Genomic DNA, 57,193 nt, shown 5'->3' with positions numbered 1-57,193 from the left:
AGCGGGAAGCCAGGCGGAACGTTCGCCGTGGTCGCCGCCGTGAAGGACGGCCTGGTGCAGGTCGCGGTGATCGACCAGGGCGGCCCGACCTGCCCGGCCATCACCGCCGAGCCCGAGCTGTTCGCCCAGTCCGGACGCGGCCTGGCCATGCTCGCCGAGCTCGGCGAATGGGGCTGGACCGGCAACACCCGCGCCCGGCTCACCTGGTGGCGCCGCCCCCTCACCGCACCCGCGCCCCGGGCCGTTGCCGATGCGGAGGCCCGGTGATGGCCGGACGACGCCGCGCAGCGGGAAAGCCGCTGCTCAGCACCGTGAAAGCCGCCCGGGTCCGCGAACGCTACGCGGCGCGGTTCGCTCGAGCGGGCACGGTGAACGACCGGGTCTCGGCGGCGGCGGACTTCGTCCGCGCCGCGTTCGGCCCGGCCGCCGAGCCCGCCCAGGTCTCCCCTGTGGTGGCCGAGCTGCTGCAGGCCGCGGACCGGGTGTGGGCCGAGCGGCGCAGCGCCCAGGTGCAGGCCGATCTGGCCGCCGCCGACACCGGCAGTCGCCAGATCGCGATCGCGGCCCGCTACCTGCGGGCCGCGCTCGGCACGAGCCCATCCGGAAAGGCGACCGAGATCGCCGAGGCGACGGTGCAGCGCATGCGGCACGCCGCCGAGAACCAGATCGGAGGCCGGTGATGTTCGGCCGCGAACACAACCCAGTGCGGTGGAACGACCCGGTCGACGCACCGCCGCCGACCACCGACAGTCACTACCGAGCCGAGTCCACCCACGGACGGGTCGAGCGCGTATCCGCCCCGGCCGACCCGGACGGACCGCAGAGTGCACCGCAGAGTGCGGCCCGCACCGCGCACCCGCCCGGCGAGACGCTCAACGCGCCCAGGCGCACGTGCATGTGCGCGCACGCGCGCGAGGGTAGCGGATCAACCGCACAGTTGCCAGCGTGCCCTGTGCACCCGCTCGGCCCCCATCGGACCGCAGCACCAACACCGACGGACGACTCCGCTTCCACCACGAAACGTGACGACACGCCCGCGTCCGCCGCGGCTGCCGACACCCCCTCGGACGGGGCCCCCGCACCGCGCGAGGACCTCGACCACACCCCCGACCGGCCCGACATCGCAGACCAATGGCGGAGGGCACAGAAGCACGGCGCGGCAGCGCTGGCGTTCTGGACTCCGCCCGACATCTGGAGCCACGACCGGCCCTCCCTCGAACACGTCTGGGCCTATGCCGCCCGCGGCCCGTGGACGACCCCCTCGGGACCGCTGCGGTGGCTCGGCCGTGCCTATGCGATCCCTGCGGCCGTGCTGATCGGGCTGCTGTACGGGCTGGTGTGGGTCGTCGAACGGCCCTCCCGCCTGATCGCCGCGCTCGTGCTGCTGGCCGCGGCCGGCGCATGGCCACTGTGACCACTGCTCACCACAACGAAAGGAGGCCGACATGTCCAACGTCGGTCTGGTGGTGGCGCTGCCCGCTCTGCTGGTGCTGGTGGCGCTGAACAAGAAGCACAAGGGCAAGCCGAAGAACAAGCTCGCCAAGGCCGTCATCGCCGCCTTGGTGCTCCTGATGGCCTTCACCGTCGGCTGCGGGTTCGCCTACTCCTTCGTCGGCCGTTGGATCGCGTCAGGGGTGTCTGGACTCGCCCACCTGATCGGCGCGGGCGGCGGGCTGGCCATCGGCCTGACCGTGGTCGGGATCCTGTGGGCCACCGCGGACGTGATGTATGACCGCAAGGCCGACAAGGGCGCCCAGGGCTGGCTGATCTTCCTGCCGACGCTGCTGGCGCTGGTGGTCGGCGGGCAGCTCGGAGCCACCGGCGGCCAGGCCGTCGCGGTCTTCTTCGACCACGCGCACACCTTCCTCGCCCAGATGGGCGGCGCGTGATGGATCCGCTGACCGCGCTGGTGGTGGCGATGTGGATCGCGGGCCACTTCACCAAGAACGTCACACAGGACCTGACATGGAAAGCGCGCGGGGAAGACCCGCCGTCGTTCCGCCGCGAACAGGAGCGAAGGGCCAACGGCACCAACCGGCGGCCCTTCACCGAGCGCCGCGAGGCCCGCCGATTCTTCGTCAACGCCTGGGAGGACGCCTGGGAGAACGCCGACGCGCACCGAGCCCGCCGCCACGAGCAGCACGCCGACCGGCGCCGCGAGAGATGGGATCTGCAGGACCAGGTCGAAGGCGCCGAAAAGGACGGCCACGAACGCAACCGCGCGCTCGACGCCGCCGAGGACGCCGCATACGAACGCAACCAGCAGCTGCGCAACTGCCTGCGTTGCGGCGAGCTCCGCGACGTGGCCGAGCTCGCCGACATCGAAGTGAACGGCGTCCTACAGCCGCTATGCCCGCCGTGCGTGTACGCGGTGACCAAACCGGAATCGACCACCCAGCAGTTTCCCAAGTGCTGGCGCTGCGGCCGACTGACCTCCGCTCCGCGGGTCTATCACTGGCAGGGGGCGGACCGCATCGTGTGCCGCCCCTGCCTGCGCCACCTGCTGCAGCACAACAGCGTCGACGTCCCCCTGCCCGGCAACAACAGCACCCCCGGGGCTCGCTTCGCCAAGGAACCCGAGGCCGATGCCGAGCCCGGCCAGGCATCGAATCCGCCGCGTCCGGGGACCAGCGAGTTCTGCCCGCACTGCGTGGCCCGGGAGGGCTACAACGAGCAGGCGCAGCAAGCGATCATCCACGAGCCGCACTGCCCGCGAAACATTCGCGCCTCCCGGCCCGAGACACCCGCTCCTCAGGGGGTCCCCGCCGACCGGGCATCGAACCGGCCATGGCCAGGCACCAGCGAGCTCTGCCCGCACTGCGTGGCCCGGCAGCACGTAGGCCCGCAGGGGCGTTCGGCGATCGCCCACGAACCGCACTGCCCGCGAAACATCCCCGCCGTCCGACCGAAGACACCTGCCCCTCAGGGGGACTCCGCCCGGAACAACACCCACCAACCCGTTACCAGCGCCGATGCCGAGCCTGAACCGTCCAGGGAAGCCAAGCCGACGGAGCCGACCTCGGGTGCCGACACCAGCGAGAAGGAGGCCGACGATCCGCCTGTGCCGGGCACCTCCCGCACTTCTGACCAGAACGCGTCCGAGCCCGAGTCGGGAGAGGCGCAGGTCATCGAATTCAGCACGTGGCGGCGGGACCATCCCGCCGCCGACCACGGCACCACATCGACCACCAGCTCGGCCCCACTGGAGGGGACGACGACCGCCGCCGACGCGGCGGGAACCACGACGGAGGATTCCTTGAGCGCAGAGAGCCAGACCCTCAACGCGGCCATCACCTTCACCAACGGCATGGCCAACAGCGCCGGAGCAGCCCTGAACAACACCGAACTCTCGCTGACCGGACTGCGCGCCGGTGGCGTGACCGGTGACGCGCTCGCCGCGCTGGAGCTGGCCATGGAGGCGATGCAGCAGGCCCAGGCCGCCTACCAGCGCGCCAACACGGTCCTGGTCGGCCACCTGTCCGTCCGTGAGGCCTACGAGGCCAACCAGGGCGCCGGTAACCGCGAGTACGTCACCCAGGACTGACCCCCGGCTTCCGAGCCTGGGCGCGTGGAGCGCCCGGGGCGCCCACACCACCGCCGCGCGCCCCGTGCACGGCGGCCGGTGTGGGCGTCCCAGGTCTTCCACCCGCAACACCGCCCACGCCGACCCCGGCGAGCGACGACAACCAACACGAGGAGAACCGGTGAAGACCGCACGCCGAGCCAGCGCGGCACCCCGCAAACCCAACCCGCCAGACCGCGACACCGCACAGCCGGAAGCCGGTGCAGAACGGCCCGGCCGACTCTCGGCCGAGGGCCTGTTCGGCTCGGCACGTACCGACCTCACCGCCACCATCACGCTGACCTGGCGGCAGTGGATGCCGCACGCCCTCGCCGCCACAGTGGCCGGCACCGGGTTGGCTCTCCAGGCCATCACCGCGTCCGGGGCGGCGTCTCCGACCGAGACCGCGACGGTCGCCGCCGCGGTCACAATCCCAGCCGCCGTCCGCGCCTCGCAGCTGATGCGGCGGCGCCACCCTCGCTGGGCCCGCCGCACCCTGATCGCCGGACTCGGCATCGCCGCCTGGCTCACCACCGCGCCTTGGGGCGTCGGCCACGACCAACTCGCCGTCCTCGCCGGGCTTGAGATGGCGCTGGCCGCCCGCTGGTGGCAGATCCACCGCATCCCCCACCCGCCCAACTCCGACGACAGCGACATCGCACCGGACGCGGACGAGCCCGTGACGGAGCTGACCGACGACGACCTGTCGCCCTTCGCGCGGCAGATCAGCCTGCTCTGGGAGGAGCAAGTGGCGGTCAAGACCGGGCCCGCACCAAACTCCGAACTCCTCCTGCCCACCCCGACCCGCCACGGCTACGAGTGGAAGCTGAAGCTGGCCCCTGGCCAGCAGACCTACCCCGAGATCCTCAACCAGGTGGCGCGGATCGCCTCCGGGGTCGACGTCGGCGTCACCGACGTGATGATCGAGAAGCACCGCGAGCACCGATCCCCCTCCTGGTGCCGGTTGCAGATCCTGGAGAACTCGCCCATCGAGGGCAACGTCGACTTCACCGGACCGCGCCGCCTGGACACCCTCGACGGCGAACCCGGCTACGGCATCCTGCAGCTGGGGCCCTATGCCGACGGTGAAGGCGAGGCACCCTGGCGGCTGTACACGCCCGGCTCGATGTGGAGCGGCGTGGTCATCGGCGACAGCGGCATCGGCAAATCGCGAGTGACGGAGAACATCGTCATCTCAGCCGTGTCCCGCGGCGACACCGAGTACTGGTACATCGACCCCAACCGCGGCGGCTCCAGTCCGGCCCTGGCCGATCACGCCGACTGGTTCGCCACCGCCGACGACGCCGACGACGTCCTCGAGGCAGTGCTGTGCATCATCGACGCCCGCGCCGAGGAGAACGCCGTGATGCGGCTGACCGGATTCACCCCTTCACCCGACCGGCCCGGCCTCCTGGTCGTGATCGACGAATGCCACCGAATCTTCACCCAGGACAAGGCCCCCGAATGGGCCCGCGTCGCCCGTGAAGGCCGCAAGGTCGGCGTATCCCTGCTCCCCGCCTCCCAGTACGCGGGGATCATCACCTTCGGCAACAACGAGCCCCTGCGGCAGAGCGTGATGGCCGGAAACTCCATCGCCATGCGCGTCACCAGCAAGTCCGGCAAGGGCCTGATGGCCGGCCTGGAAGTCGACCCGCTCACCCTGCCCGAACTGCCCGGCTACGGCTACACCATGCGCTCGGAGAAGCTCGGCGGGCGCACCGCGCCGTTCCGCAACCGCAACACCACCCCCGGCGGCGACGCCGAGGCCCCCGCCCGGTGGCTGGCGATGCAGCCCCGTCCAGGCCTGGACACCCTGACCGTCACCGCGACCCTGGCAGCCGGAACCGCCTACAGGGACCGGCACGCCGTCGACGAGAGCGGCCGGTCCGCATCAGCCCGCCGGGTGGAGCAGCTGCGCGCCGGGCACCTGCCCGACGACTTCCTCAACGGCGCCAGCCCCAACGACACCAGCGGCCACCAGGCCATGCCGTCCGTCATGGCCCAGGTCATCACCTTCCCCACCTTCACGCCCGTCGCCGCAGCGCCCAAAGCAGCTGAGCCCGCCGTGGGGCAGCCGACCCCAGCCCGACAGCCCGTCGGCCTCAGCGACTCCCAGCAGGCCGTGTGGGCGGCCGTCGCCGCCGGATTCGACCAGCCCAAGGAGATCGGCGAGCGCGTCGGCCTGTCACCTCGCCAAACCCAGGCCCTGCTCCGCCAACTCCTCGAGGACGGCCACCTCACCCAACCCAAGTACGGCAGATACCGGACCGCGTCATAGCCCTCACGGAAGGAGCACCACCCGATGCAGTTCACCCGAACCCGCCGCGCCACCTCGGCGCCCGTCAGCGAGCGGCCGCCGTTCGTCCTCCCGACCACGTCCGCCATGCCCGTCCAGCCCGCGACCATCACCCCACGGCTGCGCGACAGGGTGCTGGACTGGGCCTCCCGCATCACCGCCGACACCGCCGACGAGGCCGAGGTCCTCGCGCACGCCGAGGCCATCCTGGAGTACCTGGAACTGGCCGACACCAGCGACGACCTGGACATCCGCGTGGACGCACTCGCCCGGGCCAGCATCAACCGCGGCTATCCCCACGACGGCGACACCATCGCCTTCCTGAGCTACGCCGGCTACCTGTACGGCTTCCTCGCCGACGCCCAGGACCCCACCTTCAGCCCGTGCGACATCGGCTCCGATCCCTGGCGGCGGATCGAGAGCACCGGGCCCAAGCGCGACTAGCCCCCGGCTACCCCAACGCCCCCACGGACGGGGCCTGGCCAACGCGATCCACCGCGCCCGCCAGGCCCCGTCCCCCTTTTGCCCAGCAAGGATCCGCATGCCTTCACCGGTGACCATCACGCTCCAGCCCACTTCACCGCCCGCCACCCGCAGCCCCGGCGCCCCAGCGCCGGACCACCCCTCGAGCACCGCCCTCGTCGGGGTGCTCGTGCTCGCGCTGATCGCCCTGTTCGTCGCCTGGCGGGCCAGCCTGGGCACCCATCCCTGGACCCGCTGCCCCAAATGCAAGGGCGACCCCCGCTCCTACCACCCGGTGTTCGGCCGCCACTTCGCGCTCTGCCCGCACTGCAACGGATCCGGCCGCGTCCTGCGCAAAGGCGCGCCACCGCAGTAGCCCCGCCTGCCCGCTCGCCCCGGAGGAGACCACGATCATGTCCACTCGTTCCCTGACCGCCTCCCGGCCTGGCCCGGTCCTGCTGACGGTGCACCTGCCGCACGGCGCCATCCAGACTCGAACCGACCCCACGATCACCACCGCCGAGGTCACCATCACCGGCACGGGCGACGCCCCCTTCGCCGAGGCCGTCCGCGACTCCGTCATGACCTTCGATCCCGAAACCAACTCGCTGATCGTGCGGGTCCCCGAACTCCCCGGCGGCACGCAGACCGTCGTCACCACCGGCGGCGGGTTCATCCATGTGTCCCAGAACATCGGCACCGTCCCCCGCGGAGCCACCGTGACCGGCCTGTCGTTCGACGGCGTCATCAGCTCCGGAAGCGGCAACATCATCGTCAACGGCGTGAACGTGGGAGCTGGCAACGGAACCACCGGGACCATCACCGTCACCGCACGGCTACCGGAGTCCTCCGGCGTGGTGGCCTTCACCGACAGCGCCGACCTCACCTGCGAGGGCACCAACGAAGGCGTGAAGTTCGAGTCCCGCTCCGGCAGCCTCGACGCCGACCGCACCCGCTCCCTGATCGCCCAGACCCGCTCCGGCCAGATCCGCGCCGAGGTCGCCGAGCACGTCACAGCGCACAGCGCCTCCGGGGCGGTTCGCATCGGCCAGACGATCGACGTTCTGGCCGAAACCGCCTCCGGCGCCATCGACATCCGCAGCTACCACAACGCCGGCACCAACGGCGCTGCGGCCCTGGAGTCCCGCTCCGGCAGCATCGCCCTCACCGCCACCGGCCCTGGCACCGTCCGGGCCCACACCTCCACCGGCGGGATCGACATCGCCGCCGCTCCCGGCTTCCCCGCAGACCGGCTGACCGTCCGGGCCGACAGCCGCACTGGACGAGTCCGCACCCCGCACCACCGGACCAGCCGCCGCTGACAAAGCGTTCACTCACCACGAAAGGGAACCCGTGACCAAGTCGTCCTCGGTGGACCGCATCGCGGCCGCCGTCCGGGCAGGCCAGCTCGACCTCGCCCGGACGCTCTTCGAGCGCGCCTATGCCGCCGCGACCACCGACAACGCCCGAACGGCCCTCCTGGCCGACCTGGCCCGGACCGTGACGATCCCAAGAGACGCCATCCTCGTCGCCCACATGACCCGCACCACCCACAACCCGGTGTGGACCACCTATGGATGGCGATGCGGCCCCTGCCACCGGCGCTGGGTCGCTGGCACGGGCGCTCCCGCCGTCGGCAACGGCTACAAGACCTCGAAGGGCGCGCTGAAGGGTGCCCGCACCCACGCCGATCGCCACCCCGGCATCCAGATCATCACCGAAGGGTGACCACACCCCGCGCCACCCGCCCCTACCGCCGAAGCCGCCACTGACGTCCACGCGGTGGGCGCTCTCCAGCGACACCGTCGAGCAGCAAGGGAGCAACATGCTTCACGCCACCTCGTCCCGTCCCGATCCCGACCAGATGGCCCGGCTCGCCGAGGACATCACCGACCGGCTGCGCGAGCACTTCCCCCTCGAGGGGGAAGGCGTCCGCCAGGCGCTCGCCCTGGCTGAGGAGGCCGGCGAGTTCCTGGCCGCCTACCGGCGCTGGAGCGGCCGCGCCCGCCGCGCCGGAACGCTCGACGACGTCGCCGCCGAACTCGCCGACGTCCTCATCACCACCTACGTCACCGCGCGCGTCCTCGGCATCCCCCTCGGCCATATCCCCGAGCTCCTGCCGGACGACGACCCCGACCTGCCCGTCATACGCCTGTTCCGGCTCGCCGCATGGTTCCTCGACAGCTACGTCAACAACGACGGCAAGGGCGCCGAGGTCTACCTGACATCCATCGCAACCGCCGCGCAGGACGCCGCGACCACCATCGGCATCGACCTGTGCGCGGCCGTCGACGCCAAAGTCCAGATCCTGTACGCCCGCGGCTGGCGCGACCCGCGCTGACCGCATCTGATCCGCACCCGCACGCGCACGCCCGGACGGCCCCGCGCCGTCCGGGCTTTTCTTCGCCCGGCCAGACCACATCCGTCACACGTGCCGCGAGTTCGCCGCCTCTGTGACTAGTCACAGACCCAAAACGCGCCCGCGCGTATGACTGCGTCACCACGGTCGACGAGCCCGACTTGGCACCCTCGTTGATCTTGTGCAACATTGGGCGCAGCGGCACAGGTGTGCCCAAGTAGCCCCGCCCGGCGCATCGCCGACAGCGGGGCTTTGCTGTTCCTCGGCACACTCGGCAGCGCGCTCCCGCTCCCACAGGGAGCGCTCCTCTCCTCGAGGAGCGCGCTCCAGTCCGCGCACTCTCCGCGCCAAGCACCGCGAGAGCGTCTAGGGGCCGATTTCGGCCTCCGAGCGGCATCTCAGGTTTCCGCAGGTCAGGCAGCTGCGGCAAGGGGTTGGCAAGGGTGCGTCAAGGGTCCCGCTCCTCACCGGGAGCGAGATCTGTCGACGTATCTGAGGGCGCTCCTGACCGGTGAGGAGCGCTCCTGCGACCGGCGAAGTATCGCTCCTCGGGCGAGAGGACATCGGCCCAGCACGCACCACCCGTTGATGTGATCCACTTCACTCCTTACTCCCCGGTGTTCCTGTCACCTTCCGGGGCGCCGGTGGACCTGCACGGGATATGGGCAACAGAACTCCCGGAGCCGGTCGGCTCCGCCTCGTCCACCCGTCCTCTCCTCCCGAACCGCCGGATGGTGACGCCGCCGCCGGTACCGGGGGCGATACCGCCCGCGCTACCGCTGCCGGTACCGGTCGCGGTGCCGCCCGCGTTTCCCGCGAACACTCTGTTTCCGCTGGTCAACCCGCGCGTGGCAAGGGTGGCGACAGCGCTGACTACCTTCTCGATCCTGTGATCAGGTCGATCAGTCTCGCGGGGGCGGGGATGTTGGAGGCGCTGTATGTGTGCCGTCTGGCTACCGCCGAGCATCTGCGGCTGCTGGTCACCCCCACCACCGCGTCCAGCCGCTACGTCCGCGCCGAGCTCGGCAAGCTAGCGCGCGCCGGGCTTGTGAACGCGGTCCAGCTACGCGGCCGCACCCGAACCAAGGTGTGGTTCCTGACCCGCGCCGGAGCAGCAGCGGCCGAGGCGAGCCCGGCCATCACCGCGAGGCCTCACCGGATGTCGGCCGCATTGGCGGCCGGTCCGCTGCAGTTTCACGCCCTGGCGGTCGCCGACGTTCTGATGACCCTGCACGCCTATCGGCATGCCTCGGTGCTGGACTGCCAGGTGGAGGTCTCCCACGGCCAGGGCAACGCCCAGGACCCGACCGGATCGTCCAGCCGATCGATGGTCATCACCGACGCGGTCATCCGTCCCCAGCCCAGCGCGGTCGAGGGCGGGGTGCCACCGGTGCTGTTCGTCGAGCTGGACCGGGCGACCACCAGCTCGCACCGGCTGGCCGACAAGCTGCACGCCTACGACCGATACCGGCAGCACCGCCACGCGGCATCCCGCGCCAGCAGCCCGTCCAGCTGGCAGACCCGGTACCCCTCCAGCGAATACACCTTCCCCCCGGTGCTGGTGGTCATCACCGGCCCGCCCGAGCGCGCTGGCCGCCGGATGGACCTGGTGTGGAACCAGCTGAAGCAGGCCCGGCGCGGCCTGCTCTCCGGCCTGGACAGCGGAGAGGTCGCGGTGGCCGGGGTGTCGCACGCGGTCCTGCTGAGTCACCTCGCCCGCCCCGGTGGCCTGACCGCGCCGATCTGGACCCCGCTGAACCCGCACGCCCCGGCCACCCCGGTCACCCTGCCCAACCTGCACGCAGCGGCCCGGCCGCCCAAGCGCACCTGACCGAGCGCACCTGACCGTCATCACTCACCCCGCACGCGCGAGAAGCCCCCAGGTGCGGGGGGCTTCTCGCGGCACACCCGGCACGAAGGGTCGCTTATGAGCACACGTGATCACGACGGTGACGACCGTCCCCGAGACCAGAACGACGACCCCAGCGACCCCGGCTCCACCGACCACCAGGACCCGTCGGCCGAGGCCAAGGTGCGGCGGCCGACCAAGCACGACCGGGCCCTGACCCTGCTGACCGAGCACCTGCAGCTGCGGCGCAGCGAGTACGGCTGGCCGTATGCCCGGGGTGGGGACCGGTTGTTCCGGTTCGACCGCGCGGGCCGCAACGAGCTGTACGCCGAGGCCCGGCACCTGTGGCGCAAGGCCAACGAGGACACGCCGCCCGACGAGCGCACGCTCCGGCAGGTCGTGGCCGACCTGCAGCGCACTGCGCAGGACGCCGCCGTCGACGACGCTGCCGCGACCGAGTGGCTGGGCGAACACGGTGTGGAGGCTCCCCCGGACGAGTCCGACCACGAGGGCGGCCTGGCTGCCCTGCTGGAACTGCCCGGCGCCCCAGTCGACGGCGACTACGTCATCCCCGATCCCTACACCGTCGCTCCGGATGCGATCTGGCGGTGGCGGATCGACGGTCCGCCCGAACGCGTCGCTTGGGGCCCGGTCCTGGCCACCAAGGTCTTCACCGACCCCGACGGCGAGGAACTGGTCGAGCTGGCCTGGTGGCACCGCCACCGCTGGCGGATCGCCACCGTCCCCCGCGCCATCGCCAAGAGCGGCCGGATGCTCGTCCGCGAGCTCGGCAACCGCGGGCTCCCGATCACCGAGGCCGACGCCAAGTCGGCCGAACGGTTCCTGGCGGCCGTCGAGACCGCCAACACCGACACCATCCAGGAGGTCACCATCGCACGCGCGCTCGGCTGGCAGGCCGACGGCACCTTCGTCGCCGCAAGCGGCCATCCCTACGAGGTCCACGGCATCGAACACCAGCTGCAGCGGGCCCTGGAGGCCCACCGCGAGCATGGCTCGCTGACCGGCTGGCAGACCGCCGTCAAGGCGGCACAGCGCTACCCGTCGGTCGCCGCGGCCATCTACGCCGGGCTCGCCGCCCCGCTGCTGGAGGTCCTCGGGATCAGCTCCTTCACCCTCAACCTCGCCGGGACCTCCACCGGCGGCAAGACCACCGCCGCCCAAGGCGGCCTGTCCTGCTGGGCCGACCCGGACGAGGCCGGTGGCGCCATCACCAGCTGGTCGGCGACCAAGACCGCCCACCAGGCCCGCCTGGCCCTCGCGGGCAACGGCACCCCGCTGCTGTTCGACGACACCCAGACCGCTGGGAAGCCCGAGATCGTCAGCGACATGCTGTACCAGGTCACCCAGAACCAGGGGAAAGGCCGCATGGGTGAGTGGCGCTCCTACCGGTGGCGCACCATCCTGCTGTCCACCGGCGAACGCTCCGCCCTGTCGTTCGCCACCCACCAGGGCATCTCCGCCCGCGTCCTGGACCTGGCCGGATCCCCGTTCGGACACAGCGAGCGTTCCGGGCCCGACGCCCAGGCCTTCCGCGAGGGCGTCACCGCCAACTACGGCCTGGCCGGCCCCGCGTTCGTCGAGCGGCTCCGCAGCTACCTGGGCACCCACGGCCCCGACAAGCTCCTGGCTCGGCACGCCGAACTCACCGAACTGCACCGCCAGGACGCCACCAGCATCGCTCGCCGCCGCGCCCCGCTCGTCGCCGTGATCCGGCTGGCCGCCGAACTCGCCCACTACTTCGAGATCGTGCCGTTCCCGTCCCTCCCCGACACCACCTGGCGGACCTTGTTCGTCGCCGACGACCCCCGCGACAACCGTGCCCAGCTCGCCCTGGAGGTCATCAAGGAGTACATCGCCAGCTTCAGCGACCGGCTCTACGAGTCCGGGCGAACCGCGCCCCCTGGGGGATGGATCGGCACCCGGACCGAGATCGGAGACGACAAGAACGCCATCGCGCTCCTCCCCCAGCGGGTCCGCGAAGCGCTCAGCAATGCCGGATACGAACTCGACGCCGTCCTGCAGGGCTGGCGCGAGGCCAAGGCCCTGCACGAGCACCCGCCCGGGTCCAAGCAGCGGCCCGTCTACCAGATCGCCCGCCGCATCGGCGGGTCCAAGCCCCGTTGCTTCGCCTTCCGCGGCGAGCTGTTCAGCGACGACGAGTAGACATCCCTCCCCGTTCGCCCTGTGAGGCCCGGCCGAGGCGCGTACCCCGCGTACCCACACCTACAAGAACTCATATTTACCCAGGTCATACCTGGAATGAGGTGGGTACGCGGGCCGGGTACGCACCGGGTACGCACCGCGCCCCACCCCGGATCTGGGTACGCACCCCGGCCGAGCCCGGGTACGCACCGCGCGTACCCACCATCTCCGCAGCTCAGGACATGTTTTTGGGGTGGGTACGCGCCGCCCGGATACACACCCCCCTCTAGCACGGAAAAGAGTGGGGGATGTCTCGGGTCCTTCACCCGGGCGGCCCGCGCTTCCCAGATTTCTCCGGCGGGGCTGTCACCTTCACCGGCCCGCGCCCACCTGCTGTCTGTGACCCCACCCAACCGTCCAGAAGGAACGGAGTCTTGATGGCCGTCACCAACCCGACCAGCTTCCGGCCCGTCCGGCTCGCCCTGGACCTGGCCGCGATCGGCTGGCACGTGTTCCCCCTGTCTCCCGGCAACAAGCGCCCCCTGGCCAACTGCCTGGACTGCCAGGACAACCCGCACTGCGCGGATGACGACTACGCCGCCTGCCTCTGCCTGCCCGACGGGCAGTGGTGCCACGGCGTCCGAGCCGCCACCACCGACCCCGACCGCATCACCACCTGGTGGCGACGCGCACCCAATGCCGTCCCCGCCGTCGCCGCCGGACCGTCCGGCCTCGTCCTGATCGACCTCGACACCCACTCCGACCAACCACCCGGCAACCCCGCCCACGACCTGCTGCCCGGCATCCCCCTCGTCGACAACCAGGTGCCCGGCGGCTTCGACAGCGTCCGGAACGGCATCGACGCCATGCACCTGCTGGCCCGCATCCGCGGCGGCCCCCGCCCCTGGCCAAGCGGCCCCGACCACCAACCCGTCAGCGTCCACACCCCGTCCGGCGGACGCCACCTCTGGTACCGCGCCCCGGACGGCCACCTCCACCAGGCCCTGTCCGCCCTCGGCTGGCAGATCGACATCAAAGCCGGATGGTCCTACGGCATCGCCCCCGGCGCCACCACCAACTCCGGCACCTACACCATCCACGGCGGAACCCCAGGCGCCCCCGGCCATATGCCCGACTGGCTCCTCGATGAAGTCCACCGCGTCGCAGGCCCCAAGCCCGCACCAGCACCACCCGCCGTCATCCCCGCGGCCCCCGGCCAGGGCAACGCCGCCGGCTACGTCCGAACCGTCCTCGACCGCGGGACCGCCGAACTCGCGTCCCTCACCGACGGACGCAAAGCCGCCCTCTCCGCCCTGGCCTACAAAGTCGGCGGCCTCCTGACCTGGGCCGGACTCACCCCCACCGACGTCGAAGACCACCTCATCCACGCGGGCCTGGCCAGCGGACTCCCCGACCGCCAAGCCCGCCGCATCGTCCACCGCGCCCTCACCAACGGCCTCACGCGCCCGCTCCCCGCCCCGCGCGACCGCCGCACCGCCTGAACCGCCTGAACACCTGACCGAACAACCAGCAGACCGTGGACGGCCCCGGCGAGACGCCGGCAAGCAGACCCCGCCGGGGCCGCCACCTCCCCAAAGGAAGGCGCTCACAGCATGTCGAAGATGCCAATGAAGGAAGCCCCGAATCAGGAGAAGGCCCTGTACACCGTTGAAGAAACCTGCAAGATCCTTTCCTTCGGGAAGACGGTCATCTACGAGGAGATCCGCTCCGGTCGTCTTCGGTCGGTGGGACGGCACAAGCGTCGCCGGATCCCCGCGTCGGCGATCGCCGAGTACGTCGAGCTCCTCGAGGCAGAGTCCGCCTGATGGCCACCGAGAGCCCGGGTCAGCCCGAAGAAGAGAAGAAGCGCCGCCGTCCCCGCGGGGACGGCGGGCTCTGGTGGAACGAGCGTCGCCAGCGCTGGATTGCCGAGGTCACGACCGGCTACACCCCGTCCGGCAAGCGCAAGGTCACTACGGCGAGCGACAGGAGCAAGAGCAAGGCGCTCAAGAAGCTGCAGCAGAAGCTTCGCGACCGAGACGACGGCCTGCCCAGTGAGGACGGCCGGTACACCGTCGCCCAGACGGTCAAGGACTGGCTGGATCACGGCCTGGCCAACCGTTCCCCGGAAACGCGGGTCAAGTGCTCGGGCCTGGCGGAGAACCACATCATCCCGTTCCTCGGGGCACGAAAGCTCGCCGAACTGACCGCCGACGAGGTGGACGATTGGCTGGCTGATCGAGCTCGACGTCTCAGCACCGACAGCCTGCGCCAGGTCCGGTCCATCCTTCTGCGATCAATCACGCGAGCACAGAAGCGCGACAAGGTGAAGCGGAACGTCGTGCAGCTCTGCGACGTCCCCCCAGGCCTCGACGGTCGACCGTCGAAGTCGCTGACGATCAAGCAGGCGTCAGCCCTGATCGAGGCAGCGGAAGGCACCGCGATGTACTGCTACATCGTGCTCTCACTGTTGACTGGGATCCGCACCGAAGAGCTGCGCGCGCTGACCTGGGCATACGTGGTGACCTACGTTCCGAGCCGTCGCGAATGGGTCTCCGTCGCCGAGGCCGGCTGGGATCAGGAACAGTTCGCTATCTACGTCTGGCGGTCGGTGCGCGCCGGTGGCAAGACGAAGACCAAGAAGTCGCGCCGCTCCCTCGCGCTTCCCCGCCGGTGCGTCGATGCCCTTCGGTACCACCAGGCACTGCAGAGGGACCAGCAGAAGGAAGCGGGTGCCAAATGGCAGGAGCACGGGCTGGTCATCGCCTCGCGCGTGGGGACACGCAGGAACGCGAACAACATCATCCGTTCCTTCCGTGCAGTGCTCGCCCGGGTCCCGGAGCTGACAGCCGAGGATTGGACTCCGCGGGAGCTGCGTCATAGCTTCGTGTCGATCTTGTCCGCAGCGGGGGTGTCGATCGAAGAGATCTCACGGCTGGCGGGTCACAAGAGCACGGAGATCACCGAAACGGTGTACTGGCACCAGCTCCGCCCGACTCTCCTGGCTGGAGCCGAGGCCATGGACAGCGTCTTCCCCGTGATCGACGAGGGAGCCTAGTCCCGCAGTTGGTCCGACAAAGACACAAAGAGGCCCCTTCCGATGATCGGAAGGGGCCTCTGAGCTGGAGCCGCCTATCGGAATCGAACCGATGACCTATTCATTACGAGTGAATCGCTCTGCCGACTGAGCTAAGGCGGCGTGCCGTAGAGGAGTCTAGCGCCTTCCCGGGGGTGTGTGGGAATCAGCGGCAGACGGTGCCCTTCTTGGGCGGGGTTCCGGTGACCAGGTAGTCGTCCGTCGCGTTGGTGATGCACTGGTTGCCCTGGAGGTAGGCGGTGTGGCCGTCGCCGTCCAGGGTGAGGAGGGTGCCGGAGGAGAGCTGGGTGGCGAGGCCCTGGGCCCACTTGTAGGGGGTGGCGGGGTCGCGGAGGGTGCCGATGACCAGGATCGGCGGGGCGCCCTTGGCGGTGACGGCCTGGGGCCGCTGCTTGGTCTGGACGGGCCAGTAGACGCAGGGGAGGCCGCCCCAGACGACGAAGGGGCCGAAGCGGGGGGCGATCCGAGCGGCCTGGTCGGCGGCCTTCTTGAAGGTCGCGACGTCCGGCGGGTTGGGCTTGTCGAGGCAGTTGACGGCCATGTTGGCGTCGGTCTGGTTGCTGTAGGTGCCGTCCGGTTTGCGTTCGACCATCTGGTCGGCGAGCGTGAGGAGGAGGGTGCCGTCGCCGCGGGTGAGGGCGGCGGAGAGGGCCTGGCGGAGGAAGGGCCAGGTCTCCTTGGCGTAGAGGGCGGTCGCGACGCCCATGGTCGCCCAGGACTCGGTGACCTGGCGGGAGTCGCGGGTGTTGCGGAGCGGGGTCTTGTCGGTCTGGCGGAGCAGGTCGCCGACCTTCGCGACGGCGGCGTCCTGCGTGGCGCCGAGGGGGCAGCCGCCCTGCCGGACGCAGTCGGCGGCGAAGGCGCTGAGCGCGGTCTCGAAGCCCTTGGCCTGCTCGACCAGCATGTCCGTGGACGAGGTGCGCGGGTCGATCGCGCCGTCCAGGACGAAGGCGCGGATCTTGGTGGGGAACTGGGCCGCGTAGTCGGCGCCGAGGTAGGTGCCGTAGGACGCGCCGTAGTAGGAGATCTTCTGGTCGCCGAGGGCGGCGCGGATGACGTCCATGTCGTGGGCGGCGTCGACGGTGCCGACGTGGGGCAGTTCGGTGCCGGCCTTGGTGCGGCAGGCGTCCGCGAACTGCTTGCTCTCGGACGCGAAGGCGTTGACCTCCTGCGCGTCGTCGGGGGACGCGTCGGCGGCGAAGAAGCGGTCGAGCTGCGGGGCCGTCATGCAGCGGACGGGCGCGCTCTGGCCGACGCCGCGGGGGTCGAAGCCGACGATGTCGAAGCGCTGCCGCAGCTTGTCGCCGAAGCTGCGGCCGGCCTGCTTGACGAAGTCCACCCCCGATCCGCCGGGACCGCCCGGGTTCGTCAGGAGGGATCCGATCCGGTGGGCCTTGTCCTCGGCGGGCAGTCTGATCAGGGCGAGCTTGATCTCCTTTTGGGACGGCTTGGCATAGTCGAGAGGCACGCGGACGCTCGTGCACTCCATGCCGCCGCCGCAGGACGTCCAGCCCGGCTTCTGGTTGTAAAAGGCCTCCAGGCCGGGCGGGGCCTCCCGCTGGGACGCCGAGGCGCCGCCACCGCCGCCACCGCTGTCGCATCCGGTGGCGACCGTCAGCGTCAGCGCGGCGATCGCGCTCGTCCACCTCACTGCCCGCACGTGATCTCCCCGTGGTCGCGGTTCGTACACCGCCGCCCACGCTACGGGTACGGGCACCGATGGGGCCAGCGACGTCCCGGCGAAATAGCCAGGGGCGCCACGCTGTTGCGCCGAACATGAGTGCAGAAGGCACGCAACGGACGCGAGTACGCATCGAACAGAGCAGCCGGCGGGTCCGGGCGTTCCTGGACGGGCACGTGGTGGCGGACACCGTCCGCCCGGTGCTGGTCTGGGAGGGCACCCACTATCTGGCCTACTACGTCCCGGTGGAGGACGTCCGGGCCGAACTCGTCGAGAACGGGCCGGGCCGGCGGTCGCCGAGCCGGGGCGACGCCACGTCCTACACCGTGAAGGTCGGCGACACCGAGGCCAAGGACGCGGCGCTCCGCTACCCGGACTCGCCCGTCGAGGAGCTGCGCGGCCTCGTCCGGCTGGACTGGGACGCCATGGACGCGTGGTTCGAGGAGGACCAGGAGATCTTCGTCCATCCGCGCAGCCCGCACCACCGTGTGGACGTCCTGCCGAGCTCCCGGCGGGTCCGCGTGGAGGTGGACGGGGTGACCGTGGCCGAGTCCGGCAGTCCGCGGATGCTGTTCGAGACGGGGCTTCCGGTCCGGTACTACCTGCCGAAGACGCATGTCCGGATGGACCTGCTCGAGCACACCGACACCGCGACCGGCTGCCCGTACAAGGGGACGGCCGAGTACTGGTCGGTGCGCGTCGGCGACACCGTCCACAAGGACTTCGCCTGGTCGTACCCGACGCCGCTGCCCGAGAGCCGCGACATCGCCGGGTTCGTCAGCTTCTACAACGAGAAGGTGGACGTCTACGTGGACGGCGTCCTCCAGGAACGCCCATAGGGCGCGCGGGTCAGGAGCAGCGGGCGGACGCCGTCGAGATCTCCCTATTCGTCTGACTCGGCGGCGTCGTCGCCGCCGCTGGACACCCCTGGGTGCGGCGCCGGGGTTGGAAGTTCGGCGGGGCTGGGGGTCGGGCTCGCCGCGGGCTCAGGCGTGTTCTCGTGATGTTCTGAGTCGTCGGCGGTGGTGCCGTAGGCCTCGTCGTGTTGACGGCGCGGGGAGCAGACCGAGGCGGACGAGCAGGAGCAGCGGCCGCCGCTCGTCAGCCGGACGGTGACCGTGTCGGACGGAACGTTCCGTCCGACGACCTGCCCGCCGCCCTCCGGCGTCTCGACGCGCGAACCGAGCCGGGGCATGCGCTCGTGCGCCTGCACGTAGAGCGGGTGCTCGTATTTCAGGCAGCACATCAGCCGTCCACAGGCTCCGGCTATGCGGAGCGGGTTGACGGGAAGGTCCTGCTCCTTCGCCATACGGACGGAGACCGGTTCGAAGTCCTTGAGGAAGGTCGCGCAGCACAGGTCGCGTCCGCAGGGGCCGATCCCGCCCTGGAGGCGCGCCTCGTCGCGGGGCCCGACCTGGCGCAGCTCCACGCGCGCGCGGATGTTGCGGGCCAGATCGCGGACCAGCGCCCGGAAGTCCACCCGGTGCGGCGCGGAGAAGTAGATCTTGAAGACGTTCTCGGTGTCGAGGAAGTCCACCCCGATCACCTTCATCGGGAGCTCGTGCTTGCGGATCAGCCGTTTGGCGATCGCGCGCCCCTCCGCCCTGCGGCGGCGGTTCTCGTCGTCCCGGGTCAGGTGCTCCTCGCCCGCGATCCCGGCGCAGACCGGCAGGCCGCCGATCTCCTCCGACACCCACTGCGGCGCCCACACGCACTCGGCCACCTCGGGCCCGGAGTCGGTGGGGACGAGCACCCTGTCCCCCACCTTGGGCTCGTGCGGCCCTGGATCGAGGTAGTAGAGCCGTCCGTATCTGGTGAAGCTGACGGCCATCACCATGCCCACGGTTTCGCTCCGTTCGCCCGGTTCCGTGATCCACACCCTATGTCGTCCGGACCCCGGACGGTGTGAGGGGAATCACCCGGCTCGCGGGGTCACCAGGCGACGTCGGAGAGATCGTCCGCGGGGACGGGGGTGCGCTCGTCGGGGCCGTACAGGCTGCCGTCGTCCCCGGAGAGGAGGAGGTGGCCGCCGGAGCTGTCGGCGTCCAGGCGGCGGACCCCGCCCTTGCCCGCATGCTCCCAGAGGACGCGTCCGGGGCGTCCGGTGGCGGTGGAGTACTGCTGGAGGGCCACCCTGGAGGACGACTCGACGCCCGCCACGACCGTCCGGCCGTCCGGGCTGAGGACGACGGCCTGCGTCCCGGCGGGCAGCCGCAGCACCGTCTTGCTGAGCTTCAGGCCACCGGCCGTGGTGAGGGTCCTGACCTGCGGCGCGGCGGCGGGGACCTGGGCGCCGGCGGCGCCGCGGGCGGCCTTGCGCGGCTGCGGGATCCACAGGAAGGACAGATTGTGGCCGGTCCATGCCAGGCTGCTGATCCGGGCCGCGGACTTGGCCTTCCACGTCGTGCGCGTCCCGGACTTGATGGAGACGACGTCCACGGTGCCCACGCTCCCGGCCCGGTACGTCACGTAGGCGATGTTCGCGCCGTCCGGTGTGACCGCCATGTCCGAGGACGCGGTGGACACGCCCGGCACCACCGCGCGCGGGATGTCGACGAGCGCCGAGGGACGGCCGTCCTTCCCGAGGTCGAGCCGGTGGAACGTGACCTTGCGAAGCGCGTAGGACGCGACGACATAGGAGTTCCCGGGGCCCGCCGCGATGCGCTGGAAACGGCGTCCGGCCGGGGCCGCCACGGAGAGGCCGACGTCACGCCCGGTCTTCACGTCCCGGACGACCAGCGCGTCCCCGCCCCTCCGCACGCCGACGACGAAGCGCGGCTTGCCCGTGCTCCTCGCCGTCGCCGCCGTCGCGTTCGCCGTGGCCTTCTTCTTGTGCGACCACGGATGCCGATGGACGGTGTCGACGCCCGCCCCGATCACGAGCGCGCCGACCACGGCCACTCCGACCGGGACCGCGTTCCGCCAGGCCGCACCCAGCCGCGTGTCCGATTTCCCGCCAGCCATGCGTACTCCGCCCGCCGCCTTCCGCGGCCTTCGTCGACGACTCTGCTCTCCCCCGACAAGGGGCCATGATTACGGATTTGACGGATTCGCGCGACACTGAAGGCTTCCTGAACACTCCATCTCACCCACGGGCCTAGCTCGCGCTAGTCACCCTCAGTGATCATTCGCTCCACCTCGCCCACAGCCAGTCAGATCCGGCCGCCCGACCGCCGAACGACGGCCCCGACGGGCACCAGGACGCCATCTCCCCGCACCCCATCCGAGACGAATCCGAGACCTCCGCACGGCCCCGCCAGGCTTGAACCGAAACCTCTGCGGGGCCTGTCCGAAACGGATCCGAGGCATCCACGCGCCCCCGCGAGATCCTCGTCCGGGCGGACGTGGGCTTCGTCTGGCGGCCGTCCCGGATGCGAGAGCTCCGCCCGCGGCGGGCCGTGCGGGGTCCGGCGCCCGTCCGGACGGATCAGCGGACGGTGAGGGCGGCGCGGTACAACCTCCACGCATGGCTCGCCCCGAGGTCCCGGAGATTCGTCACACGCTGCCCGAGCAGCGCCTCCAGGTGCCCGCGTTCTCCGGCCGGCCGCCGGTCATCGCCTGGTCAGCGGTCCTTCAGGGCGGCGCGGACCTCGTCGAGCAGCCCGGGAACGGCGGCCTCGACCAGCTCCAGGACGTGGTCGAAGTCGGCGCGTCCGCCGTAGTACGGGTCCGGGACGTCCAGGTCGGCTCCGGCGGACGGGTCGAACTCGCGCAGCAACCGGACCCGCGCGGCGGCCTCGCCGTCCGGGGCCATGCCGCGAAGGTCCGAGAGATGCCCCTCGTCCAGCGCGATGATCAGGTCGTACCGGCCGAACCAGCCCGGCTCGAACTGCCGCGCGACGTGGGCGGACGGGTATCCGGCCCGGCGCAGCGCGGCGAACGTCCGGGAGTCGGCGCGGTCGCCCGCGTGCCAGCCGCCCGTCCCGGAACTGTCGACCTCGACGTCCAGGCCCTCCTCGTCCACATGCCGCCGGAAGACCGCCTCGGCCATCGGAGAGCGGCAGATGTTCCCGGTGCACACGAACGTCACGCGATAGGACATCCCCCCATCCTGCCCGCCCCCACCCCCACCCGCGCCGCACCGGACGTCCGGGGGGGTGGGCGTGTGGGGTGTCAGGGGCGTCCGCTGTGGGGGAAATTTCCGCGCGGCGCGGAGGGCGGCCCGTCTACGCTGCGAAGATCACTTCAGGCCACGGAGGTCACCGGTTTCATGGAATTCCTCTGCTACCACCGCGACCGGGTCGGCTCGCTGCCGCTGCGTGACGCGATCAACGAGGAGCACTGGTCCTACATGGACCGGTTCGCCAAGGAGTTGATCGCGCGCGGCCCGGTCTTCGACTCCGCGATCGAGGACTCGCTCTTCGGCAGCGTCCACATCGTGGACCTCCCCGACCCCGCCGCCGCGCGCGCGTTCGCCTTCGATGAGCCCAACTACCAGGCCGGCGCCTACCGTGACGTGCTGCTCCGCCGCTGGCACAACAGCCTGGGACGCACGATGTGGGAGTTCCCCGGCGACCGCTCCACCGGCGAGTACTTCTTCGTCCTCGGTCTCGGCGAGGGTGAGCCCGCCGACACCGACCTCCCGGCCGACCAGGACGACCTGGTCGCCTTCGGGCCCCTCTACTCCGACGACGGCACCACCTGGGTCGGCACCGCGGCCCTCGTCCGCGCCACCGGCAAGGCCGCCGCGCGCGCCGTCCTCACCGCGGACCGCTACGCCGAGATCGAGGTCAACTCCTGGACGTTCGGCGGCCGCCGCTAGGGAGTGCCTGACCGCCGCGCAGTAGGGCAGGTGGCTTCGAGACACACCCTAGTTCGCGGTGCGAAGGGCGAGGGTGAGGGCCTCGACCGCCAGCAGGGGGTTGACGTTGGCGCCCAGGCTCTCGCGGCACGCCATGATCGCGTCGAGGCGGCGGAGGGTGGCCTCCGGGGTGCCGTTCCTCGCGGTGGAGCGGAGCTCCGGGTCGAGCTCGGTGTTGACGAGCTCGGAGGACGCGCCCATCTGGAGGGTCAGGACGTCGCGGTAGTAGGACGCCAGGTCGAGGAGCGCGCGGTCCAGGGAGTCGCGCTTGAGGCGGGTGGCGCGGGACTTCTGCTTGTCCTCCAGGTCCTTCAGGGCTCCGGCGGTGCCGCGGGGCATGCGCCCCTTGGCGCTCTCGCCCAGGGCCTGCCGGAGCGTGGCGGTCTCGGACTCGTTGAGCTCCTCGGTGGTCGCCTTCGCCTCGGCCTCGGCCGCCTTGACCAGGGACTCCGCGGCCATCACCGCGGGGCCCACGCCGGTCAGGCGGCGCGGGATCGCCAGGACGTCCGCGCGGCGCCTGCGGGCGTCGGCGTCGGTCGCGAGCCGCCGGGCCCGGCTGATGTGGCCCTGCGCGGCGCGCGCGGCGATCTCGGCCGTCGTGCGGTCGACGCCGTCCCGCAGCACCAGGACGTCGGTCACGGCGGAGACCGGGGGGGTGCGGAGGGTGACCACACGGCAGCGTGACCGGATGGTCATGAGCATGTCCTCCGGGGACGGCGTGCACAGCAGCCACACCGTCCGCGGCGGGGGCTCCTCGATCGCCTTCAGCAGCGCGTTGGCGGCGGCCTCGGTGGCACGGTCGGCGTCCTCGAACAGGACGACCTGCCAGCGCCCCACGCTCGGCGACGACGAGGCCCGCAGCACCAGCTCGCGGGTCTCCTTCACCCCGAAGGAGAGCCCGGACGGGCGGATGATCTCGACGTCCGCGTGGGTGCCCTGAAGCACCTGGTGACAGGACGCGCAGTGCCCGCACCCGCGCGGCGTCTCGGCGCACTGCAGCGCCGCCGCGAACGCCCGCGCGGCGGTGGACCGCCCCGAGCCGGGCGGGCCCGTGAACAGCCACGCGTGCGCCATCTTGCCGCCGCCCGGCGACCGTCCCGCACCGGGCGCGGCCTCCCCGGACGCCGTCACGGCCGACCGCAGCTGCGCGATCACCGGATCCTGCCCCACCAGGTCGTCCCACACGCTCATGCACAGAAGGCTACGGCCTCACCTCCCCTCACGGCGCCGTCCCGCTCCATGCCCCTCGACACCACCCTGCCCGCGGACGCGGCCCCCCGCGACGTTACCCACAGGCTGTGGATAACTCTCGGGAGATATGGGTGAGCAGACAGGCGGGCCGTGGGCAGGGGAAAGGGCCCCTGGGGCGCCAGGAGGGTGGGACGAGGCGGGAGGGGCCTAGTCGGTGATGGCGGGGAAGGTGCTGGTGGCGTCCTCGGTGGAGGCCGGGACGGGGTCGGGGAGGATGTCGCGGATGCGGTCCCGGACCTCGCGGCGGATCTCGGCCTCGGGACGGCTCGCGTCGAGGACGAGGTAGCGGTCCGGCTCGGCCTCGGCGAGGGCGCGGAAGCCGGAGAGGACGCGCTCGTGGAACTCGCGGGGCTCGGACTCGATGCGGTCGGCCGGGCTGGAGAGGCGGTTCAGGCCCTTCTCCGGGGGGAGTTCGAGCAGGACGGTCAGGTCCGGAACGAGGCCGCCGGTGCCCCAGGCGTTCACGGCGGCGATCTCCTCGACCGGCTGCTGGCGGCCGAACCCCTGGTAGGCGAGGGTCGAGTCGACGAACCGGTCGCTGACGACGATCGCGCCGCGCTCAAGGGCGGGCTGGATGACGTTGGCGACGTGGTCGGCGCGGTCGGCGGCGTAGAGGAGGGTCTCGGCGCGGGACGACAGGCCGGTGGTCTCGCGGTCCAGGAGGAGGGCGCGCAGGCGCATGCCGGTCTTGGTGGCGCCGGGCTCACGGGTGGTGACGACCTCGTAGCCGTGTTCGCGCAGCCAGATCGCCGCCAGCCGGGACTGGGTGGTCTTGCCCGCTCCCTCGCCGCCCTCGAAGACGATGAAGACGCCGCGCTCACGGGTGCGGCGCGGGGCCGCGGCCGGGGCGGCGGACGGCGGGACGTACACCTCGCCGCGCAGCGCCGCCGCGAGGTCCGGGACGAGCGGGATCCCCGTCCGCTCGTCCAGCAGGCGGTAGGCGATCAGGCCCGCGACCAGGGCGATCACGGCGGTGATCAGCAGCGCGGCGGACGAGCCGGGGAAGTCCCGGCCGACGTGCCGCCCGCCGATCGCGCCCGCGGCGAGCGGGGCGGCGATCGCCGCGACGACCAGGGTGAGGACGGTCCCGGTGCGGACGCGCAGCGGGTTGTCGGTGACGACGGCCTCGGCGGACGCCCAGGCCATGCCGGCGGCGACGCCGAGGAAGCCCGCGACGAACACGACGACGACGAGGTTCAGCCCGACCGCGATCACGGCCAGGAGCAGCGCTGACGCGATCGAGGAGAGGCCGAGGAGGCGGCGGCGGCTGAACGGGCGCAGCACGCGCGGCCCCGCGACCAGGCCGCAGGCCAGGCCCGCGGCGAGCGTGCAGAGGATCATCCCGTAGCCGGGGTCGCCGCCGTGCAGGGCGCCCGTGTGGACGCGGGCGACGGCGAGCAGCGCGCCCACGGGGAGCGCGGACGCGGCGACCGCGAACCGCAGCCCCCGGATTCCGGACGGCCCGAGCCGCCGGAACAGCGCGACCGGAGCGTCCGGAACGGGTCCGTCCGCGCCGGGGAGCCCGCCGACGACCGACGTCACGATCGCCGACAGGGCGAAGACGACGGCGGCGACGTACAGCGCGAGGTGCACGCGGTCGTCGGAGTTCAGCAGCTTGTCCGCGAGCAGCGAGGTCAGGACGAACACGAGCGCGGCCACCGGCGCGACGCCGAAGACGGCCCGCGCCATGCGCCGCGCCGCGTGATCCGTGGACGCCGTGTCCCCCACGTCCCCCGCGTCCCCGGCGTCCGCCGCCCGAGCCGCGGACGATCCGCCGGTCACGACCGGAAGGTCGACGCGGGTCCGCCCGTCGACGACCTCGTACGCGGCCGTCCGGTCGGCCGCCCCGCCCGCGTAGGGCTGCCCCTCACCAGCGGATCCGCCCGTGTGGGGCTGTGCTCCGCCGGCGGATCCGGACACGAAGGACCGCGTCCGGTCGGTGGCGGCGTCCGTGGCGTCGTCCGTGTGGGGTTGCGTTCCGTTGGGAGGTGCGCCCGCTTCGGTGCGCGTGCCGCGGGGGGCTTGGGGCTTGCGGGGGGCGTCCTCGGTGAGGGGCCAGGCCAGGGCGCGGGCGGACGAGGAGGCGGCGGCCCCCCACAGGACGCCCAGGAAGGAGACCAGGACCGTCGCGACGGACGTCCAGATCAGCGGACGCAGCGACGTGATCAGCAGGTCGGCCATCGGGACCGACAGGACCAGGACGGCCCGGAGCGCGTCCGCGAACAGGAGCGTCGAGCGGCGGTCGAGACGTGCGGCCAGGGCCGCCGCGGCGCCCGGAAGGAGCAGCACCGGCAGCAGCCAGAGCAACAAAACGATCTCAACCGCGTGAGCGCGCCCGGCGAAGGAGGTGTCGGTCGACGCGGCGTACCCCATCGCGGTCAGCGCGGGCAGCGTCAGCCAGTGTCCGAGCCCGGACACGCCGAGGGCCGTCCGGAGGCGCCGGAACGCCACCGGCGGGGCTCCGGCAGCGAAAGCGCTGGTCGGAGGCCCCGCCGGGTGAGCTGACGTGGCGGCCCCCGACCGCGGCGATGATGCGGCGTCCGACGAGCCGGGAACACGCGAACTGGTCATAGCGGTCAGGGTATCGGCGTGCTCACCCTGAGGAGCTCGACTTGGCCGACGAACGCTTCCGCGTCGTGGCGCTCTTCGCCGCCGTCTTCTTGGCGGGCTTGGCGGCGGCCTTCTTCTTGCCGCCGCCCGAGGCGACCTTCTCGCGGCGTTCGGCGAGCAGCTCGGCGGCGCGCTGGATCGTGATCGACTCGACCTCGTCGCCCTTGCGCAGCGACGCGTTCGTCTCACCGTCGGTCACGTACGGGCCGAACCGGCCCTCCTTGACCACCACGGGCTTGCCGCTGGCCGGGTCGTCGCCGAGCTCGCGGAGCGGCGCGGCGGCCGCGGCGCGCCCGCGTCCACGGGCCTTGGGCTGGGCGAACAGCTCCTTGGCCTGCTCGAGGGTGACCGTGAACAGGTCGTCCTCGGAGCCGAGCGACCGGCTGTCGGTGCCCCGCTTGATGTACGGGCCGAAACGTCCGTTCTGCGCGGTGACGGGCTCGCCCTCGAGCTCGCCGAGGGTGCGCGGCAGCGACAGCAGCTTCAGCGCGTCCTCGAGCGTGATCGTGTCGAGCGCCATCGTCTTGAACAGCGACGACGTACGCGGCTTCGGCGCCTCCGCGGCCTTCTTGGGGCGCTTCTTCTTCTCGCCCTCCGCGGCGGGGGCCGGAGCCGGGGGCTCCGGGATGATCTCGGTGACGTACGGCCCGAACCGTCCCGACTTGGCGACGATCGTGTGGCCGGTCTCCGGGTCGGCGCCGAGCTCGCGGTCGCCGGACGGCTGCGCGAACAGCTCCTCGGCCTTCTCCGCGGTCAGCTCGTCGGGCGCGATGTCCTCGGGGATGTTGACGCGCGCGCCGTCCCGGTCCAGGTAGGGCCCGTAGCGGCCGACCCGGATCATGATGTCGGTGCCCCGGATCGGGAAGGACGAGATGCCCTTGGCGTCGATGTCGCCGATGTCGCCGACGAGGTCCTTCAGGCCCTCGCTGCCCTGGTCGCCGTCCCCGAAGTAGAACCGGGTGAGCCAGCGGACGCGCTCGGCCTCGCCGCGCGCGATCTCGTCGAGACCGTCCTCCATGTGCGCGGTGAAGTCGTAGTCGACCAGGTTGCCGAAGTGCTGCTCCAGCAGGTTGACCACGGCGAACGCCAGGAAGGACGGCACCAGCGCCGTGCCCTTCTTGAACACGTAGCCGCGGTCGAGGATCGTCCCGATGATCGAGGCGTAGGTGGACGGCCGCCCGATCTCGCGGTCCTCCAGCTCCTTGACCAGCGACGCCTCGGTGTAGCGGGCGGGCGGACGGGTCGAGTGGCCCTCGGCGGCCAGGGCCAGGGCCGACAGCGGGTCGCCCTGGGCGAGCGCCGGCAGGCGTCGCTCCTGGTCGTCGCGGTCGGTGGACGGGTCGTCCGCGCCCTCGACGTAGGCCTTCAGGAAGCCGTGGAACGTGATCGTCTTGCCGGTCGTGCCGAACTCGGCGACCTCGTTCGCGGTGGACGTGCCCGTGACCCGCACCGACACCGACTGGCCCGCCGCGTCCTTCATCTGGGACGCGATCGTGCGCTTCCAGATCAGCTCGTACAGCCGGAACTGGTCGCCGGACAGACCGGTCTCACCCGGCGTGCGGAAACTCTCACCGGCCGGGCGGATCGCCTCGTGCGCCTCCTGCGCGTTCTTCACCTTCGAGGTGTAGACGCGCGGACGGTCCGGGACGTACTCGCCGCCGAACAGCGTCGCGGCCTGCCGCCGGGCGGCGCTGATCGCGGTCTCGGACAGCGTGATCGAGTCGGTTCGCATATAGGTGATGAAGCCGTTCTCGTACAGCTTCTGCGCGACCGACATCGTGTACTTGGCGGAGAACCCCAGCTTGCGGCTGGCCTCCTGCTGCAGCGTCGTCGTCCGGAACGGCGGGTACGGCTTGCGCGTGTACGGCTTGGACTCGACGGACTTGACCTCGAAGGGCCGTCCGGTGAGCCGTCCCGCCAGGCCGCGCGCGTTCGTCTCGTCCAGGTGCAGGACGTCGCGGGTCTTCAGCCTGCCGTCGGACGCGAAGTCGCGGCCCTGCGCGACGCGCTTGCCGTCGACGGCGACCAGCCCGGCCTTGAACACGTGCGGATCGGCGGGCCCGCCGGTGTCGAACTCGGCCTGGATGTCCCAGTAGTGCGCGGGGACGAACGCGATGCGCTCCCGCTCCCGCTCGACGACCAGCCGCGTCGCCACGGACTGCACCCGGCCCGCCGACAGCTTCGGCATGACCTTCTTCCACAGGACCGGGCTGACCTCGTAGCCGTACAGCCGGTCGAGGATGCGCCGGGTCTCCTGGGCGTCCACGAGGCGCAGGTTCAGCTCGCGCGGGTTCGCCGCGGCCTGCCGGATCGCGTCCTTGGTGATCTCGTTGAAGGTCATCCGGTGCACGGGGACCTTCGGCTTCAGCACCTCCTGGAGGTGCCAGGCGATCGCCTCGCCCTCCCGGTCCTCGTCCGTCGCGAGGAAGAGCTCGTCGGCCTCTTCCAGGAGCTTCTTGAGCTTGGCGACCTGTGTCCGCTTGTCGGCATTGACCACGTACAAGGGCTCGAAGTCGTGATCGACGTTCACGCCGAGCTTGGCCCAGGACTCGCCCTTGTACCTGGCGGGCACCTCGGAGGCGCTCCCGGGCAGGTCCCGGATATGGCCGATACTGGACTCCACGACGTAGCCACGGCCCAGGTACCCGGCGATCGTCTTCGCCTTCGCAGGCGACTCGACGATCACCAGGCGGGTGCCACCATCGGCCCCGGACCGGCCACCCTTCGCAGTGCCGTTCTTGGCTGGCACAGTCGCTCCAACCTCGCTGTCTGGTCTCTTCTCACCGCCGTTGCGACGGCTTCGCCACAACGCTTCCCGACGACGCTTCCATGCCGGAGGGACCCCGCCGCTCATTCCCGCCCGGGAAACCCCCGCCACCCCACGGCCGCCGTGAAACTCCCACAGGATGACACGTCACCGCCGGGGCTGCGGACAAGGGCCGCCACCGAAGCCGTCACCGGCGGGCCGTCCTCCGGACACCGTCGGGTCATAATGAGGGCAATGGTGGAGTACACCTACCTCGTCCTTCGACTGCCGCGCGGCACCACCCGTGACACCGCCCGGCAGATCCTCACCGAGCGCGCCGAACACGGCGGCTGGGAGCTCGACCGGCTGCGCCTCTACCCCGACGGTAGCCGCCGGATCCAGCTGCGTCGCAAGATCATTCGCCAGGTGCGCACCCTGTAGCCTTCCGACCGACCCTTGTTTCCGCAGGTCAGACGGCTCACATTCGGACGCCGCACCCTTTGAGCCCCTCTGCGCACTCCGTCCGGAGCGTAGCACTAAGTACGAATCCTTTGACGCCCGGTAATCATAATCGCGTCCGCCCCCGTTCATCGCGTCTCCCGCGCCCGCTCTCCCGTTCGGCACGCCATCGGCGAGCACGTCTCCCTACCCGGACGAGTCTCTCCGCGTATCGGGACGACAAAACCGTCCGCGTTCGACCTCACTCTCCATCCGGGCATATCAACCCCACCCGGCGGCCAGTCCTTCCGGGCGAGGCGGGCCCGGACGGAAGAGGAGACGTTTGTTGAACAGGGCTTTGCCCGCCCCAGACCGCGCCTCCGGAACGGGCAAAGCGTCTGTGAGGTCCGGAGGCGGGCCGCTCGCCCGAGAGGCCGACCCTCGGGAAGCGGCCCGTCCGGACGCGGTCCTGGACGGGAGCCCCGGCCCCGTCCAGGACCGGTCAGGCCCGGCGGAAGAGGCGGACCCGGCGGCCCAGCGCCAGCGCGCCGGACAGCGCCGTCAGCACCGCGGCGGCGCCCAGGACCCAGGCCGAGTCCGAGTGCGTGCCGCTGGTGGCGGACTCCTCGGCGGCGGTCCTCTGGACGCGTCCCAGGTCCATGACGCGGCCGAGGCCGGCGCCCTGGGTCAGGTCCTTGACCGGGGCCTTGTCGGTCAGGCCGCCGACCTGCGGGGTGTGCAGGGTGCCGGACACCGGCAGCGCCACCGGAGCGGTGGGCAGTCCGCGGGTCAGCCCGCCGACCCGCGGAACGGCCGTCCCGGACGGAACGGCCGTCCCGGACGGCGCGGACGGCATGCGCGCGGCGCCCAGCGGCAGCCGCGCGGGCAGCTGACCCGTCTGGACGGGAAGCTGCGACAGCCCCGGGACGGACGGCACCGGAGCACCCGTGGCGCGGCGGCTCCGCGACAGCGGCGTCCCGAGCGAGGCCGGAGCGGCGGGCACCCGCGACAGCCCCGGAACCGCCGCCAGGCGCGACGCTCCCGGCAGCCTGGAGGCGAGCGGCAGGCCGGAGGCGAGCCCCGAGGTGAGCGGCAGGTCCGACTTCGCGGTCAGCCCCGAGATCAGCGGCACGTTGGAGACGAGCGGCAGGCCGTCCACCAGCGGGAGTCCGGGGGGAAGCGGCAGGCCCGACCTGGTCCGCAGCGCGGACGCGGCGGGCAGGCTCGAGGCGGGACGGATCCCCGGCGCGGTGGGCAGGCCCGACGTGGGACGGAGCCCGGACGCCGGCGGAAGGCCGGACAGGCCGCCCGTCAGCGGAAGCTTCGGCAGGCCGGACAGGGCCGAGCCCGGGGCGCCCGGCAGGACACCCGAGCCGAGGCCGCCGCCCTTGCCCAGCAGCCCCTTGCCCAGCAGGCCCTTGCCGAGGCCGCCCTTGAGGGCCTTGCCCAGCGGGCCGCCGTTCTGCACGCCGTGCGTGGGGACGGGACGGAGCGCGTCGGTGTTCCGCCGGGCGTACGGGGTGTAGCCGCCGCCGATGCCGTCCGCGCAACCGGGCTTGGTGTACGCGGCGACGGCGGCGTCGTTGCCGCAGACGTCGACCGGGGACGACGCCGGAGCGTTCGCCTGGTTGCCGACCCGGGTGTGCGCGCCCGAGCCGCGCGACCCGAACACCTTGAGGGTGCCGTGGCATCCGGCGGTCGCCTCGCCGAGGATGGCGACGGCGTTGCCGCAGACCGTCACGGGCGCGGTGATCGGCAGGTTCACCTGGTTCCCGGCCAGCACGCCGCCCTTCCCGGACGTGTGCTGGTCGCCGCCCGAACTGCTGCGGACGTGGGCGCCGCCCGCGCAGTGCGCGCCCGCCTGGCCGAGCAGGCCGACCGTGTTGCCGCAGATGCTGACCGGCGCGGAGATCGGCGCGTTCAGCTGGTTCCCGCCGAGGACGCTGCCGTCGCCGCTGGTCGTCTGCCGTCCGGATCCGTGGCCGCCGTTCCGGACGGACGCCCCGCCGTGGCACTTGGCGTCGGCGTTCCCGACGCTGTCGCCGCAGGCGCTGATCGGCAGGCTGATCGGGGCGTCCGCCTGGTTGCCGCCGCCCACGCTGCCGTTCCCGGACGTCCGCTGCCCGGTTCCGGTGCGGCCACCGTTCTTGACGACCGCGCCGCCCCTGCATCCGGCCGTGGCCTCGCCGAGGAGGCCGACCGCGTCACCGCAGACGTCGATCGGCGCGGAGATCGGCGCGTGGGCCTGGTTGCCCGCGAGGACGCCGCCCCTCCCGCTGGTCTTCTGCCCGTCCGCGCCACCGTTGCGGACGGACGCGCCGCCGACGCACCCCGCCTCCGCCTTCCCGAGGATCGCGATCGCGTTGCCGCACACGTCCACGGGGGCGGAGATCGGCGCGTTGATCTGGTTGCCGGAGCCGACGCCGCCGACACCGGACGTGCTCTGCCCACCGCCGTCCCGACCGCGCTCGCCGTGCCCGCCACCCTTGCCACCGTGACCGCCGTGGCCACCCTTGCCACCGTGACCGCCCTTGCCACCGTGACCGCCGTGGTGGTCCTTGCCTTCGTGGCCGCCCTGGTGGCCGTGTCCGCCGTCCGTGCCGTTGTGGACGGTCGCGCCGCCCTTGCAGCCCGCGTCCGCGACGCCGAGGATCGCCACGGCGTTGCCGCAGGCGTCGATCGGCGCGGAGACCGGCGCGTTGATCTGGTTGCCGCCGAGCACGCTGCCGGTTCCGTTGCTGGTGTCGGCCAGCGCCGCGTTGGGGATGACACTGGCGCCCAGTGCCACAAAGCTCGCCGTGAGGGCGGCGGCACGAGCGGTACCCATGGCCCACGTTCGCATGATGCTCCGTTTCGGGGATCTTCGTTGATGAAGTCGAACCGCGTCGCGCGTGATGCGAGGTGCGCGTGATGCGTCGCGGGTGGTGCGTCTCCCGGGGGACCGTCCGCCTGTCGTCGGGCCGTCGTCCGGTCCGCGGGTTCGGACCGGCGGGACGGGGCGTCCGCGGCCGCCGGGAGGGCAGGCGTGCGGAACACTCGTCCTGGCCGGACGGTCGGTGTCGGTTCCTTGGGATCTGTCGGGATCGGCGGCGTCCGGGCGGGCTCACGCCCACGTCGGGGACGCGTCGCTCGATCGGGGGGTGACGTGCCGCGCGCGGCGGCCACGTCCCGGCGCGGCCCGAGCCGCTCGGGCCGGGCGCCGGAGATCAGTGATCAGTCAGGGGCGAACGAGGGCTCGTCCGCCGCGCCGCGCACGGCCGGCGGGACCTCGTTCAGGACCCGGAGAAGCACCGCGCCCGGACGGCGGGGCGTCCAGGAACGGCGGAGGAGAACGCCGCCGAACCCGCCGAACAGGACGGGACCGGCCGCCGGCGCCGATGCCCCGGTGGCCTGCGCGGGAGCGGGGGCCACCGGCGTGACCGGCGTGTTCGCGCCACGATGAACCGTCCGCGTGACACTCCGGCGGACATGGGCGCGCGTGATCTTGAGGTCGGCACCGGCCGCCGTCCGTCGCGTGAGCGTGCTCGTGCGTGCGACGGCGTCCCCGGATCCGGCCGAAACCGTCCGGCCGAGACGTGCCGTCGTCAGCTCCTCAGCGCCCGGACGGGTGACGTCGACACCGGAGGTGCCGCGCTCCTCCGGAGGGTCCTGAGCAGGCGGAACGGACGGACGCGAGGCCGGCGTGACACTGAGCGCCGGGTGGCCGGGCAGCGGAACGGGCGTCCCGCCGCGCGGCGCGGTGGCGAGCGCCGCGGGGACCGGAGGCCGGTCCCCGAGCACCGCCGAGGCGCCCCGGACGATCCCGTCGGGGGCGTGCAGCAGGCCGCCGGGCGCGGCGGCCGCCGGAGCGACCGTCGTTCCCCGCGACGGCGCGGAGTCGGCGAAGGCCTGGGCGGCCCCGCCGATCAGCCAGCCCGCCGCGACGAGGCCGGCCAGCAGGAGGAGCCTGTGGACCGCCCGGTGGACGACCGCGCGGCGCAGCACGGCGGTGACCGCCGACGTCCGCGCCGCGATGTGGTCCACGAGCTCCTCCTGCCAGGGTCACCCCGTCCGCCACACGACTGCCGGACGGCGTCAAGAGCGGGTCAAGCCACTCTCTACGGAAGGTGACCGTAGCACCACGGAGCGCGCGGACGGAGGCATTTCCCGCCCTTCCGCAGGAATTCTCAGGAGCGATCAAGGAAGTCGTCGAGAACGCGCACGCCGAAGCGCAGTCCGTCGACCGGAACGCGCTCGTCGACACCATGGAACATTCCGGAAAAGTCCAATTCCGGGGGAAGTCGGAGCGGCGCGAAGCCGTAGCAGCGCATGCCGAGCCGCGCGAACGCCTTGGCGTCCGTCCCGCCGCTCAGGCAGTACGGGACGGGCAGGGCTCCCGGGTCCTCCGAGGTCAGGGCCGCCTCCATGGCCGCGACCAGGGCCCCCTCGTACTCGGTCTCGACGGCGTGGTCGTGATGCACGAATTCGCGGCGGACGTCCGGTCCGAGCAATTCGTCCACGGTCGCGAAGAAATCATCCTCGTAACCGGGAAGGAATCGCCCGTCCACCTGAGCGGTCGCGGCCTGCGGAATGACGTTCACCTTGTATCCGGCGTCCAGCCGGGTGGGATTCAGGGTGTGCCGCAGCGTCGCGCCGATCATCCGCGCCAGCGGCCCGATCTCCGTGAGGCACCGCTCCGGGTTCTCCGGGTCGAACTCCACCCCGTACGCCAGGCACGCCCGCTCCAGGAACGCCCGGACGGTCTTGGTGAGCCGGATCGGGAACTCGTGGCGTCCGAGGCGTCCGACGGCCTCCGCCACGGCCGTGACCGCGTTGTCCGGATGCACCATGGACCCGTGACCGGCCGTCCCCTCGGCGGTCAGCCGCATCCACGCGATGCCCTTCTCCGCCGTCTCGATCAGGTACATGCGCTTGTCACCGGGCACGGTCAGGCTGAACCCGCCGACCTCCCCGACCGCCTCGCTGCACCCCGCGAACAGCTCCGGATGCTCCTTGACCAGCCACTGCGCGCCCCACGTCCCGCCGGCCTCCTCGTCCGCGAGGAAGGCCAGCACCACGTCCCGCGGCGGCCGCCGCCCCTCCCGCAGCCGCTGCCGGACGACCGCGAGCATCATCGCGTCCATGTCCTTCATGTCCACGGCCCCGCGGCCCCAGACGCAGCCGTCCGCGATCTCCCCGCCGAACGGGTCGCGCGTCCAGTCCTCCGCCCGCGCCGGGACGACGTCGAGGTGCCCGTGGAGCAGCAGCGCGTCCCGGGACGGGTCCTCGCCCTCGATCCGCGCGACGACACTCGTCCGCCCGGGATGCGACTCGAACACCTGAGGCCGCAGACCGACCTCCTCGAGCTGCCCGACGACGTACTCCGCCGCCTCCCGCTCCCCCGGCCCCGAGTGATCACCCGGATTGCTCGTGTCGATCCGGATCAACTCCTGGCAGATCCGGACGACCTCGTCCTCGGCACCCGGCAGACCCACGACAACCACCCTCATCCGTCCTCGCGCCTACCCGACCATGGTGCCCCGTCGATCGACTTCGCCGCGACTCCCGACCTTTGGTACAGTGAAGCCCGCCGCTGCAGCCAAGAGCTGCGGCGCCACACCGGTCCGGGTGGCGGAATAGGCAGACGCGCTAGCTTGAGGTGCTAGTGCCCTTTACGGGGCATGGGGGTTCAAGTCCCCCCTCGGACACAGCAAGGCCCCATCAAGGGGTGTGGGCCCGATTCGGGCCGGTCGAAAGATCGGTTGGGATCGGGCCTTCTGCGTTGTCGGGTGTCGGCGAGCGTCCGGGTGGCGGCGTCGTGGGCGGTGGTCATGCGGCGAGTTCGGTGTGGAAGTCCCGGGCGTGCTGGACGGTGAGGACACGTTCGAGCCCGGTGACGTGAAGCAGTGCGGTGACCTGCGGGCCTGGGGCGGCCAGGCACAGGGTGACGCCGAGCCCGGCGGCACGGCGTTGGATGCCGGCCAGCACGGCCAGCCCTGTTACGTCGGCGGACGCCACCTCGCTCAGGTCGAGGATCAGCAGGCGGGCGCTGTGGCGCAACGCACTGATCAGGTGCTCGCGCAGCGCCGGGGCCGCGGCGGCGTCCAGGGCGCCCGACAACCCGACGATGGTGTGGCCGGGACGCCGGTAAGCGGGCATTCGCACCTCGTCGAGGCGTCGTGGGTCTGAGATGGTGAGGGCGGCCGGCAGGCCGGGGGTGTGCGGGTGGCCGGCGGGGTGGGACGCCGGTTCCATCGCGGCCTCGGCTTCGGCGCGGGCAGTGGAGACCGGGACGGTGAGCAGGTCGACGCGCCTTCCGTCAGCGTGGATCGCCGTGAGCAGCCCGGCGGGAAGGGAGTCGAACCAGCTCAGCCGCACCACCCGGGTGTCGGCCGGGCCGTCGATCCACAGCCGCCGTGGCCGGCCGTCCCAGTCGCCCACCCGGAGCAGGACGTGGGTGATGGGACTGTGGTCGTCGATGGGGCCGTGGTCCTGCAGGGCCAGGACCAGCGCCGGAAGCTCCGCGACGGGGTCGGCCGAGCGGGGCCACCAGGCGCCGTCGAGCGCCGTCCGCGGCGAGCCGGGAGAGGCCGCGGGGTGCAGCCGCAGCCGCAGGGTCGGGAGTGGCGCCTTGCTGATCATCGTGCGGCGTTCGGCGGCGATCCGCATGGCCGGCACCTTCTCTTGCGTTCGCCTGACACGGCGAGCCGACGTGACCGGACAATCTCAGACCGAGGATGTCGCCGTCGCCGGGAGATTTCACTTTACTCGGGAATTCATTAATTTCCGGAAATCTGGAAAATTATTTTCGCGGCGCTGCCGGGGTCGGCTGACCTGGGGCGAAGCGGGTGACGGAGGGTTTACAGCCCCCCGGGGGCGGAGGTACCCGATGATCCAGATGGCCGACATCCGGGAATGGCGCACGAGCGCCGTCCTCGACTCAGGCGGCCACAAAATCGGCACACTGGAGTCCGTCTACGTCGACACCAGCACCGACGACGTCCTACCCGCCCAGGACGAGGAGGTCGTCTTCCGGCACTACGGCCTGCGCTACGAGCCGGGCGCGGGCGGTGAGCGCCGGCTCGTCCGCCGCTGAACGCCCGGAACCCGACCGAAGGAGTGAGGGCGCGTGATGGTCTTCGTCCTCGTGGTGGTCATCGCCGCGCTGATACTGGGCATCGTCGGCATCCTCGTCCACGGCCTGTTCTCCCTGCTGGTCATCGGCGTCATCCTGCTCATCGCCGATCTGGCGTTCCTCGCCGTGCGCGCGACCAGGCGCGAACGACCGCTCCGCTGACACCCCCGCGAGCCTCGGCCCACCGGTCAGTTTCGGCTCTGGCAGGCATCGCCGGCGATTGAGCGCCTTGTGCGGGTGGTGGCGTCCCCTTTCTTACACAGATCACGTATGTGAGGGTCCGGTATCAACCGGCCCTCACTAGCTCTTTCCGGAGTTGGACATACGTGTGCATCGCGTGTGTTTTAGGTGTCAGGTGGGCGGGGTGGGGGTGGTTTACAGGCTGACAACACTGGGCTTCTTGTGGACAGCTCGGGCGATCGGCGAGCATGAGGGCCGCCTCGGGCAAAACGTCTGGCCACCGGTGGTCTCGTGGCCGCCGGCCTCCTGTTCGCTCCCCTCGTCGTCGCCCGCACCGTGCGTCGGTGGGTTCGCGGTCTGGATGACGGCCCAGGGCCGATCCCCTGGCTCCAGAGAACCGAAAGGGAACAGCATGAAGCTGCTCGGCAAGACCCTGACCGCGGCCGCCGCCGTGGCCGCGCTCGGTGGGAGCGTCCTCGCCACCGCGGGGCCCGCGTCCGCGGCCGCGCGTGACGGGAAGTGCGACACCGGCGAGTTCTGCCTGTACTACAACAGCGGTGAGAAGGGGTCGCTCTCCGACTTCACCGGGTCGGTCAGCAACTACGGTGCCAAGCAGCCGGGTTGCTACGACTTCAAGAGCGCCGGCGCGGGCAAGGGCAAGTGCGTCAAGAACTCCGCGGCCTCGGCCTGGAACCGCAGCAAGAAGACCGTGCGCGTCTACTTCAACAGCAGCTACGGCGGCCGGTACCAGGACTTCAAGCCGGGCGCGAAGGGCAACCTGAACTCCGGGCTGAAGAACCAGAACGCCTCGCACCTGTTCCTCGGCTCGACGAGCGGCGGGCAGACGCCGCGCAACGACTACGACCACAACGCGCGGGGCTTCGCGCAGAACAACTGCACGGCGTTCGCCGCCTACCGGATCGCGAGCCGGCTCGGGGTCCGCAGCTTCAACAACCACTGGAAGACGACCTGGGGCAACGCCGGCATGTGGGACAACGCCGCGCGCCGGGTCGGCGTGAAGGTCGACAAGACGCCGAAGGTCGGCGCGATCGCCGTCAACGACGTGCACAAGGTCGGCCACGTCGCCTACGTGAACAAGGTCTACGCGGACGGGTCGTTCGACGTCGAAGAGTACAACTGGAACACCCCGCTGCACTACGGCACGCGTCACCACCTGCGCGTGAGCAACGCCCAGTCGGCGTTCCAGTGGATGCTCCACTTCTGATCGCCTGAGCCCGGTTCCCCGTCGTGAAATGAGCGGCGCGGCGGGGGACCGTCAGTGTTCAGGTGAAGTACCCGGTTTGTTCCGGTTCGCTTCGCCAGGGCGGAACCGGTGCCCGTCAGGGTCGCCGACGGACGTCGTGGGACGTCCGGTGATCGCGTGACGGGCTCCGAGGTTCGCGCGCCTGGATGAGGTGGGCTGGTCGATGCGGATCAGAGGACTTTCGCTGCGCGTTTCGGTCGCGGGGGCGGCGCTGGCGGCCGGGGGCGGGCTCGCGATGGCGACGCCGGCGCAGGCCAAGCCGTCGTTCTGCGGGCACGACCAGCGCGCGACGCCGTACGCGCGCTACCTGTGCGCCAAGCCCGGCGACCTGCTGGACGTGCGGATCGGGGACGTCAAGCCGACGCAGCCGTCCCTCGGGTACGACGAGGTCTACTACAAGCTCGGGCGCTACACGCTGGGCAAGGACGCGGTCAACAAGAAGTTCGACGACTGGTGCGAGGCGGACGGGCGGGTCGCGGCGGCGAGCGTGAAGCCGGGGGCACGGCTGGACGATCCGTCCTCGTTCACCTGCCAGCTTCCGGTCGGGCGCGAGACGGCCGACAGCGTCGCGGCGATGAAGACGGTCGTCATCGGCCCGGGTGGACGCCCGTACCTGACGGACGGGCACCACACGCTGACGTCGTTCGCCGAGACGCCGGACGGCGGGCTCGACATGCACGTCCGGCTGCGGGTGCTGGGCAACCTCAGCACGCTGACCCGGAACCGGTTCTGGGCGGAGATGGCCTCGAACAAGTGGGACTACCTGCGGGACCCCGAGGGCCGTCCGGTCAAGGTGAACAAGCTGCCGGACAGCGTCGGCCTGTCGAACTTCCAGGACGACAAGTACCGCAGCCTCCTCTACTTCGGCCGCGACATCGGCTACACGCAGAACAGCGTCCCGTTCCAGGAGTTCTACTGGGGCGGCTGGGTCCGGGACGAGAAGCCGATCGACCTGTCCTCGTGGAACGCGAACGACCTGGCCAGCTACCTGGGGACCGTCAAGGCGCTGACGCGGAAGATGACGGCGCTGCCGAAGAGCACGGTGGTGGGTGACGGGTTCACGGCCGGGCAGCTCGGCGCGCTCGACCAGTGGAACGCCGGGGCGCCCGAGGGCAAGGGCGAGTTCGACAAGCTCGGCAAGCCCTACGACGCGTCCAAGCCCGGCAAGCTCGCCTACGCGCTGGAGTACAAGCGCGTGCACGGCCTGGGCTGACGCCCTGCCCGCGTTGCCCGGATCGGTGATGTCGGCCGATCCGGGCGGCGGGTCATTTCAGTTGGCGGGGTGGAAGTCGTAGGGCTGGTCGTCGTAGACCTTGTAGACGCAGTCGGCGCCTTGCAGGCACTTGCCGGCGCAAGCGGCTTGTGGGTGCAGCCGGCCAGGCCCTCACAGGGGAGCCACCGGCCGCCGTGGAGCGGCACGTAGACCGCCTTGTCGGCCGATGGCTTCGGCGCGGGGGACGACGCCGGCCGGGCGGCCGCTTCGGAGGCGGTGAGGACGAGACCGCCGACCGCCGCCGCGACCAGGAGATGGCGCACGCGCTTCATAGACGCTCCTTTATCCGGACTGCGGTCCGCTCAGCGTGAGCGGACCGTGGTCCGGATGCCCCCGGGGGGCCCCGCTCGGTGACGGAGTGTGATCGACCTTGTACTCTCGTGTTCGATCATGTGGCCGTCGAGGGCGTCGCGCGGCACCATCGGCCAGCGGTGGTCTCACCGCTCGGCACCGGTGCCGCGACGCCGGCCCGCGAGGAACGGAGGGGCCATGCCGCCCACGGACGCCGCAGCAGGTGCCGGACACCCCGGCGACGGAGAGATCGAGAAGCTCCGGCGACGGGTCGCCGAGCTGGAGGGACGGCCGCCCCGCCATCGCATGCGGGCCTTCGGTTCCGCGTCGCTCATCGTCGTCGCCTGTGTGCTCGCGATGTTGTCCGTGATCTCGGTGTGGGCCAGTGACGAGATCACCGACACCGGGCGGTTCGTCGCCACCATGGGGCCGCTCGCCAAGAACCGGGACGTGCAGGCCGCCGTCACCCACCGTGTGACCACGGCGGTGGAGCAGCAGATCGACGTGAACTCGGTGGTGAACCAGTTGTCCGCCGCGGCCACCGAACGCGGCGTGCCGCCGAGGACCGCGACCCTGATCAGCACGCTCCGCGGGCCGATCGGCAACGGCCTGACCAGCCTGATCAGCACCGTGGCCGACCGGGTCGTGTCCAGCGACGCCTTCGCCACCATCTGGACCAAAGTGATCACCGCCGCGCACGCCGCCGTGGCCAAGGCGCTGACCGGGCAGGGCGGCGGCGCCGTCAAGCTGAACGACGGCAAGGTCGCCGTCGACGTCGGACCCGCCGTCCAGCAGGTCAAGACCCAGCTGGTGGACTCCGGATTCGGCCTGGCCTCCAACATCCCCGCCGTCCACACCGACTTCACCGTCTTCGACTCCCCCGCCCTGGCGAAGGTGAAGACGGCCTTCCGGCTGCTCCAGATCCTGGGCAACTGGCTTCCCGTCATCGCCCTGCTCTTCGCCGCCGGGGGCATCTACCTGGCCAAGGACCGGCGCAAGGCGCTGATCGGCACGGCGATCGGGTTCGCCGTGGCGATGCTGATCCTCGGCATCGCCCTCGTCGTCTTCCGCTCCTTCTTCCTCGACCAGCTGCCCGCCGACGTGAACTCCGGCGCGGCCGGGGCCGTGTACGACGCCCTCGTGCAGTTCCTGCGGCAGACCGTGCGGTCCGTGGGCGCGCTGGCGGTGCTGGTCGGCCTGAGCGCGTACTTCACCGGCCCGTCCCACGTCGCCACCACTGTGCGGACGGCGTGCAGCACCGGCATCGGCGGCATCCGTTCGGTGGCCGAGTCGGCGGGGTTCCGGGCGGGTCCGGTGGAGGAGTTCGTGCGTCGCCACAAGCGGTGGATCGGCATCGGGATCCTGGCGGTCGCGGTGGTGGCCTTCCTCCTGTGGAACCACCCCACGGGACTGGTGGTCTTCTGGTTCGCGGTGGTCATCGGGTTCGCCTTCGCCGTCCGGGAGTTCCTGGCACCCTCCCCTGGCCTGGCCTCCGACGCGCGCCCCTCGGAGTCCGGCGGCGCGGCGGCACAGGCCGGGTGAGCACAGGCGTTCTCGACGGCCTGATCCGGTCAGCGGCAGGGGCGCTTTGGCGTTGTGGCGGACGATCTCCGTGGGCGATCATCTAGCGGGTTTTCTCCCTTGGAACGCGTCCCCCTGAGGAGCTTGATGAAGCGTCGCTGGATCACGGCCGTGTCCTGCCTCGGTGCCGCCGTCGCCGTCACCGTCCCCGGTTCGGCGCAGGCCGCGACCGTGAAGGGCACTGCCACCAAGACCGTTCACAACTGGAGCCGTCTCTCCTACCAGGGGCCGAAGGGGTCTTACTACCTGTCCAGCAGTTCGTTCGACTGCCGGCTTTCTCCGAGCTTCGCCCAGGGCGGGTGGGGGAAGCGCGAGAGCAAGGGGATCAAGGGCGTCAAGAATGGGACCCTTGCTGGGCGAGATGTCTTTGTTGATGGTTTTGAGTACAACAACTATTCGGGTGCTTGGAAGAAGAATCGCCTTGATGCCGACACCGTTCGGGTGTGGAAGCAGATGGCGAACCCGGGCTATATCAAGTCGGTGTTCCTGGGGGCGCGCGGGTGGCATCGCGTGAGCGCTCATCATCTGCGCATCAAGGGGTCGATGGCCAAGCTCGGGCCCTACGCGGCCTGGGACCTGCACTATGCCAAGCACATGTTCGACGGCAGCGGCATCAAGGCGCTGACGATCGACCTCTACACCGACTCACACGGGCGGCTTTCGAAGCTCGTGTTCGTTGGACGGGCCGGGGCCGCGTCGTTCAAGGCCGAGGACGGGTGGAACGCCTACGACAAGCCGGTGAGGATCGTCGCTCCGCGCTGAGCGGGTCGGAGGAATAGGGATCTGGTCGGGGTTCTCCCTGGCCAGGTCCTTTTTGTATTTCAGCGGGTTCCGGCGAAGGAGCGGCCGAAGAACTCGATTTCGGAGATGCCCACCTGGACGTTCGGTCCGGCGCCGTAGGCGGCCTCGAGGGTCAGGCGGATCCTGGTGACCTTGTGGGCGCGCAGGGGGAGTTTCTGGGGGCCCGCCGCGTCGTCCAGGCGGAGGGTCCTGGTGAGGATCCGGCCGTCGGACGAGGTGATCCGCGCGGCGATGATCTGGGGACGGCCCTGGCGGGCGTACTGGTCGGGCTGCTTGGAGACGCCCGGCGTGATGATGACGTTCAGGAGGTCGGTGGGCTGGCCGAAGGTCGCCTCCAGGAACTGGCCCGCGCCGCTGCCGCCGTAGCCGTCGCCCCACCAGGTGTCGGCGAGGCCGTCGAAGGCCATCCGGGGACCGTGGCTGGGGTCGGAGTGGGACGCCTTGGAGTCGCTCACGGAGACCGGGACGCGCTTGGCGAAGTGGTCGTACACGCCGTTCACGGCGTCGTCGGCGTAGGCCGCGCCGAAGCCCACGGCGGTGAGGCCCAGGGCCGCGGCGATGGTCGTGAACAGGACGCGGTTCAGGCCGCGGCGCAGGCGGGGGCGTTCGCCCGCCCAGGGAGCCTCGGAGTTGTCGGGGCGGAGGATCCGCCGCCACCAGGAGCGGGTGCGCGGGCCGGACGGGTCGGCGGACACCAGGCTCATCGCGCACTTGCGGCAGAAGTGCCGTTCGCGCGGGTTGGCGGTGTCGCACCAGGGGCAGATCACGCCGCCGACGACGGCCCTCTCCTCGGCCTGCCTGACCTGCGGGCGCGCCTGCTCGGGACGGCCGGGGAGGACGGGCGCGACCTGCGGGTTCGGCGGAGGCCCCGGCTGCTGGTCCGCCACGGGGACCAGGAGGCGGCGGGCACGTTCGGCCGGGTCCTCCGGGGGCGCGGCGGGGGGCGCCGTCTCGGACGGGGCGCGGAGCGTCGCACTGTTCGGGGCGGGGAGGTCCCCGGCGTCCGGTGAGGGAAGGGTCGCGCTGTTCGGGGTGGCGGGGGCGCTGGAGTGGGGTCGCTCCGGGGGTGCGTGGGACGGTGCGGGAAGGGGGGTTTCTGGGGTGGGGGCGCGTGGGGGGTCGGGGAGGCTGGGCGGGGTCGACGGGGGCGGGGTGGCCGGGGCGGGCTTCTCCCAGTCCAGGACGGCGCCGCAGATGTCGCAGAACGAGCCGGACTGGCCTGGGGCTCCGCAGTCGGGGCAGGCGTCCTTGGGGGTCATGGGGTTTCCTCGTTCCGGGCGGTCCACATGCCCGTCGGGGCGGTGTCCGCGAGGACGTGGACCTGGTAGGGCATGTGGGCGGGACGGGCGGCGGCGACCAGGTCGTCCAGGCGCCGGGTGTCGATCGCGGACGGGTCCTTCACGCGCAGGACGACCTCCAGCCGGGGTTCCGGGGAGCCGGGGAAGTCGCCCAGGGGGCGGGGCGACCAGGACGCGCCGCCGCTCTCGGTGATCTCCGGTTCCACGCCGAAGGCCAGCCGGACGGCGGCGGCGAGGCCCCGGCGGGTGCCGCGCAGGCGGTGCAGCGAGGCGGCGGTGGACACCACGCTCCGGGCCTGCCACTCGGGTTCGTCGCCGCGGAGTTCCGCGCCGACCCAGCCGCCCAGCCAGGTGACGAAGTCCGGCGGGGCGAGGGACGGGGAGAGGTAGGCGTCCAGGCAGTCCAGGACGGAGAGGACCGGCGCGAAGACCTCGTCCAGCCCGGCGGTGAAGCGCTGGGCCAGGTCGTCGTCGGCGAAGACGGCGGGGAGGTGGTCGCCGAGGGCGTAGGGGGTGCCGAGGCCGTCGATGCCGCCCCTCACAGCGCGCCGCCCCTCACCGCTTGCCGCCGAGGACGCGGACCTTGTGGTCGTGGGAGAACAGGAGCGCGGCCGCCGACAGGTCGATGCGGTCCACGGCGTCGCCGCGCTTGCCGGTGAGGGGGTCGGCGGCGTGCAGGCGGACCTCGTCGACCAGTTCGACGCCCGGGACGCGCTGCAGGACGGCGAAGACCTCGCCGGACTGGAGCGGGCGGCCGAAGGGCCAGCCGCGTCCGTCGGCGCCGCCGGTGAGCGGGTCGAGGTGGGCGTAGAGGGCCTCGAGGGCGGCGGTGCGGACCTTCTCGGCGTCGGCGGCGCCGAAGGCGTGCAGGGTCGCGACGACGGTGACGCCCTGGTAGAAGGGCGGGCCGACGCTGAGGCGGATGCCGATGGGACGGCGGTCGTCGAGGTAGCGGGTGATGCGGCCGAGCAGGTCGTCGCCGGGGACGAGCTGCTCGAAGCGGAGGCGTCCGCCGGGGTCGGGGACGGCCTGCGGGACGACCAGGACGCGCACCGCGCCCACGCCCGCGTCGTCCACGGGGAGGCAGCGGAGGCGGGCCGCCTCGGGGGCGGCGCGGCGGGCGAGCTCCTCGTAGTCGCGGGGGGTGACGGCGCGGTCCTGGGCGCGGAGGGTGATGGGGGCGCGGCGGCGGGCCTCGTCCAGGGTCTCGGGGTCGACGCCGCCGCGCGCGGCCTCGCGGTTGACGACGCGCGCGACGTACGGGATCGAGCTGCGCAGAACGCGGAGGGCTCCGCGCGCGACGTTGCCGGACTGTCCGCCGCCGGTGCGGTAGGAGCGGGCGCGGAGGGTGGCGCCCTTGTCGGGGACGGCGCCGTACTGGCGCAGGCCGCCGTCCGCGAGCCGGACGGCGGGGCCGAAGCCGACCTCGCCGGTGGCCGGGTCGAGGCGCGCGTGCCGGTCGTGGGGGCCGGACGCGGCGAAGTCCCCGACGATGTCCCAGGTCTCCCAGCCCTCGCCCGAGGACGTCTCGAGGACGAGGGGCGGGTCGCCGTTCACGACGGGGGTCCGTGCCAGGTGGAAGCGCTGTCCGGGGACGCCCGCCGATTCCCCCAGCACCTCGTCGGTGACCGGTTCGGCGTGGATCGCCCGGGTCGTCCCGCCAAGGGTGGCGGCCTCGGCGGCGCGGACGGTCGGGGACACCGAGTAGAACGGCTGGCCGGGTTCGGGTGCGAGGACGCGGCAGCGCAGCCAGCCCGCCTCGTGCGCGCCCGCGCGTGACATGACATGCCCGTCCGGGACGTGCAGGACGATCTCGCCAGGACGGTTCAGGCCGCCCGTCCCGTCGCTGTCGAGTTCGCAGGCGCGCCAGCCCGAGGACGTCCACGCCTCCCAGACGAGGGGCGGCTGGCGGGGGTCGACGCCGACGCCGTCGACGCGGCTGTCGAGGCGCAGGAGGACGGCGCAGGACGGCACCGCGGCGGAGAGGCCGAAGGCCAGGACGTCGCCGGGACGCGGCGAGGCGGAGAAGCAGTCGACGTCCCGCGCCTCGATCAGGTCGGCGGTGCGGTCGGTCAGCGGGCCGCCCTCGTGCTGGACGCCGAGCCGGTCGAGCTCGCAGGAGACCAGGTCGAGGGCGTCCTCGGTGGCGAAGACGGTCGCCTCCTCGGTCTCGGTGCGCTGCGTCGCGACCTCGGTGGACGCCGGGATCGTGACGGTCCGGTCCTGCGGCGCCGACAGCCAGAACGTCACGTCCGTGCGCGCGGTGGACGGCGGCAGGAGGGTGATGCCGAGCAGGTCCAGGAACGCCAGGTAGTTCTTGTCCGGGACGCGGTTGAGCCGGTAGACGAGCTGGTCGGCCATGTGCGCGACGGCCTCGATCAGCGTCACGCCCGGGTCGGACACGTTGTGGTCGGTCCACTCGGGGGCGCGCCGCTGGATGTACCGCTTGGCGTCGTCGACGAACTGCTGGAAGCGGCGGTCGTCGAGGTTCGGGGAGGGGAGGGCCATCAGCTCGCCTCCTCCAGCTCGCCGGCGGCCTCGGGCCCGTCGTCGTGCCTGGGGATCACGTAGAAGGGGAAGACCAGGTTGCGCGGGTTGTTGGTGCCGCGGATCCTGTACCGGACGTCGATGTACAGCACGCCCGCGTCGCCGGAGTCGGCGGTGACCTCGACGTCCTCGACGTCCACGCGCGGTTCCCAGCGGTCCAGGCTGGTGCGCACCTCGTAGGCGATGCGGCCCGCCGTCTCCTCGTTGACCGGGGCGAACACCATGTCGTGGACGGCGCACCCGAACTCGGGGCGGGTCGGGCGCTCGCCCGGCGCCGTCGCGAGCACCAGGCGCATCGCCTCCTCGATCTCCCGCTCCCCCGTCACCAGCGCGATGCCGCCCGAGGCGTTGACGCGCATCGGGAATCCCCAGCCCGCGCCGACGAACTGCTCCCCCATCGTTTCCTTTCCGTCCCTTGCCGTTGTGCCGCTTCTCCGGCGGTCGTGCTGCTGATCAGGCGGTCGTGCCACTCAGCGGGCGGTGTGCCGCCGGTCAGGCGGGGATGACCATGACGGGCATCTCGTCCTGCGTGATCACGCCCATGACGTTGACCTTGCCCTGCACCTCGACCATCCCGGTGATCTTGACGAGGGCGGCCTCCATGCTCAGCTCCGCGCCCTTGATGTCCACCTGGCCGGAGCCGGTGATCGTGACCTGCGCGCCGCCCTTGATGTCGACCCGGGTGGCGCCGTCGATGTTCACGTCCGTGCCGCCCTTGATGTTCACGCCGCGCGCGCCGGTCACGTCGACCGACCCGTCGCTGTGGACGGTGACCTTGGTGCCGCGCTCGTTCAGCTCGACCCGCATGCTGTCGTCGCCGCTGGAGACCGTGACGCCGCGTTCGGCGGGCGCGTCGAGCAGCTCGATCCGCTGGCCGGTGCGCGACGCGAACGCCCGCCAGTTGACCTTGCCGCCGGTGCCGACGAGCGGCGTCCGCTCGTAGGCGGGCAGCCGGTCCACACCGTTGTAGAGGCCGCCGACGACGTACGGGTGGTCGAGCGCGCCGCGGTCGAACGCGACGAGCACCTCGTCGTCCACCTCGGGCATGATCAGCGACCCGCCGCGGCGTCCGCCGTACTGGACGACACGCGCCCAGTCGCTCACGTACTTGTCGTCCAGCCAGGGGAAACGCAGCCGGACGCGGCCCTGCTTCAACGGGTCCTGGACGTCGGTGACGATCGCGATCGCGACGCCCGGCAGGCGCGGCGCGGACGGCACGCCGCCCGACGCGAGCCCGAACAGCGACCGGTGCTGGCGTCCGGTGACGGTCACCTGCGTCTCGTACCGCTCACCGCCCGAGAACACGTGCCGGACGGTGCTGACCGTGTACTTGCCCTCGAACGGCTTGCCGATCCCGTTCAGCGCGACCGGCAGCCCCGGACGCAGCTTCGGATCGCCGCGGACCACGGCCTCCACCTCGGCGAACGCCGAACTGACGTCCGCCGCGAGCGCGTCCGCCGCGCCGGCGACCTCGGCCTGCCGGTCGTACGGCACGTTCGTCTCGACGAGCCGGGCCTGGCCGAACGGGCCGATCGCCTGCCCGCCGGTCACGCCGATCTTCAGCTCGGGGTTGGTCGTCGCCGGGGAACGGGAGGTCAGCGGCTGCTTGCCCGCCACGTCCCAGCCCCGGACCTCGACCTCCTTCACCTGGTCGGACGCCGTGACCCCGGTCCGGACGCGCAGCAGGTTCACGCCGAACTCCAGCACGTGGTGGCTCTGCCGCGCATGCGTCCCCGCGCCGGGCGCACCCGACGCGTCCTCGGGTCTGACGAACCGGAACCTGCCCTTGTCGTCGAACGACACCTCGGCGTCGTTCTCCTGCGCGAGGCGGGTGAGGAAGTCCCAGTCGGTCACGTTCGGCTGCGTGATCAGCTCGTAGACCGTGCTCGTCGAGTCGATCCTCCCGATGGACAGGCCGTTGCGGGACGCGAGACGGCGCGCGATGTCGGACGCCGTCATGTTCACGTAGCCCTCGACGCGGCGGTTCCGGAGGAGGCGGTGGCCGGGGTCGTGGCCCCGGATGACGCTGTACTTGCCGGTGCCGTCGCAGTCGGCCTCCAGGGCCGTGACCTCGCCGGTGAACAGCGGGGTCCCGCCGTCCCGGCCGACCGCCAGCGCGCGCAGCACCACCTTCGAGCCGATCTTCACGCCCAGCCGTCCGAGCACCTTCTGGTGCGGGTCGCGGAAGGTGAGCTGGAACGCGGCGGGCACGTTCACCGACGCGTCCACCCAGCCGTCCACCAGCAGCGGCTTCACGGTCGCCGGCAGCGGCGCGCCGTCGATGGCGACGGCCAGCAGGTTGGTGTAGGTCCCCTCGGACACCGGTTCTCAGCCCTCCAAAAGGGTCAGACGTGGAGTTCGTCGGCGGCGGGCAGCAGCAGCTCGCGGCCGGGCGGCAGCCGCATCGGGTCGTCCAGGTCGTTGGCCTCGGCGATGATCCGCCAGGCGGTCGCGTCGCCGTACTCGCGCCAGGCGAGCGACGCGAGGCTGTCTCCCGCGACGACCCGGTGCACCCGGCGCGCCGACAACGCGCCGGACGTCGGGTTCTGCCCGGCCGTCGCGTGCGGGATCTCCTCCAGCGAGATCCGGCAGGTCGCCCGGATCGGCTCGCCCGTCGCGTCGAACAGCGTGTACGACGCCGCGGCCTGCCGGACGTACGCGACGAACCGGACGGTGCTGAACTTGCCCCACTCGAGGATCACCCACGGCGGCGACGGCCGGTCCGGCAGGCTCGACGGGACGACCTTCAGGCAGGAGAACAGCGCCTCCACCGCCGTCCGGACCCGCGAGTCGCCCGGCTTGTCCGAGCAGTCGAGGAACATCTCCAGGTCGAGACTCTGCTGGTCGGTGCCGAGGAACTCCGGGCGGCCCGCCTCCCTCGACGCGACGGTCGGGGTGTAGCGCCACTGCGCCGACCGCGAGATCTCCAGCTGCGCCGGATTGAACTGGAACGCGATCTTCTTCAGCGTCCCGCCCGGCGTCGTGGAGTCCCCGGCGGGCGGCTCATGGATGCTGAGCGTCGCCTTGACGTGGCTCGTCCGGCCCCCGCCCGCCATCACGCGCCCCCGGATCCGGTGAAACCGTGGTGGGCCAGCTCCAGGACCTCGGTCGCGACCGCGTTCGCCGCCGGATCGAGCGTCGGGCCGGTCCAGGTCACGGGCAGGACGTCCAGGAGCCCCCAGCGCGCGACCAGCTCTCCGTTCGCGCGGAGCGCCTCGATCTGCGCGGTGGGCCGCCGGATCCCGGTCGAGACCGAGGAGATCCAGGTCATGACCTTGACCGTGTTCTCGTTGATCGGACGGGTCAGCCGGATGTTGGAATGCCGCACCCGCGTCGGCAGCTGCCACACGTGGCCGTTGTTGCCGCCCTCCTCGCGCAACTCCACGTCCACCTGCGCGGCGAGGCCGTCACAGCCGTTCCAGTCGCCGAGGGACTCCCCGTCGATGGTGAGCCGGAAGAACAGGCTCGATCCCGGATCCTTCGTGGTGCTCATCCGGCTCTCCTTTCCGTGGTTCGGCTCGTGGTCTCAGCGGCGGGGGTCACGGAGCCTCCCGACGCGTTCGCGGTCCAGGCGCAGTTCGGTCCTGAGCAGCCGGGACAGCGGGCCGACGAGCCTGCGCGCCAGATCGTCCAGGTCGGGCTCGGGCGCTCTCCGGTCCCGGTCGTTGCTCTCGCGCGTCCGGCGGGAGGGGGTGGAGGACGGCGGGGGTGATGTGACGTGCCGTCCTCCGCCGGGTCCGCCACCGCCGTTGGGGCCATTCGGGCCGTTCGGGCCCTTCGGGCCGTTCGACGTGGTGCGTTGTGCGATCGGGGCGGGCTGGGGGTTGTGAGTCCGAGTCGGTGTTGGAGACGGGGACTGGATCGGGAACGTCCGCTGGAGGGGTGTGGCCTTCGGGGCGGGTTGGGGCGTCCGGACCACGGGCATGGGCGGCGCGGTTGTGGTGGGGGCCGGGCTGCTGTTGGGGTGGGTCTCGGCGGGTGGCAGGTGGCCGAGGCCTCTCGTGGTGGCTGCCGCGCCCAGGATTGGGGTGCTCCGCTGGAGGGGGACGGCCCTCCTGGCGGTTGGACGCCGGGTGGGGGGCGCGGTGGCGCTCATGGGCGTCGTCGCTGGTCCGCTGGATGCTGCTTCGGTGGTGTCGTGTCGTCCGGTCGAAGTGACCTCGGTGTCCTGGAGCGGAGTGCGGGCGACCGGATCGACGGGCGTCCGCTGAGTCGGCCGACGCACCGCGACGATGGGCAGCGCGACGGCCGCCGCCACTGTGCCGAGGGGAGCCGTCCGCGCTGGGGGCCGTGTCGTTCCCTCGCCGCCGCCGGTCGGACGGGCGGCGACGGCGACGGCGACGGTTCTCCCGCCGTCCGCCGGATCCGGATCGGGCGCGGGCTTGTGCTTTGGTGTCCTTGCGGGAGGGGCTTTCGGGTCGCTGCGGGCCTCTGACGTGCTGCGTTGCACTGGGAGCGGGGCGTCGCCGACCGGATTCGCCGTCGTTTCGGGCGAGACATCGCCCTTGCCTGAGGGCTTGGGGGCGGCACGCTGCACGGGAGTCGGGATCGGGATCGGGTTCTCGGACGTCCTGCCTATGGGCAGAGCCGCGGGCGGGGTGCTCCGCAGCGGAGCACCCAGTCCCGAGCGCGCAGGCGTGGTCCGCGACGGGGCGCTAGGGGCGGCGGACGGAGGGACCGCGGTCTGCGGCGCTTCGTGCAACGGAGCCCCCAGTCCGGCCCGACTCGGCGTCTCCGTCCCGCCAGAAACCACAGGCAACCCGGAGGACGAACCCCCAAATTTGGGTGCGAGCCTCTGAACTGGTGCAGGCATGGGACCGGACGGAGGCGAGGGCACCGCCTTCGGTGCTGACTCTGGCGCTGGCGCGGGCACGCTCCGGGACGCTGACCTGGGTGAAGGCACCGACGGGCGCGTGGTCTCGGGCGTGGACGCGGACCTTTGCACGGGTGCGGGTGCGGGCGCGGAGGGGAACGGCGACGCGGACGGGGGCTGGGGCGCGTTCGGCTTGGTGGGCGCACCTGTGCGCGGAGTACGCACTGGGCGGCCACCGGAATCCGCTCCCCCAGGCGGCGCGGACGGCTTCGGCGCGACGGGCGTGTCCGTTCGCAGAGCGTGCGCTGGCACGCCGCCGGGAGGCGCATTGACGGAGGGCGCGGACGGAAGCGTGGGTCGGGTCGGCGCGGACGGCACGTTCGTGCGCGGAGTTGTCGCTGACCTGGTGTTGGGAGACGCGCCGTCGAAGGACGAGTTCGAGGAAGTGGACGAACTCGGCGTGCTGGGCGGACTCGTCCGTGAAGTGCGCTCTGCGCCACCGCTGGATCGTGCGCTGCTGGAGGTCGTAGACGAAGGCGCGTACGCGGGCGGTGGTGTGGGCGCGCTGGGAGGCGTGAACGAGGTCGGCGCGGCAGGAGTCGCCGGGCGCAAGGCGCCCGCTTGGCCGTCACTTGACGGGGAAGGCGACAGCGTCGGCGTCGGCGTCGATGGCGGCTTCGGTGGCGGCGTCGGCTTTGGTGGTGCGGGAGCGGGCGTGCCGGACTCCGGACGGGCGCGCGGGGTGGTCGGCTGACCGCCGGAGGAGGGCGTGGACGCTGGTGGAGGCATGGCGCTCTTCGGCGCTTCTCGCAGCGGAGCGCCGAGGCGGGAACGGCGTGGGCTCGTCCTGCCGGCGGGTTCGCGGACGACCTGAGCCGGGCCCGGAGCGGTGGGTGCGGGTGTCTCGCTCGTGGCCTGGGGTGGTGCGGGCTTGGCGGACGCATTCGGGGCCGCTATCCGCTGGATCGGCTCGGCGGGCTCAGGCTCGGAAGAGGTCCGAGGTCGTCCGGGATCCGCCTGGCTGGACGGCTCGGCGGCGGCGGCGCCTGTGGGGCCGCTCCGTCCAGGTGTCCTCGCGGCCGTGGCGGGCCGGACCCTGCGGGCTGGGAGCGGGCTCACCCGTGCGGCGGTCAGTGGCGGGCGTCCCGTCGCGGCCCGCTGCACCGGACGGGCCACGACCAGCGGCAACGCGCCCGGAGCCCCGGCTCCCCGTCCGCGACCAGAACCGGATGCCGCCGATGACGGCGAAGGCCCGGACACAGGCGCGGCTCCAGACGTAGACGCGGATGCGTGCCCGGTGCCGAACGCTGAAGCGGTGGAGCGCGCGGGCGCGGATGCGGTGGCGGGGCCCGATCCGTGCGTCTGCGAAGAGGTGAACCCGGCGCCGGACACAGGCGCAGCCGTTGGCGCGGAGGAAGTGCCGGGCGCGGGCGCGGTCGTTGGTGCGGGCGCGGCGCCAGACGCGGAGGTGGCGCCGGACGCGGTGCCGCGTGCGGGCGCAGTGCCGCGTGCGGGCGTGGGCGCGCTGGTGGGCGCGGTGGAGGGTGGGGGCGGGGTGGTGGGGGGCAGGGGCGGGGTGGGTGCTGATGGGGAGCCGGAGGCCGGGGTGGGGGTGCGGGAGATCGGGGTGGTGGGGGTTCGGCGGAGGGGGACGGCGGGGCCCTGGGACGGGCGGGGGCGGGTGGGGGGCAGGGGGTCGGGCGGGTCTGCGGGGCGGGGGGTCGCGCGGACGACCGGGAGGCCGGAGCCCTGGGCGCCCAGGGCCCGGGGGGCGACGGCCGGGTGCGGCATGCCCTGGGCCAGGCCGGACGTGGGTTCGGGGCGGACGAGACGGGCGATGTCCCCGGACATCGACGGACGCTGCCAGGTGGGCAGGGTCAGGCCGAAGCCGGGGTTCGCGACCGTCTGGATCGGACGGGCCGGAGCGGGAGCGGGCAGGCTCGTCCATCCCGGTTCCGCCGCTTCACGTGCCGGGGCGGGCGAGGCGGCGGGCGCCGTCGCGGAGGGGTCCTTGGGCGTGGGGCGGCGGAAGGGGTTGCGGAGGGGCATGTCAGGTCTCCGTGGCGGACGCGGCGTTCGCGCGGTTCACGAAGGTGGCGATGTTCGTGACGTAGCGGCGCCGGTCCGGGTGTTCCAGGTCGAGGATCTCGTTCCGCGACCAGTGGAAGTGGTAGGCGATGTACGCGACCTCCTCGTGCAGCCGGTCGGGCGCGTACGTCACGATTCCCCCAGGCGGCTCCCGCCGAGTTCCACCTCGAAGGGCTCGTCGCAGGACGGGCAGGTGACCTCGGCGCGGGTGTGCCCCTCGGCGTTGATCTGCCGGTAGAAGTCCTGGAGGAACGCCAGGTCGGAGGCGAACATGTTCTCCACCGTCCCGTCGTGGACCATCGGGAGCGTGCCCAGCCGGGTGATGACCCGGCCGAGCAGCACGACCGACAGGTACGGCGGGTTCTCGCGGACCCGGACGTCCTGGAGCGGGACGAGTTCGTCGCGGGCGGTGGCGAGCCGCATCGCGCCGCGCCGGTGGACGGTGCCGTTCTCGTCCACGTATCCGCGCGGGAGTTCGAACTCGAACTCGGTGCGGAGCGGGGCCTCGGCGGGGGCCGCGGCCGCCGCCGGGGATTCGGCGGCGGACGACGGCGACGGCTGGTGCGGCGTCCCGGGGACGACGGGTGCGGAACGGCGCATTACTCGATCGTCAGTTCTTCGAAGGTGATGGTGACGGACTCGGTGAGCGCCGCGTTGCCGCCCGCCTCCAGCTGGCTGGCCTCGATCTTGCTGCACCAGGCGTTGCGCATGTGGTACCGCTTGACCGGGTTGTTCTGGTAGTCCATCACGATGATGCTGGCGTTCTTGCGCGCCGAGCCCATGTTGCCCTTGATGGAGTCCTTGATCCACGTGGTGAACGCGGGGCTCTCGGTCTGGCCGCGGACGACCGTGCACTCGCCGGCCTGCGCGACGCCGGGCATCTTCTTGGTGACGGGCTTGCCCTGCGCGGAGTTCTGCTTGAACTCGATGACGTCCTGCGCGTAGGTGAGTCCGGTGACGCTCTGGAGGTACTCCACCATCACGCCGTCGATCTGAAGGCCGAAGTTGTGCGACGCAACGGCGTCGCCGCCCTGGAAGGCCATGGTTCCTCTTTCGGGTCAAGCGGGTCGGGAAGGTCCTGTCGGCACCGTGGGACGGCGGTCTACTCCTCGAGGTCGCCGCCGCCGGAGATCTGCGCGAGGCGGAACACGACGAACTCGGCGGGCTTGACGGGGGCGACGCCGATCTCGCAGACGACGCGTCCGAGGTCGACCGACTCGGGCGGGTTGGTCTCGGAGTCGCACTTGACGTAGAACGCCTCCTCGGGGCTGGACCCGAACAGCGCGCCGTCCCGCCACTCGGTGACCAGGAACGCGGAGATGTTGCGGCGGATCCGCGCCCACAGCGCCTCGTCGTTCGGCTCGAACACCACCCATTGGGTGCCGATCAGGATCGACTCCTCCAGGTAGTTGAAGTACCGGCGGACGTTCAGGTAGCGCCAGGCGGGGTCGGACGCGAGCGTCCGGGCGCCCCAGACGCGGACGCCGCGTCCGGGGAAGGCGCGGATGCAGTTGACGCCGATCGGGTTGAGCAGATCCTGCTCGCCCTTGGTGATCTGGAGGCCGAGGTCCACGGCGCCGCGGACGACCTCGTTCGCCGGGGCCTTGTGGACGCCGCGCTCGGCGTCGCTGCGCGCCCAGATCCCGGCCATGTGCCCGGACGGCGGGACCATCGCGGCCTTGCCGGTGGACGGGTCGAACGCCTTGATCCACGGGTAGTACAGGGCGGCGTAGCGCGAGTCGTACCCGGCCTCGTCCATGCGCCACTCGCGGATCTGCTTGGCGTTCATCCCGGGCGGCGGGTCGATGATCGCGACGCGGTCGCCCATCAGCTCGCAGTGCGCGATCATGCCGAGCTGGACGGCCTTGACGCCCTCCATGTCGAGGGCGCCGCGCTCGTAGGCGCTCATCAGGTCGGGGCAGGAGACCATGGTGACGGCGTCGAGGGCCTCCAGGCCGCCGAAGCCGGTGCGGTCGGCGGTGTCGCCGAGGTAGTGCTCGGGGGTGACGGTGCCGCCCTCGCCGACCGGCGCGGCGGGCGCGGCCGGGCGGGCCAGTTCGACGGACTGGTTCTCGGGGCGGGCGAGCTGCCCGGCGCCGGCGGCCTCGGTGACCGTGATGAGCCTGGACCGCTCCTTGACCTGCGTGACGATGTAGGCGCGGGTGTTCTTGCGGGTGGAGACGTGGAAGTTCTCCACGATGGAGCCGTCCACCTTGACGATCAGGCGGAACCGGTCGTCGGCGGCGGGCTTGTCGCCGTCCTTGCCGGCGTCCTTCGGGTCGGCCTTCGGGTCGGCCTTCGCGTCGGCGCCGGAGTCGGCGTCGGCGATCTCCACGGTGATCTCGCCGGCGGACGCGGCGGCGGGCAGCGCCGTGACGTGGAACCCGCCGAGGCGCGCGGGCCGCGCCGCGGCGATCGCCTTCGGCGCGCCCTGCGCGACGCTCTCGCCTCCGGCCGGGGCGCCGCCGACGCGGATGACGTAGCAGGTGGTGCCGCCGTTGTTGAAGAACCCGTACACCGAGTGCGCGAGGTAGTAGCCGTCGGTGAAGTCGCCGAACGCGGCGACGTACTGCGACCAGTTGGTGACCAGCACCGGCTCGTTCAGCGGTCCCTCGGGCGCGAAACCGACGAACGCCGCCACGGAGGTGCCGACCCCTTCGATCGGCCGTGACCCGCTGGCCACTTCCTCGACGTAGACGCCCGGCGACAGGTACGAAGGCATACTCGGCTACTCCCCCGAAAGGACGGTCGGCTGACCACTCGACCCTGCCGGTCCGTCCCGCTGCCCGAAACGTCCGGACGGCTTGCTTCCGGGGCAATCCTCCGTGCCCGTTCGGCCAGCCGTCCGCAGGGCCGCTCCGGCCGGCCGCGCGCGGGTCGGGGGCTAGCCGGAGTGGGGGGCGTGTTCGCAGGTGCCGGTGGGCGCGGACGGTGCGGCGGCGGCGTTCTCGGCGTCGCGTTCGCCGAGTTCCGTCGCGAACCAGCGGCGGACCTGGGCCGACAGACGGGCGCGGGCGGCGCCCTTGGGGTCGTAGTAGGCCGCGTACGCCTCGGCGAACCACTCGTCCGGGGTCGAGAACTGGTAGTTCGACACGGCGTTGGCGCGGGCCGCGGTCTCGTAGGACACCCAGGCGTCGTAGTGGTCGACGTGGTAGATCCGGCCGCCGACCTCCAGGTCCGCGCGACCGCCGTCGTTGAACATCCACGGCTGCTTCAGGGCCTTGCGGACGAATGTGACGACCTGGCCGCGCCGCTCCTCGTCCAGGCCGCACCCGGCGAAGTGCTCGTCGAGGTTCGCGGCGCTCCTGCGCAGCTCCTTGGGGTCGAGCGACGTCCCGTCGGCGAACGCCGCCGGGGCGAACCGGAACCGGGCGGCGAGCGCGGCGACGATGCCCGCGCGATACTCCTCACGCCATCCGCCGAACTCGGGACGGGGGCTGAGGTGCAGCGCCCAGCCGACCTTCCGGTCGACCGAGTGGCCGATCTCGTGGCGCAGCGTCCACTTGACCAGGTTGCCGTTGGCCAGCACGTCGGACGCTCCGCCCATCACGTGGCGGTCCGTGCCGGGCATCATGACGCCGAGCTTCTCGCCCATGGTCAGGCCGTCGTAGCCGAGCGCCGCGCCCATGTCCATCAGCCCACGCTGGGCGCGCGACCCGCGGTTGAGCGAGGTGTACATGAAGGCGGGCATCCCGAAGGGTCTCTCCATCCCGATCCGCCGGCCGCGCGCCTCGTAGGCGCTGGCCTGCCCGAGCCCGCCGCCCATCCGGATCGAGCGGAGGTACGGGTTCCCGCGGACGTGGTCCTCGGGCAGTTCGCCCAGCACCTTGTCGATCTCGTAGAGCATGGAGTGGCTCATGCGCGGGCCGCCCGCGACCGAGCCGATGTCGATGCCGTGCTTCTCGGTGAGCTCGCGTTCGCGCTCGTCCGCGCCCTCGTTGGCCAGCCAGCCCGCGACGCCGTGCCCTCCGGCTCCGGGGGAGAACTTCATCCGCTGGACGGCTCCGCCTCCGCTTCTGGAAGCGGAGGCGGATTCTTCCTCTTCGGCACGCTGGACGGCCTTTCCGCTCATCGCGCGGACGGCGTTCGCCTCGGCTTCGCGTTCGAAGCGGTCGGACGGGTCGCTGACCTTGAGGCCGTCGCCCACGTCCGTCCCGGCCACGGGGCCCGAGCGCTGCTGGATGACGTGGGTCAGCTCGTGCGCGAGCATCCGCTTCCCGGACGTGGAGCCCGCGTCGTAGCGGCCGCGCTGGAACACGATGTGCGAGCCCGAGGTGAACGCGTGCGCGTCGACCGACGCGGCCGCCTTGTGGCCCACGCCGTCGGTGTGGACGCGGACGTCGGAGAAGTCGGCGCCGAGGCGTCCCTCCATCTCCTGCCGGACGTCCGCCGACAAGGGGTGTCCCGGGGAGCTCAGCGCCTGGTGCACCGCCGACCGCTGGACGGCGTGCCCGCACGAGGCGTCGTGGACGTGCCGCTCCTCCTCGGCGGACCTGGAGATCGCCGCGTTGCCCGCGAGCCGCTGCAACCGGCGCAGCTGCGGCGCGGACATCCCCGCCGGACCCCGGGCGCGGAACAGCGCCGCCGCGGCGCCGGTCGCGGCACGGCGCTCGGCGCGGGGGGCCGGG

The 57,193-nt window shown here is 72.0% G+C and carries 50 protein-coding genes and 2 tRNA genes (1 of these 52 cut by a window edge); 27 read left to right on the top strand and 25 right to left on the bottom strand.

The window, feature by feature from the left end:
• The 16 genes from EBO15_RS10275 to EBO15_RS10200 all read left to right on the top strand — a co-directional run.
• Positions 1 to 267 carry the 3' portion of an ATP-binding protein gene (locus tag EBO15_RS10275; protein ID WP_147481441.1) on the top strand. Its footprint begins 174 nt before the window's first position, so 267 of the gene's 441 nt are visible here — the last part of the coding sequence; the start codon falls outside the window, past its left edge; its stop codon occupies positions 265 to 267.
• Positions 267 to 680: a hypothetical protein gene (locus EBO15_RS10270; protein WP_122194109.1), complete on the top strand. Its 414-nt coding sequence runs from the start codon at positions 267 to 269 to the stop codon at positions 678 to 680. The genes EBO15_RS10275 and EBO15_RS10270 overlap by 1 nt, the downstream gene beginning before the upstream one ends.
• Positions 681 to 952: 272 nt before the next feature.
• Complete coding sequence (locus tag EBO15_RS10265) at positions 953 to 1,414, top strand: hypothetical protein (RefSeq protein ID WP_122194108.1); 462 nt, start codon at positions 953 to 955, stop codon at positions 1,412 to 1,414.
• A gap of 31 nt (positions 1,415 to 1,445) precedes the next feature.
• Complete coding sequence (locus tag EBO15_RS10260; RefSeq protein WP_122194107.1) at positions 1,446 to 1,889, top strand: hypothetical protein; 444 nt, start codon at positions 1,446 to 1,448, stop codon at positions 1,887 to 1,889.
• Positions 1,889 to 3,544, top strand: coding sequence for a hypothetical protein (locus tag EBO15_RS10255; protein WP_122194106.1), 1,656 nt, complete (start codon positions 1,889 to 1,891; stop codon positions 3,542 to 3,544). Before EBO15_RS10260 ends, EBO15_RS10255 begins: the two co-directional genes overlap by 1 nt.
• Before the next feature lie 160 nt (positions 3,545 to 3,704).
• The gene (locus EBO15_RS10250) at positions 3,705 to 5,840 is read left to right on the top strand and encodes an ATP-binding protein (RefSeq protein WP_122194105.1); all 2,136 of its coding nucleotides are present in this window, start codon (positions 3,705 to 3,707) and stop codon (positions 5,838 to 5,840) included.
• A 24-nt stretch (positions 5,841 to 5,864) separates the two neighbouring features.
• Positions 5,865 to 6,302, top strand: coding sequence for a hypothetical protein (locus EBO15_RS10245; protein ID WP_122194104.1), 438 nt, complete (start codon positions 5,865 to 5,867; stop codon positions 6,300 to 6,302).
• Between the two features lie 97 nt (positions 6,303 to 6,399).
• Positions 6,400 to 6,696: a hypothetical protein gene (locus EBO15_RS10240; RefSeq protein WP_147481440.1), complete on the top strand. Its 297-nt coding sequence runs from the start codon at positions 6,400 to 6,402 to the stop codon at positions 6,694 to 6,696.
• A gap of 37 nt (positions 6,697 to 6,733) precedes the next feature.
• A complete protein-coding gene (locus EBO15_RS10235; RefSeq protein WP_122194102.1) occupies positions 6,734 to 7,642 on the top strand; it encodes a DUF4097 family beta strand repeat-containing protein in 909 nt (302 codons plus the stop codon).
• Positions 7,643 to 7,673: 31 nt separating this feature from the next.
• On the top strand, positions 7,674 to 8,048 hold the full coding sequence (locus tag EBO15_RS10230) for a hypothetical protein (protein ID WP_122194101.1): 375 nt from the start codon (positions 7,674 to 7,676) through the stop codon (positions 8,046 to 8,048).
• Positions 8,049 to 8,145: 97 nt separating this feature from the next.
• Complete coding sequence (locus tag EBO15_RS10225; protein ID WP_122194100.1) at positions 8,146 to 8,661, top strand: pyrophosphohydrolase domain-containing protein; 516 nt, start codon at positions 8,146 to 8,148, stop codon at positions 8,659 to 8,661.
• A gap of 679 nt (positions 8,662 to 9,340) precedes the next feature.
• Complete coding sequence (locus EBO15_RS10220) at positions 9,341 to 10,510, top strand: replication-relaxation family protein (RefSeq protein ID WP_325051888.1); 1,170 nt, start codon at positions 9,341 to 9,343, stop codon at positions 10,508 to 10,510.
• Between the two features lie 96 nt (positions 10,511 to 10,606).
• Entirely contained in the window at positions 10,607 to 12,712 is a 2,106-nt protein-coding gene (locus EBO15_RS10215; protein WP_122194098.1) for a DUF927 domain-containing protein, read from the top strand.
• A gap of 416 nt (positions 12,713 to 13,128) precedes the next feature.
• Positions 13,129 to 14,193: a bifunctional DNA primase/polymerase gene (locus EBO15_RS10210; RefSeq protein ID WP_158628176.1), complete on the top strand. Its 1,065-nt coding sequence runs from the start codon at positions 13,129 to 13,131 to the stop codon at positions 14,191 to 14,193.
• Between the two features lie 120 nt (positions 14,194 to 14,313).
• Positions 14,314 to 14,517, top strand: a complete 204-nt coding sequence (locus EBO15_RS10205; protein WP_233616094.1) for a helix-turn-helix domain-containing protein — start codon at positions 14,314 to 14,316, stop codon at positions 14,515 to 14,517.
• Positions 14,517 to 15,749: a site-specific integrase gene (locus tag EBO15_RS10200; protein WP_122194095.1), complete on the top strand. Its 1,233-nt coding sequence runs from the start codon at positions 14,517 to 14,519 to the stop codon at positions 15,747 to 15,749. The genes EBO15_RS10205 and EBO15_RS10200 overlap by 1 nt, the downstream gene beginning before the upstream one ends.
• A 65-nt stretch (positions 15,750 to 15,814) precedes the next feature.
• Here EBO15_RS10200 and EBO15_RS10195 read toward each other — a convergent pair.
• Positions 15,815 to 15,890 (bottom strand) — tRNA-Thr (locus EBO15_RS10195).
• A 43-nt stretch (positions 15,891 to 15,933) separates the two neighbouring features.
• Positions 15,934 to 17,448: an alpha/beta hydrolase gene (locus EBO15_RS10190; RefSeq protein WP_122194094.1), complete on the bottom strand. Its 1,515-nt coding sequence runs from the start codon at positions 17,446 to 17,448 to the stop codon at positions 15,934 to 15,936.
• A gap of 116 nt (positions 17,449 to 17,564) precedes the next feature.
• On the opposite strand from EBO15_RS10190, the gene EBO15_RS10185 reads away from it, so the two are divergent.
• Positions 17,565 to 18,308, top strand: a complete 744-nt coding sequence (locus EBO15_RS10185; RefSeq protein ID WP_122194093.1) for a DUF427 domain-containing protein — start codon at positions 17,565 to 17,567, stop codon at positions 18,306 to 18,308.
• A gap of 44 nt (positions 18,309 to 18,352) precedes the next feature.
• Here the strand turns inward: EBO15_RS10185 and EBO15_RS10180 are convergent, their stop codons facing one another.
• The 3 genes from EBO15_RS10180 to EBO15_RS10170 all read right to left on the bottom strand — a co-directional run bounded on the left by EBO15_RS10180 (position 18,353) and on the right by EBO15_RS10170 (position 21,511).
• The gene (locus tag EBO15_RS10180) at positions 18,353 to 19,306 is read right to left on the bottom strand and encodes a PSP1 domain-containing protein (RefSeq protein ID WP_122194173.1); all 954 of its coding nucleotides are present in this window, start codon (positions 19,304 to 19,306) and stop codon (positions 18,353 to 18,355) included.
• 95 nt (positions 19,307 to 19,401) lie between these two features.
• Positions 19,402 to 20,433, bottom strand: coding sequence for a hypothetical protein (locus tag EBO15_RS10175; RefSeq protein WP_122194092.1), 1,032 nt, complete (start codon positions 20,431 to 20,433; stop codon positions 19,402 to 19,404).
• Positions 20,434 to 21,031: 598 nt separating this feature from the next.
• Positions 21,032 to 21,511: a low molecular weight protein-tyrosine-phosphatase gene (locus EBO15_RS10170; protein WP_122194091.1), complete on the bottom strand. Its 480-nt coding sequence runs from the start codon at positions 21,509 to 21,511 to the stop codon at positions 21,032 to 21,034.
• A 168-nt stretch (positions 21,512 to 21,679) separates the two neighbouring features.
• On the opposite strand from EBO15_RS10170, the gene EBO15_RS10165 reads away from it, so the two are divergent.
• Positions 21,680 to 22,231 (top strand): YciI family protein, encoded by a 552-nt coding sequence (locus EBO15_RS10165; RefSeq protein ID WP_122194090.1) that lies wholly within the window; start codon positions 21,680 to 21,682, stop codon positions 22,229 to 22,231.
• Positions 22,232 to 22,279: 48 nt separating this feature from the next.
• On the opposite strand, the gene EBO15_RS10160 is transcribed toward EBO15_RS10165, so the two are convergent.
• The 3 genes from EBO15_RS10160 to topA form a co-directional block, all read right to left on the bottom strand.
• Positions 22,280 to 23,461 carry a DNA polymerase III subunit delta' gene (locus EBO15_RS10160; protein ID WP_122194089.1) on the bottom strand — a complete coding sequence of 394 codons (1,182 nt, stop codon included), beginning with the start codon at positions 23,459 to 23,461 and terminating at the stop codon, positions 22,280 to 22,282.
• Between the two features lie 207 nt (positions 23,462 to 23,668).
• Positions 23,669 to 25,972 carry a dTMP kinase gene (gene tmk, locus EBO15_RS10155; protein WP_233616093.1) on the bottom strand — a complete coding sequence of 768 codons (2,304 nt, stop codon included), beginning with the start codon at positions 25,970 to 25,972 and terminating at the stop codon, positions 23,669 to 23,671.
• Between the two features lie 142 nt (positions 25,973 to 26,114).
• Entirely contained in the window at positions 26,115 to 28,880 is a 2,766-nt protein-coding gene (gene topA / locus EBO15_RS10150) for a type I DNA topoisomerase (protein WP_122194088.1), read from the bottom strand.
• A 252-nt stretch (positions 28,881 to 29,132) separates the two neighbouring features.
• On the opposite strand from topA, the gene EBO15_RS10145 reads away from it, so the two are divergent.
• Positions 29,133 to 29,318 carry a DUF5703 family protein gene (locus EBO15_RS10145; RefSeq protein ID WP_122194087.1) on the top strand — a complete coding sequence of 62 codons (186 nt, stop codon included), beginning with the start codon at positions 29,133 to 29,135 and terminating at the stop codon, positions 29,316 to 29,318.
• 499 nt (positions 29,319 to 29,817) lie between these two features.
• On the opposite strand, the gene EBO15_RS10140 is transcribed toward EBO15_RS10145, so the two are convergent.
• The 3 genes from EBO15_RS10140 to EBO15_RS10130 form a co-directional block, all read right to left on the bottom strand.
• A complete protein-coding gene (locus EBO15_RS10140) occupies positions 29,818 to 32,142 on the bottom strand; it encodes a chaplin family protein (protein ID WP_158628175.1) in 2,325 nt (774 codons plus the stop codon).
• Between the two features lie 386 nt (positions 32,143 to 32,528).
• The gene (locus EBO15_RS10135; RefSeq protein ID WP_122194085.1) at positions 32,529 to 33,338 is read right to left on the bottom strand and encodes a hypothetical protein; all 810 of its coding nucleotides are present in this window, start codon (positions 33,336 to 33,338) and stop codon (positions 32,529 to 32,531) included.
• Between the two features lie 143 nt (positions 33,339 to 33,481).
• On the bottom strand, positions 33,482 to 34,789 hold the full coding sequence (locus tag EBO15_RS10130) for a M20/M25/M40 family metallo-hydrolase (RefSeq protein WP_378240022.1): 1,308 nt from the start codon (positions 34,787 to 34,789) through the stop codon (positions 33,482 to 33,484).
• Positions 34,790 to 34,916: 127 nt separating this feature from the next.
• Between EBO15_RS10130 and EBO15_RS10125 the strand changes: the two genes are divergently transcribed.
• Positions 34,917 to 35,002 (top strand) — tRNA-Leu (locus EBO15_RS10125).
• 121 nt (positions 35,003 to 35,123) lie between these two features.
• On the opposite strand, the gene EBO15_RS10120 is transcribed toward EBO15_RS10125, so the two are convergent.
• Positions 35,124 to 35,963: an STAS domain-containing protein gene (locus EBO15_RS10120; RefSeq protein ID WP_122194083.1), complete on the bottom strand. Its 840-nt coding sequence runs from the start codon at positions 35,961 to 35,963 to the stop codon at positions 35,124 to 35,126.
• A 220-nt stretch (positions 35,964 to 36,183) separates the two neighbouring features.
• Here EBO15_RS10120 and EBO15_RS10115 point away from each other — a divergent pair, with 220 nt between their 5' ends.
• The 6 genes from EBO15_RS10115 (at position 36,184) to EBO15_RS10095 (ending at position 41,780) form a co-directional block, all read left to right on the top strand.
• Positions 36,184 to 36,390, top strand: a complete 207-nt coding sequence (locus tag EBO15_RS10115; RefSeq protein ID WP_122194082.1) for a hypothetical protein — start codon at positions 36,184 to 36,186, stop codon at positions 36,388 to 36,390.
• A 33-nt stretch (positions 36,391 to 36,423) separates the two neighbouring features.
• On the top strand, positions 36,424 to 36,591 hold the full coding sequence (locus EBO15_RS44110) for a hypothetical protein (protein ID WP_158628174.1): 168 nt from the start codon (positions 36,424 to 36,426) through the stop codon (positions 36,589 to 36,591).
• A 430-nt stretch (positions 36,592 to 37,021) separates the two neighbouring features.
• Complete coding sequence (locus EBO15_RS10110) at positions 37,022 to 37,834, top strand: CHAP domain-containing protein (protein WP_122194081.1); 813 nt, start codon at positions 37,022 to 37,024, stop codon at positions 37,832 to 37,834.
• A gap of 202 nt (positions 37,835 to 38,036) precedes the next feature.
• Positions 38,037 to 39,086, top strand: a complete 1,050-nt coding sequence (locus EBO15_RS10105; protein ID WP_122194171.1) for a ParB/Srx family N-terminal domain-containing protein — start codon at positions 38,037 to 38,039, stop codon at positions 39,084 to 39,086.
• 549 nt (positions 39,087 to 39,635) lie between these two features.
• On the top strand, positions 39,636 to 40,979 hold the full coding sequence (locus EBO15_RS10100; protein WP_122194080.1) for a hypothetical protein: 1,344 nt from the start codon (positions 39,636 to 39,638) through the stop codon (positions 40,977 to 40,979).
• 126 nt (positions 40,980 to 41,105) lie between these two features.
• Positions 41,106 to 41,780 carry a hypothetical protein gene (locus EBO15_RS10095; protein WP_122194079.1) on the top strand — a complete coding sequence of 225 codons (675 nt, stop codon included), beginning with the start codon at positions 41,106 to 41,108 and terminating at the stop codon, positions 41,778 to 41,780.
• A 59-nt stretch (positions 41,781 to 41,839) separates the two neighbouring features.
• Here EBO15_RS10095 and EBO15_RS10090 read toward each other — a convergent pair whose 3' ends face one another.
• From EBO15_RS10090 to EBO15_RS43580, 8 genes are all read right to left on the bottom strand, one after another.
• A complete protein-coding gene (locus tag EBO15_RS10090; protein ID WP_147481439.1) occupies positions 41,840 to 43,078 on the bottom strand; it encodes an NADase-type glycan-binding domain-containing protein in 1,239 nt (412 codons plus the stop codon).
• Positions 43,075 to 43,659 carry a phage tail protein gene (locus tag EBO15_RS10085; protein ID WP_122194077.1) on the bottom strand — a complete coding sequence of 195 codons (585 nt, stop codon included), beginning with the start codon at positions 43,657 to 43,659 and terminating at the stop codon, positions 43,075 to 43,077. The genes EBO15_RS10090 and EBO15_RS10085 overlap by 4 nt, the downstream gene beginning before the upstream one ends.
• A gap of 13 nt (positions 43,660 to 43,672) precedes the next feature.
• Complete coding sequence (locus EBO15_RS10080; RefSeq protein WP_122194076.1) at positions 43,673 to 45,625, bottom strand: putative baseplate assembly protein; 1,953 nt, start codon at positions 45,623 to 45,625, stop codon at positions 43,673 to 43,675.
• Positions 45,625 to 46,062 (bottom strand): GPW/gp25 family protein, encoded by a 438-nt coding sequence (locus EBO15_RS10075; RefSeq protein ID WP_122194075.1) that lies wholly within the window; start codon positions 46,060 to 46,062, stop codon positions 45,625 to 45,627. Before EBO15_RS10075 ends, EBO15_RS10080 begins: the two co-directional genes overlap by 1 nt.
• Before the next feature lie 94 nt (positions 46,063 to 46,156).
• A complete protein-coding gene (locus tag EBO15_RS10070; protein ID WP_122194074.1) occupies positions 46,157 to 47,986 on the bottom strand; it encodes a VgrG-related protein in 1,830 nt (609 codons plus the stop codon).
• A 23-nt stretch (positions 47,987 to 48,009) separates the two neighbouring features.
• Positions 48,010 to 48,720 carry a CIS tube protein gene (locus EBO15_RS10065; RefSeq protein ID WP_122194170.1) on the bottom strand — a complete coding sequence of 237 codons (711 nt, stop codon included), beginning with the start codon at positions 48,718 to 48,720 and terminating at the stop codon, positions 48,010 to 48,012.
• Positions 48,720 to 49,157: a phage tail protein gene (locus tag EBO15_RS10060; protein ID WP_122194073.1), complete on the bottom strand. Its 438-nt coding sequence runs from the start codon at positions 49,155 to 49,157 to the stop codon at positions 48,720 to 48,722. The genes EBO15_RS10065 and EBO15_RS10060 overlap by 1 nt, the downstream gene beginning before the upstream one ends.
• 33 nt (positions 49,158 to 49,190) lie before the next feature.
• The gene (locus EBO15_RS43580) at positions 49,191 to 49,589 is read right to left on the bottom strand and encodes a hypothetical protein (protein WP_147481438.1); all 399 of its coding nucleotides are present in this window, start codon (positions 49,587 to 49,589) and stop codon (positions 49,191 to 49,193) included.
• A gap of 1,240 nt (positions 49,590 to 50,829) precedes the next feature.
• Between EBO15_RS43580 and EBO15_RS10050 the strand changes: the two genes are divergently transcribed.
• Positions 50,830 to 51,231: a hypothetical protein gene (locus EBO15_RS10050; protein ID WP_122194071.1), complete on the top strand. Its 402-nt coding sequence runs from the start codon at positions 50,830 to 50,832 to the stop codon at positions 51,229 to 51,231.
• 1,296 nt (positions 51,232 to 52,527) lie between these two features.
• On the opposite strand, the gene EBO15_RS10045 is transcribed toward EBO15_RS10050, so the two are convergent.
• The 5 genes from EBO15_RS10045 to EBO15_RS10025 form a co-directional block, all read right to left on the bottom strand.
• The gene (locus tag EBO15_RS10045; protein ID WP_199744447.1) at positions 52,528 to 52,698 is read right to left on the bottom strand and encodes a DUF6760 family protein; all 171 of its coding nucleotides are present in this window, start codon (positions 52,696 to 52,698) and stop codon (positions 52,528 to 52,530) included.
• Positions 52,695 to 53,165: a hypothetical protein gene (locus EBO15_RS10040; protein ID WP_122194069.1), complete on the bottom strand. Its 471-nt coding sequence runs from the start codon at positions 53,163 to 53,165 to the stop codon at positions 52,695 to 52,697. Before EBO15_RS10040 ends, EBO15_RS10045 begins: the two co-directional genes overlap by 4 nt.
• Positions 53,165 to 53,608, bottom strand: coding sequence for a phage tail protein (locus tag EBO15_RS10035; protein ID WP_122194068.1), 444 nt, complete (start codon positions 53,606 to 53,608; stop codon positions 53,165 to 53,167). Before EBO15_RS10035 ends, EBO15_RS10040 begins: the two co-directional genes overlap by 1 nt.
• Before the next feature lie 59 nt (positions 53,609 to 53,667).
• On the bottom strand, positions 53,668 to 55,287 hold the full coding sequence (locus EBO15_RS10030; RefSeq protein WP_122194067.1) for a phage tail sheath family protein: 1,620 nt from the start codon (positions 55,285 to 55,287) through the stop codon (positions 53,668 to 53,670).
• A gap of 162 nt (positions 55,288 to 55,449) precedes the next feature.
• On the bottom strand, positions 55,450 to 57,193 hold a 1,744-nt coding region (locus EBO15_RS10025), incomplete at its 5' end, for an eCIS core domain-containing protein (RefSeq protein ID WP_147481437.1).

The sequence above is a fragment of the Actinomadura harenae genome (genome assembly GCF_003696215.1).
Lineage (GTDB): Bacteria > Actinomycetota > Actinomycetes > Streptosporangiales > Streptosporangiaceae > Spirillospora > Spirillospora harenae.
The sequence above is the reverse complement of the archived record's forward strand: the minus strand, read 5'-3'. Positions and strand labels throughout refer to the sequence as shown.

Bases quoted from the DNA above. Each gene is read 5' to 3' on its own strand.
- EBO15_RS10270 (WP_122194109.1), top strand. From the start codon at position 267: ATGGCCGGACGACGCCGCGCAGCGGGAAAGCCGCTGCTCAGCACCGTG.
- EBO15_RS10260 (WP_122194107.1), top strand. From the start codon at position 1,446: ATGTCCAACGTCGGTCTGGTGGTGGCGCTGCCCGCTCTGCTGGTGCTG.
- EBO15_RS10255 (WP_122194106.1), top strand. From the start codon at position 1,889: ATGGATCCGCTGACCGCGCTGGTGGTGGCGATGTGGATCGCGGGCCAC.
- EBO15_RS10245 (WP_122194104.1), top strand. From the start codon at position 5,865: ATGCAGTTCACCCGAACCCGCCGCGCCACCTCGGCGCCCGTCAGCGAG.
- EBO15_RS10240 (WP_147481440.1), top strand. From the start codon at position 6,400: ATGCCTTCACCGGTGACCATCACGCTCCAGCCCACTTCACCGCCCGCC.
- EBO15_RS10235 (WP_122194102.1), top strand. From the start codon at position 6,734: ATGTCCACTCGTTCCCTGACCGCCTCCCGGCCTGGCCCGGTCCTGCTG.
- EBO15_RS10225 (WP_122194100.1), top strand. From the start codon at position 8,146: ATGCTTCACGCCACCTCGTCCCGTCCCGATCCCGACCAGATGGCCCGG.
- EBO15_RS10220 (WP_325051888.1), top strand. From the start codon at position 9,341: ATGGGCAACAGAACTCCCGGAGCCGGTCGGCTCCGCCTCGTCCACCCG.
- EBO15_RS10215 (WP_122194098.1), top strand. From the start codon at position 10,607: ATGAGCACACGTGATCACGACGGTGACGACCGTCCCCGAGACCAGAAC.
- EBO15_RS10210 (WP_158628176.1), top strand. From the start codon at position 13,129: ATGGCCGTCACCAACCCGACCAGCTTCCGGCCCGTCCGGCTCGCCCTG.
- EBO15_RS10205 (WP_233616094.1), top strand. From the start codon at position 14,314: ATGCCAATGAAGGAAGCCCCGAATCAGGAGAAGGCCCTGTACACCGTT.
- EBO15_RS10200 (WP_122194095.1), top strand. From the start codon at position 14,517: ATGGCCACCGAGAGCCCGGGTCAGCCCGAAGAAGAGAAGAAGCGCCGC.
- EBO15_RS10185 (WP_122194093.1), top strand. From the start codon at position 17,565: ATGAGTGCAGAAGGCACGCAACGGACGCGAGTACGCATCGAACAGAGC.
- EBO15_RS10180 (WP_122194173.1), bottom strand. From the start codon at position 19,306: ATGGTGATGGCCGTCAGCTTCACCAGATACGGACGGCTCTACTACCTC.
- EBO15_RS10175 (WP_122194092.1), bottom strand. From the start codon at position 20,433: ATGGCTGGCGGGAAATCGGACACGCGGCTGGGTGCGGCCTGGCGGAAC.
- EBO15_RS10170 (WP_122194091.1), bottom strand. From the start codon at position 21,511: ATGTCCTATCGCGTGACGTTCGTGTGCACCGGGAACATCTGCCGCTCT.
- EBO15_RS10165 (WP_122194090.1), top strand. From the start codon at position 21,680: ATGGAATTCCTCTGCTACCACCGCGACCGGGTCGGCTCGCTGCCGCTG.
- EBO15_RS10160 (WP_122194089.1), bottom strand. From the start codon at position 23,461: ATGAGCGTGTGGGACGACCTGGTGGGGCAGGATCCGGTGATCGCGCAG.
- EBO15_RS10145 (WP_122194087.1), top strand. From the start codon at position 29,133: ATGGTGGAGTACACCTACCTCGTCCTTCGACTGCCGCGCGGCACCACC.
- EBO15_RS10140 (WP_158628175.1), bottom strand. From the start codon at position 32,142: ATGGGTACCGCTCGTGCCGCCGCCCTCACGGCGAGCTTTGTGGCACTG.
- EBO15_RS10120 (WP_122194083.1), bottom strand. From the start codon at position 35,963: ATGCGGATCGCCGCCGAACGCCGCACGATGATCAGCAAGGCGCCACTC.
- EBO15_RS10115 (WP_122194082.1), top strand. From the start codon at position 36,184: ATGATCCAGATGGCCGACATCCGGGAATGGCGCACGAGCGCCGTCCTC.
- EBO15_RS10110 (WP_122194081.1), top strand. From the start codon at position 37,022: ATGAAGCTGCTCGGCAAGACCCTGACCGCGGCCGCCGCCGTGGCCGCG.
- EBO15_RS10105 (WP_122194171.1), top strand. From the start codon at position 38,037: ATGCGGATCAGAGGACTTTCGCTGCGCGTTTCGGTCGCGGGGGCGGCG.
- EBO15_RS10100 (WP_122194080.1), top strand. From the start codon at position 39,636: ATGCCGCCCACGGACGCCGCAGCAGGTGCCGGACACCCCGGCGACGGA.
- EBO15_RS10095 (WP_122194079.1), top strand. From the start codon at position 41,106: ATGAAGCGTCGCTGGATCACGGCCGTGTCCTGCCTCGGTGCCGCCGTC.
- EBO15_RS10090 (WP_147481439.1), bottom strand. From the start codon at position 43,078: ATGACCCCCAAGGACGCCTGCCCCGACTGCGGAGCCCCAGGCCAGTCC.
- EBO15_RS10080 (WP_122194076.1), bottom strand. From the start codon at position 45,625: ATGGCCCTCCCCTCCCCGAACCTCGACGACCGCCGCTTCCAGCAGTTC.
- EBO15_RS10075 (WP_122194075.1), bottom strand. From the start codon at position 46,062: ATGGGGGAGCAGTTCGTCGGCGCGGGCTGGGGATTCCCGATGCGCGTC.
- EBO15_RS10065 (WP_122194170.1), bottom strand. From the start codon at position 48,720: ATGGCGGGCGGGGGCCGGACGAGCCACGTCAAGGCGACGCTCAGCATC.
- EBO15_RS10060 (WP_122194073.1), bottom strand. From the start codon at position 49,157: ATGAGCACCACGAAGGATCCGGGATCGAGCCTGTTCTTCCGGCTCACC.
- EBO15_RS43580 (WP_147481438.1), bottom strand. From the start codon at position 49,589: ATGCCCGTGGTCCGGACGCCCCAACCCGCCCCGAAGGCCACACCCCTC.
- EBO15_RS10040 (WP_122194069.1), bottom strand. From the start codon at position 53,165: ATGCGCCGTTCCGCACCCGTCGTCCCCGGGACGCCGCACCAGCCGTCG.
- EBO15_RS10035 (WP_122194068.1), bottom strand. From the start codon at position 53,608: ATGGCCTTCCAGGGCGGCGACGCCGTTGCGTCGCACAACTTCGGCCTT.
- EBO15_RS10030 (WP_122194067.1), bottom strand. From the start codon at position 55,287: ATGCCTTCGTACCTGTCGCCGGGCGTCTACGTCGAGGAAGTGGCCAGC.